This window comes from Streptomyces sp. Da 82-17, from assembly GCF_046098215.1.
Classification (GTDB): domain Bacteria; phylum Actinomycetota; class Actinomycetes; order Streptomycetales; family Streptomycetaceae; genus Streptomyces.
The window spans coordinates 94,231-150,987 of sequence record NZ_JBJURH010000020.1 but is presented as its reverse complement, the minus strand read 5'-3'; the positions used below and the strand labels follow the sequence as shown (position 1 = coordinate 150,987).

The 56,757-nt window shown below is 71.4% G+C and carries 50 protein-coding genes and 2 pseudogenes (2 of these 52 cut by a window edge); 32 read left to right on the top strand and 20 right to left on the bottom strand.

The window, feature by feature from the left end; genetic code table 11:
* From ACIDOF_RS28890 to hutH, 3 genes are all read left to right on the top strand, one after another.
* Positions 1–107, top strand: the 3' portion of a protein-coding gene (locus ACIDOF_RS28890) for an enoyl-CoA hydratase/isomerase family protein (protein WP_409009074.1). The gene continues 688 nt to the left of window position 1, outside the view; only the last 107 of its 795 coding nucleotides appear in the window; the start codon falls outside the window, past its left edge; its stop codon occupies positions 105–107.
* A 96-nt stretch (positions 108–203) separates the two neighbouring features.
* Positions 204–1,355, top strand: a complete 1,152-nt coding sequence (locus ACIDOF_RS28885) for a diguanylate cyclase domain-containing protein (RefSeq protein ID WP_409009073.1) — start codon at positions 204–206, stop codon at positions 1,353–1,355.
* A 186-nt stretch (positions 1,356–1,541) separates the two neighbouring features.
* Entirely contained in the window at positions 1,542–3,083 is a 1,542-nt protein-coding gene (gene hutH, locus ACIDOF_RS28880) for a histidine ammonia-lyase (protein ID WP_409009072.1), read from the top strand.
* Positions 3,084–3,174: 91 nt separating this feature from the next.
* Here the strand turns inward: hutH and ACIDOF_RS28875 are convergent, their stop codons facing one another.
* The gene (locus ACIDOF_RS28875; protein ID WP_409009071.1) at positions 3,175–3,438 is read right to left on the bottom strand and encodes an LPXTG cell wall anchor domain-containing protein; all 264 of its coding nucleotides are present in this window, start codon (positions 3,436–3,438) and stop codon (positions 3,175–3,177) included.
* Positions 3,439–3,546: 108 nt separating this feature from the next.
* Here ACIDOF_RS28875 and ACIDOF_RS28870 point away from each other — a divergent pair, with 108 nt between their 5' ends.
* The 5 genes from ACIDOF_RS28870 to ACIDOF_RS28850 all read left to right on the top strand — a co-directional run bounded on the left by ACIDOF_RS28870 (position 3,547) and on the right by ACIDOF_RS28850 (position 9,493).
* Positions 3,547–3,984, top strand: a complete 438-nt coding sequence (locus ACIDOF_RS28870) for a hypothetical protein (RefSeq protein ID WP_409009070.1) — start codon at positions 3,547–3,549, stop codon at positions 3,982–3,984.
* Positions 3,985–4,166: 182 nt separating this feature from the next.
* Positions 4,167–5,429: an Ig-like domain-containing protein gene (locus ACIDOF_RS28865; protein WP_409009069.1), complete on the top strand. Its 1,263-nt coding sequence runs from the start codon at positions 4,167–4,169 to the stop codon at positions 5,427–5,429.
* A gap of 172 nt (positions 5,430–5,601) precedes the next feature.
* On the top strand, positions 5,602–5,988 hold the full coding sequence (locus ACIDOF_RS28860; protein ID WP_409009068.1) for a VOC family protein: 387 nt from the start codon (positions 5,602–5,604) through the stop codon (positions 5,986–5,988).
* A 194-nt stretch (positions 5,989–6,182) separates the two neighbouring features.
* Positions 6,183–8,375, top strand: a complete 2,193-nt coding sequence (locus ACIDOF_RS28855; protein ID WP_409009067.1) for a bifunctional polysaccharide deacetylase/glycosyltransferase family 2 protein — start codon at positions 6,183–6,185, stop codon at positions 8,373–8,375.
* 5 nt (positions 8,376–8,380) lie between these two features.
* A complete protein-coding gene (locus ACIDOF_RS28850) occupies positions 8,381–9,493 on the top strand; it encodes an LCP family protein (protein WP_409009066.1) in 1,113 nt (370 codons plus the stop codon).
* 368 nt (positions 9,494–9,861) lie between these two features.
* Here the strand turns inward: ACIDOF_RS28850 and ACIDOF_RS28845 are convergent.
* The 3 genes and pseudogenes from ACIDOF_RS28845 to ACIDOF_RS28835 form a co-directional block, all read right to left on the bottom strand.
* Positions 9,862–10,266, bottom strand: a pseudogene (locus ACIDOF_RS28845) (VOC family protein); the annotation flags it as partial.
* 90 nt (positions 10,267–10,356) lie between these two features.
* The gene (msrA, locus tag ACIDOF_RS28840; RefSeq protein WP_409009095.1) at positions 10,357–11,022 is read right to left on the bottom strand and encodes a peptide-methionine (S)-S-oxide reductase MsrA; all 666 of its coding nucleotides are present in this window, start codon (positions 11,020–11,022) and stop codon (positions 10,357–10,359) included.
* A 106-nt stretch (positions 11,023–11,128) separates the two neighbouring features.
* On the bottom strand, positions 11,129–12,259 hold the full coding sequence (locus tag ACIDOF_RS28835; RefSeq protein ID WP_409009065.1) for a hypothetical protein: 1,131 nt from the start codon (positions 12,257–12,259) through the stop codon (positions 11,129–11,131).
* Between the two features lie 65 nt (positions 12,260–12,324).
* On the opposite strand from ACIDOF_RS28835, the gene ACIDOF_RS28830 reads away from it, so the two are divergent.
* The gene (locus tag ACIDOF_RS28830; protein ID WP_409009064.1) at positions 12,325–13,506 is read left to right on the top strand and encodes a cystathionine gamma-synthase; all 1,182 of its coding nucleotides are present in this window, start codon (positions 12,325–12,327) and stop codon (positions 13,504–13,506) included.
* A gap of 347 nt (positions 13,507–13,853) precedes the next feature.
* On the opposite strand, the gene ACIDOF_RS28825 is transcribed toward ACIDOF_RS28830, so the two are convergent.
* The 3 genes from ACIDOF_RS28825 to ACIDOF_RS28815 all read right to left on the bottom strand — a co-directional run bounded on the left by ACIDOF_RS28825 (position 13,854) and on the right by ACIDOF_RS28815 (position 15,122).
* Positions 13,854–14,087 (bottom strand): hypothetical protein, encoded by a 234-nt coding sequence (locus tag ACIDOF_RS28825; RefSeq protein ID WP_409009063.1) that lies wholly within the window; start codon positions 14,085–14,087, stop codon positions 13,854–13,856.
* A complete protein-coding gene (locus tag ACIDOF_RS28820; RefSeq protein WP_409009062.1) occupies positions 14,084–14,518 on the bottom strand; it encodes a sigma factor-like helix-turn-helix DNA-binding protein in 435 nt (144 codons plus the stop codon). The genes ACIDOF_RS28825 and ACIDOF_RS28820 overlap by 4 nt, the downstream gene beginning before the upstream one ends.
* 100 nt (positions 14,519–14,618) lie before the next feature.
* Entirely contained in the window at positions 14,619–15,122 is a 504-nt protein-coding gene (locus ACIDOF_RS28815) for a MarR family winged helix-turn-helix transcriptional regulator (RefSeq protein ID WP_409009061.1), read from the bottom strand.
* A gap of 145 nt (positions 15,123–15,267) precedes the next feature.
* Here ACIDOF_RS28815 and ilvA point away from each other — a divergent pair, with 145 nt between their 5' ends.
* The 3 genes from ilvA (at position 15,268) to ACIDOF_RS28800 (ending at position 18,531) form a co-directional block, all read left to right on the top strand.
* Positions 15,268–16,497 carry a threonine ammonia-lyase gene (gene ilvA, locus ACIDOF_RS28810; protein WP_409009060.1) on the top strand — a complete coding sequence of 410 codons (1,230 nt, stop codon included), beginning with the start codon at positions 15,268–15,270 and terminating at the stop codon, positions 16,495–16,497.
* Between the two features lie 202 nt (positions 16,498–16,699).
* The gene (locus ACIDOF_RS28805) at positions 16,700–17,686 is read left to right on the top strand and encodes an ATP-binding cassette domain-containing protein (RefSeq protein ID WP_409009059.1); all 987 of its coding nucleotides are present in this window, start codon (positions 16,700–16,702) and stop codon (positions 17,684–17,686) included.
* On the top strand, positions 17,683–18,531 hold the full coding sequence (locus tag ACIDOF_RS28800; RefSeq protein ID WP_409009058.1) for an ABC transporter permease: 849 nt from the start codon (positions 17,683–17,685) through the stop codon (positions 18,529–18,531). The genes ACIDOF_RS28805 and ACIDOF_RS28800 overlap by 4 nt, the downstream gene beginning before the upstream one ends.
* 53 nt (positions 18,532–18,584) lie before the next feature.
* On the opposite strand, the gene ACIDOF_RS28795 is transcribed toward ACIDOF_RS28800, so the two are convergent.
* Positions 18,585–18,863: a hypothetical protein gene (locus ACIDOF_RS28795; RefSeq protein WP_409009057.1), complete on the bottom strand. Its 279-nt coding sequence runs from the start codon at positions 18,861–18,863 to the stop codon at positions 18,585–18,587.
* The gene (mca, locus tag ACIDOF_RS28790; protein WP_409009056.1) at positions 18,856–19,737 is read right to left on the bottom strand and encodes a mycothiol conjugate amidase Mca; all 882 of its coding nucleotides are present in this window, start codon (positions 19,735–19,737) and stop codon (positions 18,856–18,858) included. Before mca ends, ACIDOF_RS28795 begins: the two co-directional genes overlap by 8 nt.
* A 142-nt stretch (positions 19,738–19,879) precedes the next feature.
* Here mca and ACIDOF_RS28785 point away from each other — a divergent pair, with 142 nt between their 5' ends.
* Positions 19,880–20,284: a DUF4307 domain-containing protein gene (locus ACIDOF_RS28785; protein ID WP_409009055.1), complete on the top strand. Its 405-nt coding sequence runs from the start codon at positions 19,880–19,882 to the stop codon at positions 20,282–20,284.
* A 165-nt stretch (positions 20,285–20,449) separates the two neighbouring features.
* On the top strand, positions 20,450–20,947 hold the full coding sequence (gene greA / locus ACIDOF_RS28780; protein ID WP_282515831.1) for a transcription elongation factor GreA: 498 nt from the start codon (positions 20,450–20,452) through the stop codon (positions 20,945–20,947).
* Between the two features lie 61 nt (positions 20,948–21,008).
* Here greA and ACIDOF_RS28775 read toward each other — a convergent pair whose 3' ends face one another.
* From ACIDOF_RS28775 to ACIDOF_RS28765, 3 genes and pseudogenes are all read right to left on the bottom strand, one after another.
* A complete protein-coding gene (locus ACIDOF_RS28775) occupies positions 21,009–24,221 on the bottom strand; it encodes a tetratricopeptide repeat protein (RefSeq protein WP_409009054.1) in 3,213 nt (1,070 codons plus the stop codon).
* A 304-nt stretch (positions 24,222–24,525) separates the two neighbouring features.
* Positions 24,526–26,553, bottom strand: coding sequence for a thioredoxin domain-containing protein (locus ACIDOF_RS28770; RefSeq protein ID WP_409009053.1), 2,028 nt, complete (start codon positions 26,551–26,553; stop codon positions 24,526–24,528).
* A 181-nt stretch (positions 26,554–26,734) separates the two neighbouring features.
* Positions 26,735–26,809 (bottom strand): annotated as a pseudogene (locus ACIDOF_RS28765) (Uma2 family endonuclease); the annotation flags it as partial.
* 476 nt (positions 26,810–27,285) lie between these two features.
* Here ACIDOF_RS28765 and ACIDOF_RS28760 point away from each other — a divergent pair.
* The 5 genes from ACIDOF_RS28760 (at position 27,286) to ACIDOF_RS28740 (ending at position 32,691) form a co-directional block, all read left to right on the top strand.
* A complete protein-coding gene (locus ACIDOF_RS28760) occupies positions 27,286–28,029 on the top strand; it encodes an NUDIX hydrolase (protein WP_409009052.1) in 744 nt (247 codons plus the stop codon).
* Entirely contained in the window at positions 28,030–29,193 is a 1,164-nt protein-coding gene (locus tag ACIDOF_RS28755) for a purine phosphorylase (RefSeq protein WP_409009051.1), read from the top strand.
* Complete coding sequence (locus tag ACIDOF_RS28750; protein WP_409009050.1) at positions 29,190–31,178, top strand: hypothetical protein; 1,989 nt, start codon at positions 29,190–29,192, stop codon at positions 31,176–31,178. The genes ACIDOF_RS28755 and ACIDOF_RS28750 overlap by 4 nt, the downstream gene beginning before the upstream one ends.
* A 20-nt stretch (positions 31,179–31,198) precedes the next feature.
* Positions 31,199–31,738: a hypothetical protein gene (locus tag ACIDOF_RS28745; RefSeq protein WP_409009049.1), complete on the top strand. Its 540-nt coding sequence runs from the start codon at positions 31,199–31,201 to the stop codon at positions 31,736–31,738.
* Positions 31,739–32,037: 299 nt separating this feature from the next.
* Complete coding sequence (locus tag ACIDOF_RS28740; RefSeq protein WP_409009048.1) at positions 32,038–32,691, top strand: hypothetical protein; 654 nt, start codon at positions 32,038–32,040, stop codon at positions 32,689–32,691.
* A gap of 80 nt (positions 32,692–32,771) precedes the next feature.
* Here ACIDOF_RS28740 and ACIDOF_RS28735 read toward each other — a convergent pair whose 3' ends face one another.
* On the bottom strand, positions 32,772–33,389 hold the full coding sequence (locus ACIDOF_RS28735; RefSeq protein ID WP_409009047.1) for a TetR/AcrR family transcriptional regulator: 618 nt from the start codon (positions 33,387–33,389) through the stop codon (positions 32,772–32,774).
* Between the two features lie 73 nt (positions 33,390–33,462).
* Complete coding sequence (gene trhA, locus ACIDOF_RS28730) at positions 33,463–34,167, bottom strand: PAQR family membrane homeostasis protein TrhA (protein WP_409009046.1); 705 nt, start codon at positions 34,165–34,167, stop codon at positions 33,463–33,465.
* Positions 34,168–34,442: 275 nt separating this feature from the next.
* On the opposite strand from trhA, the gene ACIDOF_RS28725 reads away from it, so the two are divergent.
* On the top strand, positions 34,443–36,275 hold the full coding sequence (locus ACIDOF_RS28725; protein WP_409009045.1) for a phosphoenolpyruvate carboxykinase (GTP): 1,833 nt from the start codon (positions 34,443–34,445) through the stop codon (positions 36,273–36,275).
* A gap of 181 nt (positions 36,276–36,456) precedes the next feature.
* On the opposite strand, the gene ACIDOF_RS28720 is transcribed toward ACIDOF_RS28725, so the two are convergent.
* From ACIDOF_RS28720 to ACIDOF_RS28705, 4 genes are all read right to left on the bottom strand, one after another.
* Complete coding sequence (locus tag ACIDOF_RS28720; RefSeq protein WP_409009044.1) at positions 36,457–36,906, bottom strand: hypothetical protein; 450 nt, start codon at positions 36,904–36,906, stop codon at positions 36,457–36,459.
* A 79-nt stretch (positions 36,907–36,985) separates the two neighbouring features.
* Positions 36,986–38,197, bottom strand: a complete 1,212-nt coding sequence (locus tag ACIDOF_RS28715; protein WP_409009043.1) for a pyridoxal phosphate-dependent aminotransferase — start codon at positions 38,195–38,197, stop codon at positions 36,986–36,988.
* Positions 38,198–38,505: 308 nt separating this feature from the next.
* Complete coding sequence (locus tag ACIDOF_RS28710) at positions 38,506–40,116, bottom strand: N-acyl-D-amino-acid deacylase family protein (RefSeq protein ID WP_409009042.1); 1,611 nt, start codon at positions 40,114–40,116, stop codon at positions 38,506–38,508.
* A gap of 203 nt (positions 40,117–40,319) precedes the next feature.
* Positions 40,320–41,630: an amino acid deaminase gene (locus ACIDOF_RS28705; RefSeq protein ID WP_409009041.1), complete on the bottom strand. Its 1,311-nt coding sequence runs from the start codon at positions 41,628–41,630 to the stop codon at positions 40,320–40,322.
* Between the two features lie 160 nt (positions 41,631–41,790).
* Between ACIDOF_RS28705 and ACIDOF_RS28700 the strand changes: the two genes are divergently transcribed.
* From ACIDOF_RS28700 to ACIDOF_RS28680, 5 genes are all read left to right on the top strand, one after another.
* Complete coding sequence (locus ACIDOF_RS28700) at positions 41,791–42,867, top strand: sugar kinase (protein WP_409009040.1); 1,077 nt, start codon at positions 41,791–41,793, stop codon at positions 42,865–42,867.
* Positions 42,864–43,619 carry an IclR family transcriptional regulator gene (locus tag ACIDOF_RS28695; RefSeq protein WP_409009039.1) on the top strand — a complete coding sequence of 252 codons (756 nt, stop codon included), beginning with the start codon at positions 42,864–42,866 and terminating at the stop codon, positions 43,617–43,619. The genes ACIDOF_RS28700 and ACIDOF_RS28695 overlap by 4 nt, the downstream gene beginning before the upstream one ends.
* 71 nt (positions 43,620–43,690) lie before the next feature.
* Entirely contained in the window at positions 43,691–44,101 is a 411-nt protein-coding gene (locus ACIDOF_RS28690) for a RidA family protein (protein WP_409009038.1), read from the top strand.
* Positions 44,102–44,236: 135 nt separating this feature from the next.
* On the top strand, positions 44,237–45,721 hold the full coding sequence (locus tag ACIDOF_RS28685; protein WP_409009037.1) for a GntP family permease: 1,485 nt from the start codon (positions 44,237–44,239) through the stop codon (positions 45,719–45,721).
* A gap of 89 nt (positions 45,722–45,810) precedes the next feature.
* On the top strand, positions 45,811–46,158 hold the full coding sequence (locus tag ACIDOF_RS28680; protein WP_409009036.1) for a hypothetical protein: 348 nt from the start codon (positions 45,811–45,813) through the stop codon (positions 46,156–46,158).
* A gap of 12 nt (positions 46,159–46,170) precedes the next feature.
* On the opposite strand, the gene ACIDOF_RS28675 is transcribed toward ACIDOF_RS28680, so the two are convergent.
* Complete coding sequence (locus ACIDOF_RS28675) at positions 46,171–47,517, bottom strand: M14 family metallopeptidase (RefSeq protein ID WP_409009035.1); 1,347 nt, start codon at positions 47,515–47,517, stop codon at positions 46,171–46,173.
* A gap of 220 nt (positions 47,518–47,737) precedes the next feature.
* On the opposite strand from ACIDOF_RS28675, the gene ACIDOF_RS28670 reads away from it, so the two are divergent.
* Entirely contained in the window at positions 47,738–49,036 is a 1,299-nt protein-coding gene (locus tag ACIDOF_RS28670) for an Nramp family divalent metal transporter (protein ID WP_409009034.1), read from the top strand.
* Between the two features lie 228 nt (positions 49,037–49,264).
* On the opposite strand, the gene ACIDOF_RS28665 is transcribed toward ACIDOF_RS28670, so the two are convergent.
* The gene (locus ACIDOF_RS28665) at positions 49,265–50,314 is read right to left on the bottom strand and encodes a chitinase (protein ID WP_409009033.1); all 1,050 of its coding nucleotides are present in this window, start codon (positions 50,312–50,314) and stop codon (positions 49,265–49,267) included.
* Between the two features lie 227 nt (positions 50,315–50,541).
* Between ACIDOF_RS28665 and ACIDOF_RS28660 the strand changes: the two genes are divergently transcribed.
* The 6 genes from ACIDOF_RS28660 to ACIDOF_RS28635 all read left to right on the top strand — a co-directional run.
* Entirely contained in the window at positions 50,542–51,483 is a 942-nt protein-coding gene (locus ACIDOF_RS28660; RefSeq protein WP_409009032.1) for a hypothetical protein, read from the top strand.
* 136 nt (positions 51,484–51,619) lie between these two features.
* Entirely contained in the window at positions 51,620–52,330 is a 711-nt protein-coding gene (cpaB, locus tag ACIDOF_RS28655) for a Flp pilus assembly protein CpaB (RefSeq protein WP_409009031.1), read from the top strand.
* Positions 52,331–52,338: 8 nt separating this feature from the next.
* Entirely contained in the window at positions 52,339–54,018 is a 1,680-nt protein-coding gene (locus ACIDOF_RS28650) for an AAA family ATPase (protein ID WP_409009030.1), read from the top strand.
* Positions 54,015–54,497, top strand: a complete 483-nt coding sequence (locus ACIDOF_RS28645; protein ID WP_409009029.1) for a TadE/TadG family type IV pilus assembly protein — start codon at positions 54,015–54,017, stop codon at positions 54,495–54,497. Before ACIDOF_RS28650 ends, ACIDOF_RS28645 begins: the two co-directional genes overlap by 4 nt.
* A gap of 48 nt (positions 54,498–54,545) precedes the next feature.
* Positions 54,546–55,883 (top strand): CpaF family protein, encoded by a 1,338-nt coding sequence (locus ACIDOF_RS28640; protein ID WP_409009028.1) that lies wholly within the window; start codon positions 54,546–54,548, stop codon positions 55,881–55,883.
* A gap of 66 nt (positions 55,884–55,949) precedes the next feature.
* A protein-coding gene (locus ACIDOF_RS28635; protein WP_409009027.1) for a type II secretion system F family protein crosses the window boundary here: on the top strand, positions 55,950–56,757 show its 5' portion. It continues 128 nt past the right edge of the window; only the first 808 of its 936 coding nucleotides appear in the window; it begins with the start codon at positions 55,950–55,952; its stop codon lies beyond the right edge, outside the window.

The window sequence follows — 56,757 nt, the reverse complement described above, 5'->3', positions numbered from 1 at the left end:
TCGACGTCGAGGACGCGGCGTGGCGGGCGGTGGCGTTCTCGGGGGACCGGGCGGAGGGGGTCGCGGCGTTCAACGAGAAGCGGAAGCCGGTGTGGCCGGGGGTTTAGGAACCCCCGCCGCCCCCTCGCTCCGCGCCCCTTTCCGGGCGTCCCCTAGGTGGACCGAATCGGGCGAAGCGGACGGAATGTCCATAGCCTGGGGGAATGGCTGAGGAAGAGGCCCGGCTGCGGGCCGTCGTCTCGTTGGCGCAGGCCATGGCCGCCGCGCACACGCCGCGAGAGTCGTGGCGGGCCGCGGCCCAGGGCGCCCAGCGGGCCCTGGGCGGCAGCTTCGCCGCGCTGTCGGTGTGGGAGCGGCACCGCGGCCGCCTACGGGTACTGGTCAACGTGGGCGAACGCGCCGCGGGCGAGGAGGAGTTCCCCGAGGACGAGACGTACCCGGTGAATCAGTTCCCCGAGATCGCCGAGTTCCTGCACGAGAAGTGGGCCGGGGGCGGGGAGCCCGACGCGTGGGTGGAGACCGTGCGCGGGCCGAGCGACGGGACGACGGCGGGCTACTGCCACCAGAGGGTCGCCGCGTTGCGCAGGCGCGGGCGGGGCAGCTGCGTGGTCGCGCCGATCGTGCAGCACGGCCGGGCCTGGGGCGAGCTGTACGTGGCGCGGGCGCTCGACACCCCGGAGTTCGGGCGGCCCGACGCGGACTTCGCGACCGTCCTGGCCTCCGTGATCGCCGCCGGGATCGCCCAGTTCGAGCGCCTGGAGGAGGCCCGCAGGCTCGCGTACACGGACGCGCTGACCGGGCTCGCCAACCGCCGGGCGGTCGACGCCCGCCTGGACGAGGCGATCGAGCGGCACCGCGCCGAGCCGGACGTCGTGGTGTCCCTCGTCGTCTGCGACCTGAACGGGCTGAAGAAGGTCAACGACACCCGGGGGCACGCGGTCGGGGACCGGCTCCTCGAACGGTTCGGCTCGGTGCTGTCGCTGTGCGGCGCGATGCTGCCCGGCGCGCTCGTCGCCCGGCTCGGCGGCGACGAGTTCTGCCTCCTGTCGACCGGCCCGAGCGCCGACGAGGTGGTCCGGGTCGCCGACGAACTGTGCGTACGCGGGGCCGAGTTGGAGCTCGGGGAGGGGGTGGCGTGCGGGGTCGCGTCGACCGGCGACCCGATCGGCCCGGTGCGGTCGGCCCGCCGGCTGTTCCGGCTCGCGGACGCCGCACAGTACCGGGCCAAGGCCGCCCGCTCCGCCAAGCCGGTCGTGGCCGGGCGGGAGGGCCCCGACGATCCGGTCGTACGCCTCGCGGACGAGCCGGGCCCCGCGCCCCGCGAAGGGGAGCGACGCCGGTTCCGCGGACGGTGACCGGCACATGGGGCGTCGGAGGTGCGGGGCGGATGGATGTGACCGGCACGTGGCGTCGGAGGCGAGGGCGGAAGTGACGGGCGATGTGACGGGCGTATGGCGTGGCGTCGGAGGTGGGGGACGGGCATGAGGGGTGTGTGGTGACGGATGTGAGGGGCCTGCGGTGGCGGTCGTGAGGGGCGCGCGGTGACGGGCGTCGTCGTGCTCGGGACGTCGGGCGCGAGCGCCGCCGACGTGCTCGCCGTGGCACGGGCGGACGCGCGGGTCGAGCTGTCGGACGAGGCCCTGGCGGCGCTCGCCGCGTCCCGCCGGGTCGTCGACGCGCTGGCCGCCGGGCCCGACCCGGTGTACGGGGTGTCGACGGGCTTCGGCGCGCTCGCCACCCGGCACATCGGCCCGGAGCTGCGCGGCCGGCTGCAGCGCAACATCGTCCGGTCGCACGCCGCCGGCATGGGCCCGCGGGTGGAGCGCGAGGTGGTCCGCGCCCTGATGTTCCTGCGCCTGAAGACCCTCTGCTCGGGCTGCACCGGCGTCCGGCCGGAGGTCGCCGAGGCCCTGGCGGGGCTGCTGAACGCGGGCCTGACCCCGGTCGTGCCGGAGTACGGGTCGCTCGGCTGCTCCGGCGACCTCGCGCCGCTCGCGCACTGCGCCCTCGTCCTGATCGGCGAGGGCGAGGCGGAGGGCCCGGACGGGGACGTCCGCCCGGCCGCCGAACTGCTCGCCGCGCACGGCCTCGTACCCGTCGAACTGCGCGAGAAGGAAGGGCTCGCGCTGCTCAACGGCACCGACGGGATGCTCGGCATGCTGCTCCTGGCGCTCGCCGACCTCGAACTGCTCTACCGCAGCGCCGACATCACCGCCGCCCTCACCCTGGAGGCGCTGCTCGGCACCGCCAAGGTGCTCGCGCCCGAGCTGCACACGGTCCGCCCGCACCCCGGGCAGGCCGCTGCCGCAGCCAACATGCGGAAGGTGCTTGCCGGTTCGGGTCTCACCGGCCACCACCAGGACGAGGCGCCGCGCGTCCAGGACGCCTACTCGGTGCGCTGCGCCCCGCAGGTCGCGGGCGCGGGCCGGGACACGCTCGCGCACGCGCGTACGGTCGCGGAGCGGGAGTTGGCGGCGACGATCGACAACCCGGTGGTGCTGGACGGAGGCGGGGTCGAGTCGAACGGGAACTTCCACGGGGCGCCGCTCGCGTACGTCCTCGACTTCCTGGCCGTCGCCGTGGCCGACCTCGGGTCGATCGCCGAGCGGCGGACGGACCGGCTGCTCGACAGGGCCCGGTCGCACGGGCTGCCGCCGTTCCTCGCGGACGACCCGGGCGTCGACTCGGGCCTGATGCTCGCCCAGTACACGCAGGCCGCCCTGGTCGGGGAGTTGAAGCGGCTCGCGGTGCCCGCGTCGGCGGACTCGCTGCCGTCGTCCGCGATGCAGGAGGACCACGTGTCGATGGGCTGGTCGGCGGCGCGCAAACTCCGTACGGCGGTGCGGAGTCTGACGCGGGTCCTGGCCGTCGAGCTGTACGCGGCGACGCGGGCGGTCGAGCTGCGCGAGGGGCTGCGGCCCGCGCCCGCGACCCGCGCGGTGATCGCCGCCGTGCGCGCGGCCGGCACCCAAGGGCCGGGCCCGGACCGGGAGTTGGCGCCGGAGCTGGCCGCGGCGGAGGAGTTCGTGCGGACCGGTGCGCTGGTCGCGGCGGCGGAGACGGTGACGGGCCGGCTGGCCTAGGGCCCGGCGAGGCGCCCGCCGACAGGGACGGCTAGGGACGGCTGGACGCCCACGTGGACGCCCAGCCGGGCGCCTGCGCGGCGCGGCGGCCCTACGAGTGCTGCGCCTGGCGCGCCGAGTACGCGACGAAGCCGAGGCCCGCGCCGAGGAACAGCAGCCCGCCGACGACGTACGGCGTGGTGTTGACGGAGCCGGTCTCCGCGAGGCGGGTCTCGGAGTGGGCGGCGGGCCGTTCCGACTGGAGGCGGGTCTCGTGCCGGTCGGCCGTCGCGTTCGCGGAGGGGACGAACCACAGGGCCCCGAGAACGGAGGCCGCGGCAGTGGTGGTGAGCAGCGAGCGACGTGCGGGCGACACGGGATCGATCCCCCTTGTGTGCTGGCGATTTGGCCGTGTGAGCTGATGCTAATGAAAGCCGCGGGTCGCGGGAAAGTCGGGAGGGGCCCACGCCTTACGCTCCGTCATATGAGCACTCCTGAGACCTCCCGTTATGTCCGTCTGAAGGTCGAACTCGTCCTGGACATCACCGATTCCGGCGCGCTCACCGGCGCTGCCCTGGACCGCATCGGACACGACGCATTCATGCCCGACGAGGAGCGGGCGCATGCCGAGTCGGCCGTCCGCGAGGAGGCCGCGGAGGCCCTCGCGTATCTGGTCGACCCCTTCGATCTGGTCGGCGACGTGCCGGGCGTCGAGCTGGCCCAGGCGTCGTGGAGCAGCGAGCCCGTCGAGTTCGACCCGGACGCCCCGGACTGGGACGACGACATCGACGACGACGTGGACGAGGAAGAGGAGGAAGGCGAGGAGGACGAGGACTACGAAGAGCAGGACGAGGAAGGCGAAGGGGGCGAGGACGAGGGCGAGGACTACGACGAGGAGGACCTGCCCGGCCGTCGCGCGTGACCGGGGCCGGGTTCCCCCGCCCGTGGGCGTACTGCTAGAAACGTCAGAGTTACGGGCATTCGCACGTGGTCTTCCCCACATCTTCGCCACACCTGGAACCGGACGAACCGGCACAGGTGTTTTAAGGCATGGCGGGACTGCATCCGCGGGCGCCCGCCGGGGGACATGGGGATTCGGCAACGATGGAGAAGCGTGTGATGACGGCTCGGAAGCGGCGCAGGGGATTCATAGCCGCGTCTGCCCTGCTCAGTGGCGTACTGGTGCTCTCTGCCTGCAGCAGTGACGGGGGCGGCGAGACCGGCGACGGCAGCAAGAAGTCGCAGAGCCAGGCCGACGAGGCGGCCGCGAAGGACGCCTCGACCGCGCAGATCAAGATCACGCCGAAGAACGGTGAGAACAAGGCCAGCATCAACAACGCGGCCAAGGTGACCGTCAGCGACGGCACCCTCACCGAGGTCGAGATGAAGACCGCCGACGGCACCGAGGTCGCCGGCTCGCTCGCCGCGGACAAGAAGAGCTGGAAGCCGGACGCCCAGCTGGAGCGCGGTACGACGTACAAGGTCACGGCCGTCGCCGAGGACGCCAAGGGGCGTGAGGCGCACGAGAACGCCAAGTTCACGACCGTGTCGTCCGCCAACAGCTTCATAGGCAACTTCACCCCGGACGACGGCACGACCGTCGGCGTCGGTATGCCGGTGTCGATCAACTTCGACAAGGCGATCACCGACAAGGCGGCCGTGCAGGAGGGCATCAAGGTCTCCTCCAGCAGCGGCCAGGAGGTCGTGGGCCACTGGTTCAACGGCAACCGCCTGGACTTCCGCCCCGAGGACTACTGGCAGGAGGGCTCCACCGTGACCCTCAAGCTGGACCTCGACGGCGTCGAGGGCGCGGACGGCGTGTACGGCGTGCAGCAGAAGACCGTGACCTTCAAGATCGGCCGCAACCAGGTGTCCACGGTCGACGCCAAGAGCAAGACGATGACGGTCACGCAGGACGGCAAGACCGTCAAGACCATCCCGATCTCCGCGGGCTCCCCGGAGAACCCCACGTACAACGGCCAGATGGTGATCTCCGAGAAGTTCAAGGAGACCCGGATGAACGGTGCGACGGTCGGCTTCACGGACGACGACGGCAAGGGCGAGTACGACATCAAGGACGTCCCGCACGCGATGCGGCTGTCGACGTCCGGCACGTTCATCCACGGCAACTACTGGGGCGCCAAGTCGATCTTCGGCTCGGCCAACACCAGCCACGGCTGCGTCGGCCTCTCCGACACCAAGGGTGCGAACGACTCGAAGACCGCGGGCGCCTGGTTCTACAACAACTCGCTGATCGGCGACGTCGTGATCGTCAAGAACTCCCCGGACAAGACGATCACCCCGGACAACGGCCTCAACGGCTGGAACATGGACTGGTCCGAGTGGAAGGCCGGCTCGGCGGTCTGAGCCCCTCCCCGTACCGCTTCCGCGGGCCCGCATCGACTTCCGGTGCGGGCCCGCGGGCTTTTCTCTCCCCCCTCCCTCCCGGGGAGGGGGCGCGCTCCGTCCCGGGGTCTAGGGCTCGGGCCCGATGCGTGGGCGCCGGGCCGCCCGTAGCGTTCGGCGTGGAGGTATCGAGATGACCGTCGAGCTCAACCACACCATCGTCGCCGCACACGACAAGCACGAGTCCGCCGCTTTCCTCGCCGACCTGCTGGGCCTCACCGTCAGCCCGCCGTACGGGCCGTTCGTGCCCGTGGAGATCCCGAACGGGGTGACGCTCGACTACATGGACGTCGGCGACGGCCCGATTCCCTCGCAGCACTACGCCTTCCTCGTCTCCGAGGACGAGTTCACCGAGATCTTCGGCCGCATCCAGGCCGCCGGCCTCACGTACTGGGCCGACCCCGGCCACCACCGTGAGGGGGAGATCAACCGCAACGACGGCGGCCGCGGGGCGTACTTCGACGACCCCAACGGTCACAACATGGAAATCCTCACGCGCCCCTACGGGAGCGGTGGCTGAGCCTCAACGCAACCGTGTGCCTCTTGTCACACCGCGAGGGCGTCCCGGTTCCATCCGGAATGACCCAAATTTGAGGTCACGAAATACCTACACTCGCCTCCCATGTGTGAGTGGCATGTGGAGAACAGGTGGCCGATATGGCCACCGCATGAACGCCCCGACCCGCTGAACAACCTCAGCGAGCGCGCTGCCTGATGGCGGCGGCACGGCACAAGCAAACGCGAGACCCCAAGGCGCACTGGCTGCTCCTCAGCCTCGTCCTGCCCGTGCTCTTCGGCGCCCTGCTCTTCCAGGGCTGGACCCAGAACGAGGTCGACGGCGCCAAGGAGAAGCAGGACTGCACCGCGCCTGTGCCCCGGGCCGCCGCCGACGCCGGGCCCGTGCTCTCCGTACGGGGCGACCAGGTGCGGTCGGCCCGTATGCCCGCGGGCACCGTCGCCCTCACCTACAGCGGCGGCCCCGACCCGAAGTGGACCCCGCGCCTGCTCGCCCTGCTCGCCCGGCACGACGCCCACGCCACGTTCTTCGTCAACGGCGCCAAGGCCGCCGAACACCCCGACCTGGTACGGAAGATCCGTGCCCAGGGCCACGAGATCGGCTCCAACACCTACACCGGCGCCGACCTCGGCACCGCGTCCGACGTCCGCCGCACCCTCGAACTCCGGCTCACCGAAAGCGCGTTGGCGGGCGCCGACGGGTTCACGCCGAGCCTGCTGCGGATGCCGCTCACCACCACCGTCCCGACCTTGTGCGGCGCCGAGTGGCCGGCCGCGCAGCGCGCCTCGGCGGACGGCTACCTGATCGTCGCCGCGGACCGGGCCGGCCGGAAGCCCGCGCAGGGCGCCGTCCGCCAGTTCAGCCAGACCTCGCTCGCGTACCGCGAGACCGAGAAGCTGCTCGCCGACCCGTACGCGCGCCGGTTCGCCACCGTCTCCGAGGGCGTGGGCGCCGCCGCACCCGAGGCCGGACAGGCACCGGAGGTCGGGCAGGCGCCCGAGGCCGGACAGGCAGCCGGGGGTTCCGGGGACGGTCTGCGGGCTGCCGTCATGGAACCGGCGAGCACCGTCGAGCGCTGGCTCGGGGCCGGGCTCATCCGCTTCCAGGACCTCGGCCGCGGCTTCGTCTCCGCCCTCACCCTGGTCCTCACCGTCGCCGCCGCACTCGGCCTGCTCCGGCTCGCCTTCCTGATCCTCTTCGCCCGCCTGCACGTCAAGCGCCTGGAGCGGTACCGCCCCGGCTCGCCCTGGCTGCGGGAGATCCGCGACCCGGTGACCGTGCTCGTCCCCGCGTACAACGAGGAGGCCGGGATCGGCGGCACCCTGCGCTCGCTGCTCGCCTCCACGCACCGGCAGCTGCAGATCATCGTGATCGACGACGGCTCGTCCGACCGGACCGTGGAGATCGCGCGCGAGTACGCGGCCCGCGACCCGCGCGTGCAGGTCGTCCGCCAGCCCAACGCGGGCAAGGCGGCGGCCCTCAACCACGGCCTCACGTACGCCCGTTGCCCGTACGTCGTCATGGTCGACTCGGACACCGTCTTCGAGGCCGACGCCGTCGAACGGCTCGTCCAGCCGCTCGCCCACCCGGCCGTCGGCGCCGTCTCCGGCAACACGAAGGTCGGCAACCGCAGGCGTCTGCTCGGCCGTTGGCAGCATCTGGAGTACGTCTTCGGGTTCAACCTGGACCGCCGGATGTTCGAGGTCCTGGAGTGCATGACGACCGTGCCCGGCGCGATCGGCGCGTTCCGGCTCGACGCGCTCATGGGCGTCGGCGGTCTCAGCGAGGACACCCTCGCCGAGGACACCGACCTCACCATGGCGCTGTGGCGGGCCGGCTGGCGGGTCGTGTACGAGGAGACCGCGATCGCCTGGACCGAAGTGCCCACGTCCCTGCGGCAGTTGTGGCGGCAGCGCTACCGCTGGTGTTACGGCACCCTGCAGGCGATGTGGAAGCACCGCAGGGCCGTCTTCGAGGTCGGGCCCGCCGGGCGCTTCGGCCGGCGCGGCCTCTCGTACCTCTTCCTGTTCCAGGTGGTGCTGCCGCTGCTCGCCCCCGTCATCGACGTCTTCATGCTCTACAGCGCCCTGTTCGCCGCCTCGCCGCTGAAGTCGATGGCGATGTGGCTGGGCTTCCTCGCCGTGCAGACCGGCGTCGCCGCGTACGCGCTGCGGCTCGACGGCGAGCGCCGCCGCACCCTCTGGGCGCTGCCCTTCCAGCTGCTGGTCTACCGGCAGTTGATGTATCTCGTGGTCATCCAGTCGGTCGTCGCCTTCGTCGGCGGCAGCCGCCTGAAGTGGCAGCGGATGCACCGTTCCGGCACCGCGGCCGCGGCCGCCCAGCACATCGACACGGCGACCGACCGACCCGGCCTGACCGCCACGAGGTGAACGCCATGAACACCCACGGTCCGTACGACACACACGCCCTGCCCGACCCGTACGCCCCGTCCGAGCCCGCGTCGCCCGGCGCGAGCCGTCGGCGTGGCGGGCCCGCGCGGCGCCGGCGGGTGCGGAGGTCCCGCTTCCGGCGGACGTTGCGGGCCCTCTGCCTGGCCGTGCTGATCGCCGTGCTCGGCGGGGCCTGCACCTACGTGTGGGCGGACGCACGGCTCGCCGGTGACGTCGACCTGGCGGCGCTGCCGGACCGGCCCGCGCCCGGCGAGGGCGCGAACTACCTGATCGTCGGCTCCGACAGCCGCGCCGGCCTCACCGAGCAGCAGTCGAAGGACCTGCACACCGGCACCGCGTCCAGTGCGGAGGGCCGGCGCACCGACTCGATGATGGTGCTGCACACCGGCGCCCACGGATCCACTCTGGTCAGCCTGCCGCGCGACTCGTGGGTGACGATCCCCGCGTATGTCGACCCGAGGACCGGCATCCACCACAGGGCGGCGAAGAACAAGCTCAACGCCGCGTTCTCCCTCGGCGGGCCCGAACTCCTCGTCCGTACCGTCGAGTTCAACACGCGGCTGCGCATCGACCACTACACGGAGATCGGCTTCGCCGGGTTCGTCGGCATCGTGGACGCGGTCGGCGGGGTCCGGATGTGCGTGGACCGGGACATCGTCGACGAGAAGGCCGGGCTCGACCTCGCCGAGGGCTGCCACACCCTGGACGGCCGCGACGCCCTCGCCTTCGTACGGCAGCGGCACCAGGAGAAGGAGGGCGACCTCGGCCGCTCCCGGAACCAGCAGAAGTTCCTCGCCGCCCTGGCCGAGAAGGCCGCGTCCCGGGACGTGCTGCTCAGCCCGTCAGCGCTGTTCGGCACCGCCGACGCGGGCCTGGACACCCTGGTCGTGGACAAGGAGGCGGGCCTTCCGCAGCTGACCCGGCTGTTCAAGGCGATGCGTACGGTGTCCGCGGGCGGGGGCGCTCAACTCAACGTCCCGGTCAGGACGGTGGGCCTGGCCACGCCCAAGGGCAGCGCGGTCCTCTGGGACGAGGAGAAGGCCGAGCGGCTCTTCGCGGAGCTGCGCGAGGACCGCCCGGTCACGGTCACGGACTGAGCCCCCGTGCGGGCCGGCACCGTCCGCCGCCGCAGGTGCGCGGCCCGCTCCTCCCGGCGCGCTTGTACGTACGCGTACGGCGACAGTCCGTACGCGGACCGGAACTCCCGGCTCAGCAGCGCGGGCGGCAGACCGGCGGCGTGCGCGAGCGCGAGGACGTCGAGGGGCCGCGCGCACTCCCGGTCGATCCGGTCCCGTACGCGGCGCAGGCGGGCGAGGTCGTCCAGGCGCTGTGCGGCGACCCGGGCGGCGGCCCATGCGGGGTGACACATCGGCGCCTCCCTCCCTCAGCGGGCTTCCCGGGCGGGGAACTCCTGGGAGCGGAGTTCCTGGGCGGGAAGCTCCTGGGCAGGGACTTCCTGGGCGGGGACTTCCTGGATGCGGACGAGGTTGCCGGCGGGGTCCCGGAACGCGCAGTCCCGGATGCCGTACGGCTGCTCGGTGGGCTCCTGCACGACCTCCCCGTCCGCGTCCCGCACCTTCGCGAAGACGCCGTCGAGGTCCGGGGTGGCGAGCAGGATCCAGCCGTACGTCCCCTTCGCCATCATCTCGGCGATGGTCCGCCGCTCGTCCTCGGTGATGCCCGGGTCGGCGGCGGGCGGCGCGAGCAGGATGCCGGTCCCCGGCTGCCCGGCCGGGCCCACCGTGATCCACCGCATCCGCCCCTGCCCGACGTCGCTGCGCACCTCGAACCCGAGCACGTCCCGGTAGAAGCCGAGCGACGCGTCGGGGTCGGTGTGCGGCAGCGCCGTGGTGTGAATGGAGAGGTCCATGCGTCAAGGCTAGGCGCGGGACCGGAAGTCGGGCTTCTCCGTTCCTGACCGGTGGGCCCGGCCTCGGGCCGGTCCCACGCGCGGCTCAGCTCAGCCGTCGGCCTTCGCCACACCGATCGGGCAGGAGACGCCCGTCCCGCCGATGCCGCAGTAGCCGCCGGGGTTCTTGTCCAGGTACTGCTGGTGGTAGGCCTCCGCCGGGTAGAACGGGCGGTCGTCCGCGGGGAGGATCTCCGTCGTGATCGTGCCGTGGCCGCTGCCGGTGAGGACCTGCTGGTAGGCCGCGCGGGAGGCCTCGGCGGCGGCCGCCTGGGCGGGGGAGTGGGTGTGGATCGCCGAGCGGTACTGCGTGCCCACGTCGTTGCCCTGGCGGAAGCCCTGCGTCGGGTCGTGGCTCTCCCAGAAGAGCTTCAGGAGCTGCTCGTACGAGACGACCTCGGGGTCGAAGACGACACGGACGCCCTCCGTGTGCCCCGTCAGGCCCGAACAGGCCTCCTCGTACGTGGGGTTGGGGGTGAAGCCGCCCTGGTACCCGACGAGGGTGGTCCAGACGCCCGGGGTCTGCCAGAACTTGCGCTCGGCGCCCCAGAAGCAGCCGAGCGCGAAGTCCGCCACCTCCAGGTGCTCCGGGTACGGGCCGAGCAGCGGATTGCCGAGGACCGTGTGCCGCTCGGGGACCGCGAAGGCCCGCTCCGGGCGGCCGACCAGGGCCTCTTCGCGGGTCGGCAGGACGGGCGTACGTCCGAAGAGCATCAGGTCCTCCAAGCGCAGGGGTGTGCGTCAGGTCAACGTCCGGCGGCCGGGTGGAATTCCGCGCGGCCGGGGCAGCCGGGTACGGCAGCCCAGGGCCGGAGCGGGCGGATCAGTGCGGGAGCGTGGCCGGGCTGCCGCCGTTCGCCTCGTACCCGGCGACGGCCAGCGCGCGGAACACCGCGTACTCCGCGGCCGGGTCCGGGGACAGCGTCCACGGCAGGGCGCCCACGTGGCCGTCGACCGCGATCAGTTGGTGCATCGCCTCGCCCCAGCGCTCGGAGCGGACCAGGAAGTACACGAGCAGGTGGCGGACCGGGGCCAGCATCGGGTCGTCCGGCCGGACCGACTGCGTCGAGTGCTCCGCGTACTGCGCGCCCTCGACGGCCTTGCGGACCACCTCGCTCTCCCAGAAGCTGCGCACCAGGTTGACCTCCGGCAGGTGCTCGAACACCGCGAACAGCGGCAGCGCGGACAGCAGCGAGCCCTGCGGGGCGCGGGCGGCGGCGGCCTCCGCGAATTCGTACGCCCGCTCGCGGGAGCCGTGCCACTTCTCGCTGAACCAGGGGAGCGCCGCCAGATGCGCGCCCATGTGCTGCGGGGCGCGGTCCAGGATCTTCAGCCAGAGCTGGTCGAACTCCTCCTGGGAATAGCCGAGTCCACGCGCCACGGCCAGCTCCGTGAGGTACGGCACCGGGTCGCCCGGGGCGAGCATCGCGGCCTCCGCGCAGGCGGCCTTGGCCTCTTCGAGGATGATTCTGTACTCGTCGGTGCCGGGCATGGCCGTGCGGAACGCCTGCTGGACCAGGAACTCCGCGTGCACGGCCGCGCCGCCCGCGTCCTTCGGGGCCTCGGCCCGCCACACCCGCAGCCACTGCCCGCCGGGCGCCTGCCCGGCCACGCCCGCCGGCTTCTCGGCCAGCTCCAGGGAGGCCGCGCCCGCGAAGGCCTGCACGCGCTGCCAGCGGACCTCGCCCTCCTTCTCCGTGCCGGCGAGGAGCTGCGAGGCGTACTTCCAGTCCTGGGAGCGCTGCACCACGTCCAGGACGTCGAGGAGGTCCTGGTCCGGGCCGGGCATACGGATGTCCAGCTCCTCCTGGCGTGCGAAGCCGTAGTCCGCCGGGTCCGCGGCGTCGGGCGAGCCGGGGGCGGCGAGCCGGATGCCGCCGCGGCGGCGCAGCAGGAACGGCCCGAGCGCCGCACCGAGCATGAGGAGGGCCAGCAGAACCCAGAGAATCTCCATACGTACAAGCGAACCAGACGCCACCGACAAACAGCGAACCAGTCCGAGGACTACGCTCGGGCCGCATGAACGACACGCACAGCAGTGACAGCAACGGCCCCGCCCACAGCGGCCGGAGCTTCGAGACGCTCGCCATCCACGCGGGCAACACCGCGGACCCGCTGACGGGCGCCGTCGTCCCGCCGATCTACCAGGTCTCGACGTACAAGCAGGACGGCGTCGGCGGCCTCCGCGGCGGCTACGAGTACAGCCGCAGCGCCAACCCGACGCGCACCGCCCTGGAGGAGAACCTCGCGGCCCTCGAGGGCGGCCGGCGCGGCCTCGCGTTCGCCTCCGGCCTCGCCGCCGAGGACTGCCTGCTGCGCACGCTGCTCGTGCCCGGCGACCACGTGGTCATCCCGAACGACGCGTACGGCGGCACGTTCCGCCTGTTCGCGAAGGTCGTCTCGCGGTGGGGCGTGGAGTTCTCCGTCGCCGACACCAGCGACCCGGCGGCGGTCCGCGCGGCCGTCACGGACCGTACGAAGGTGATCTGGGTCGAGACGCCGTCGAACCCGCTGCTCGGCATCAGCGACATCGCGGCGCTCGCGGCGGTGGCCCGGTCGGCCGGCGCGCGGCTCGTCGTCGACAACACCTTCGCCAGCCCGTACCTGCAGCAGCCGCTCGCGCTCGGCGCGGACGTCGTGGTGCACTCCACGACGAAGTACATGGGCGGCCACTCCGACGTCGTCGGCGGTGCGCTGATCGTCGACGACGCCGATCTGGGCGAGGAGTTGGCGTACCACCAGAACGCGATGGGCGCGGTCGCCGGGCCGTTCGACGCGTGGCTGGTCCTTCGCGGCATCAAGACGCTGGCCGTACGCATGGACCGGCACAGCGAGAACGCGGAGCGGATCGCCGAGATGCTCGGCCGGCACCCGCGCGTGACGAGCGTGCTGTACCCGGGCCTGCCCGGGCACCCCGGGCACGAGGTCGCCGCGAAGCAGATGCGGGCGTTCGGCGGGATGGTGTCGTTCCGCGTCGACGGCGGGGAGGAGGCGGCGGTCGAGGTGTGCAACCGGGCGTCGGTGTTCACGCTCGGGGAGTCGCTCGGCGGGGTCGAGTCGCTGATCGAGCATCCGGGGCGGATGACGCACGCGTCCGCGGCGGGGTCGCCGCTGGAGGTGCCGGCGGATCTTGTTCGCCTGTCGGTGGGGATCGAGAACGTGGAGGATCTGTTGGCCGATCTGCGCTCGGCGCTGGGCTGAGGGTTTCCGGGGGTTCGGGGGTTTCCCCCCGGGCCCCCTTCTCGGGCCTGCGCCCGGCTCTGCTTCGCCCTTCGGGCTCGATCGGTTCCCCTCCCCGCCCCTTCCCGAAAGCCTCCGGCGGTGTTCGTTCGGCTGCGGCGCCGTCGTGGCTGGTCGCGCAGTTCCCCGCGCCCCTTTCGGGGCACGGATTTCCGCCCACCCCGCTGTGGGCAGGCGTTCCGCAGGGCGATGGGGGTCCCCCTGCTCGAGCGCAGCCGAGAGCTTGGGGGAGGGTGGGCACAGCGCACCCGCGGCGGGAAAGCCGACGACGCACCCCGGGAGCCCCTCCGGCGATTGAGGAGGCCCCTTCACCAGCCCAGGGGAGGGGTGGTGTCCGGCGGAGGCTGGGTCAGCGTGGCCCAGATCAGGAAGGCCACCAGCGCCGCGCCCAGCAGGAGCCACAGCAGCCTCCGCCCCAGCGCCCGCCGCCGCGCCCTGCGGGATCCGCGGTGGAGGGCCTCCGCGCAGAGATCCGGCGGGACGGCCGGGTGCGGGCCGTCCAGGAGGCGGCGCACCTGGTCCTCCTTGCCCTGCCGCCTCACGACCGCACCAGCTCAGCGACCGAGCGCGCGCAGACCGCCCGTACCCGTTCCACCGGCAGCCCCAGGAGCGCGGCCACCTGTTCCTCGGCCACGCCCTCGCCGAGCCGGAGCACCACGACGAGGCGTTCCTGCGGGGTGAGCGCGGCGAGCACTCCGCCGCGGCCGCGGTGCGCGCGCCAGGCGGTGCGGGCGAAGCGGGCGGCGAGCTCCTGCCGCGTACGGTCGTACGGATCGTCGCCGCGGAGCCGGTCCCAGGACGCGTACGTGTGGGCGAGGGCGGCGGTGAGGAGGGCGCGGGCGCGTGGGTTGGCGTCGGGGGGCTCGGCGGTCAGCAGTGTGGCGACATGCAGCAGGCGGCCGCCCGCGCCCGCGACGAAGGACTCGAACTCCCGGGCGTGACGGGCCTGTTGATGTGCGTGCCGTCGAAGCACCGCGCCGCCTCCCGCGCTCCGCTCACCTCATACAGGTCATCTAGGCGCGGGCACGGGTTCGGGGTCAAGGGGCCGGAGGGCCCCGGCCTGCGGTACGTACCTACTCCGTGCCCGAGCCGTGCCTCGCCGAGAGGGCCGCGTTGAAGCGGGTGAGGAGCGTGCAGAACTGCTCGCGCTCCTTCGGCGCCCAGTCCTCCGTCAGCTGGGCCATGAGCTCGCGCCGCGACGCCCGCACCTCGTCCAGCCTGGACTGGCCGCGGGGCGACAGCTGCAGCACGACCGCACGGCCGTCCTCCGGGTGCGAGGTCCGCTTGACCAGGCCGGACTCGACGAGCGGCGCGACCTGCCGGGTGACCGTCGACGAGTCGATGCCCATGCTCGCGGCGAGCGCCTTGACGCCCATCGGGCCTTCCTTGTCGAGGCGGTTGAGCAGCAGGTACGCCGCGCGGTCCATGGAGTTGCGGACCTGGCCGACCCCGCCGAGCCGGGTCTGCTCCGCACGGCGTGCGAAGACCGCCACCTCGTGCTGCAGGTGATCGAGGAGGCCGGGAAGCTCCGAGGTGCCGCTCTGCGGGTCGGTCGTCATGTCCGAAGGTGTGGGCATGGCCGGGGGCTCACTTCGTGCGTGGTCGGTGGGTTGGGGGACAGGGTACGCGGCGATCGGCCCCGTCGTACCTGCGCTGCGCAAACCGGAGGCCCGGCAGGGGCGTGGAAGGCCCCGGTCCGTTCCTGCTGCGAGACTTGGAGGCATGAAGTACAGCACGGCCTCCTCCTGGCCGACGGTGACCCTGGACGACGTACGCGGCGCGCAGAAGATGCTGAACGGGATCGCCCGGGTGACCGCCATGGAGGGCAGCAGGCACCTGTCCCAGCTCGTCGGCTCCCCCGTCCACTTCAAGTGCGAGAACCTGCAGCGCACCGGCTCGTTCAAGCTGCGCGGCGCGTACGTCCGGATCGCCGGTCTGATCGCCGAGGAGCGGGCGGCCGGGGTGGTCGCGGCGAGCGCCGGGAACCACGCGCAGGGCGTCGCGCTCGCCTCGTCGCTGCTCGGCGTCCGCTCCACGGTGTTCATGCCGAAGGGCGCCCCGCTGCCGAAGGTCGCCGCGACCCGGGAGTACGGGGCGGAGGTGCGGCTCGAGGGCACGGTCGTCGACGAGACGCTCGCGGCGGCGGAGGACTACGCGCGCGAGACGGGCGCCGTGTTCATCCACCCCTTCGACCACCGGGACGTGATCGCGGGGCAGGGGACGGTCGGCCTGGAGATCCTGGAGCAGTGCCCGGAGGTCCGCACGATCGTGGTGGGCATCGGCGGCGGCGGTCTCGCGGCGGGCATAGCGGTTGCGGTGAAGGCGCTGCGCCCCGACGTGAAGGTGATCGGCGTGCAGGCGGCGGGCGCCGCGGCCTACCCGCCCTCGCTCGCGGCCGGGCACCCGGTGGCGATCGACAGCCCGGCGACGATGGCCGACGGCATCAAGGTGGGCCGCCCCGGCGACGTCCCGTTCGGCATCGTCGCCGACCTCGTGGACGAGGTGCGCACGGTCTCCGAGGACGCGCTGTCCAGCGCCCTGCTGCTCTGCCTGGAGCGGGCCAAGCTGGTCGTGGAGCCGGCCGGGGCGAGCCCGGTGGCGGCGCTGCTGCAGGACCCGGAGTCGGTGCAGGGGCCGGTGGTCGCGGTGCTGTCCGGCGGCAACGTCGACCCGCTCCTGATGCAGCGCATCCTGCGGCACGGCATGGCGGCGGCGGGCCGGTACCTGTCGCTGCGGCTGCGCCTGACGGACCGGCCGGGGGCGCTCGCGACGCTGCTCGGTGTGCTGACGGTGGTGGACGCCAACGTGCTCGACGTCGGCCATGTGCGCACCGACCCGCGCCTCGGCCTCACGGAGGTGGAGGTCGAGCTGCATCTGGAGACGAAGGGCCCCGAGCACTGCGCCGAGGTGGCCGAGGCCCTGCAGGAGGCGGGCTACATGGTCATGCCGTGAGGCCCGTACCCGTTGGCGTACCACGCGATCGGCGGCACTCGCGATATACATCGCGTCTCAAGACCGGCGCTGCGCAAGTCACTTGAGGAGACGCGATGTATCGCGTTAATGTGGAGCTCCGGGCGGCTCGCCCCCGAGCGGGATCAAACCGGCCTACCTAAAATTCGCTTAGGAATTCACCCAAAACACTGGGAGAGCCCACATGCCAGGCGCCATCTACGCCGAGGGGCTGGTCAAGCACTTCGGCGACGTCAAGGCTCTGGACGGCGTCGACCTCGACGTCCCCGAAGGCACCGTCCTCGGCCTCCTCGGGCCGAACGGCGCGGGCAAGACCACCACGGTCCGCTGCCTCACCACGCTCCTCACGCCGGACGCGGGCAAGGCGGTGGTCGCCGGGATCGACGTCCTGCAGCACCCCAACGAGGTCCGCCGCTCCATCGGTCTCTCCGGCCAGTTCGCCGCCGTCGACGAGTATCTGACGGGCCGCGAGAACCTGCAGATGGTCGGCCGCCTCTACCAGATGAAGGCCAAGGCGGCCAAGCAGCGGGCCGACGAACTCCTGGAGCAGTTCAACCTCGCCGACGCCGCCGACCGCCCCTCCAAGACGTACTCCGGAGGCATGCGCCGCCGCCTCGACCTCGCCGCCGCCCTGGTCGTCAGGCCGCCGGTGATGTTCATGGACGAGCCCACCACCGGCCTCGACCCGCGCAACCGCCAGGCCCTCTGGGAAGTCATCAAGGACCTGGTCGGCGGCGGTACGACACTGCTGCTCACCACGCAGTACCTGGAGGAGGCCGACCACCTGGCGCACGACATCTGCGTCGTCGACCACGGCCGGGTCATCGCCCGCGGCACCTCCGACCAGCTCAAGGCCAGGACCGGCGGCGAGCGCGTCGAACTCGTCGTGCACGAACGCGACCACATCGCGACCGCCGAGGAGGTGCTGCGCGGCTTCGCCAAGGGCGGCGGCGCCACCGCGGTCGAGGAGCACACCCGCAAGCTGACCGTGCCCGTCACCGGCGGCGCCAAGCTGCTCGCCGAGGTCATCCGCGAACTGGACGCCCGCGGCATCGAGATCGACGACCTCGGCCTGCGCCGCCCCACCCTGGACGACGTGTTCATCTCCCTCACCGGCCACGCGGCCGAGACGGAGGACGCGGCGGGCGACGCGAAGGAGGACGCCAAGTGAGCGCAGTGACCGAGCCCCTGAAGCCCGGCGCCCCGGCGGCCGGCGGCGGCATCACCGGTTCCGTACGGGACTCGCTGGTCGTCGCCCAGCGCAATCTGATCCGGATGATGCGGATCCCGGAGATGGTCATCTTCGGCCTGATCCAGCCGGTGATGTTCGTCGTCCTCTTCACGTACGTCTTCGGCGGCTCCATGAAGATCGGCGCCAGCACCGACGCCGGTGTCTACAAGGAATTCCTGATGGCCGGCATCTTCGCCCAGACCGTCACGTTCGCCACCGCGGGCGCCGGCGCGGGCATCGCCGACGACATGCACAAGGGACTCATCGACCGCTTCCGCTCCCTGCCGATGGCGCGCGGCGCGGTGCTCACCGGCCGCACCCTGGCCGACCTGGTGCAGACCGCACTGACTGTGGCCGTGCTCGCGGTCGTCGCCCTGCTCGTCGGCTGGCGCACCCACACCAGCATCGGCGAGGTGCTCGCCGCCTTCGGGCTGCTCCTGCTGCTCGGCTACGCCTTCACCTGGGTCGGCGCCCTGATCGGCCTCTCCGTCCGCACCCCGGAGGCGGCGACGTCCGGCGGGCTGATCTGGCTGTTCCCCGTCACGTTCATCTCGAACGCGTTCGTGGACTCCGCCAACATGACGCCCTGGCTGCGCCATGTCGCCGACTGGAACCCGTTCAGCGCCACCGTGCAGGCCTGCCGGGAACTCTTCGGCAACCCCGGCGTCTCGCAGTCCGACGCCTGGCCGATGCAGCACCCGGTGTGGGCGTCGCTGATCTACTCGGTCCTGATCATCGCGGTCTTCCGGACCCTCGCCGTCCGCAAGTACCGTTCCGCCGCCTGACGGCACGACAACGGGCCCCGGTGCGGACAACGCGCCGGGGCCCGGTCGTACGGCTACTTCTTCTCGCCGCTCTCCGACGCCGCCGCGGCCGCGCCCTCCGGAGCCGCGCCCTCCGGAGCCGCGCCCTCCGGGGCCGGGGCCTCCTCGAAGTTCACGCGGCCCATGTGCCGGTTCATCGACTTCATCAGCATCCACACGCCCACGGCGAGAGCCGCGAACACGATGAAGCCGAGAACACCGGGGGTGACCTTGTCCTCGTCGATCTCCTTGGCCAGCGGGACGAGGTGCGTCATGGCCAGATTGGCTGCTGCGCTTGCGCTCATGTCAGGCATTGTCCCGGATGCCCGCGAAGAGGTCGTCCTCGGGGAGGGAAGTATCGACGAGCGACTTCGCCAGCTCGTACTCCTCCGTCGGCCAGACCTCCTTCTGGATCTCCATCGGGACGCGGAACCAGCCGCCGTCGGGGTCGATCTGCGTGGCGTGCGCGATCAGCGCCTTGTCCCGGATCTCGAAGAAGTCCGCGCACGGAACGTGCGTGGTCAGCGTGCGCTCCTTGCGCTCGAACTCGTCCCAGCGCTTCAGCCAGTCCCCGTACGGCGACTCCAGGCCGCGGTCCAGGAGGGCGTTGTGCAGCGCCTCCGTGCGCGGCCGGTTGAAGCCCTGGTTGTAGTACAGCTTCTGCGGCTGGAAGACCGGCCCGAACTCCGACTCCGGGAACTTCTCCGCGTCCGCCGCCCCCTCGAAGGCCACCATCGTGATCTTGTGGGTCATGATGTGGTCCGGGTGCGGATAGCCGCCGTTCTCGTCGTACGTGGTGATCACCTGCGGGCGGAACGAGCGGATCTGCTTGACCAGCTCCCCGGCCGCCTTGTCCACGTCCTCCAGCGCGAAGCAGCCGTCCGGCAGCGGCGGCAGCGGGTCGCCCTCCGGCAGACCGGAGTCGACGAAGCCCAGCCACTCCTGCTTGACGCCGAGGATCTCGCGCGCCTCGTCCATCTCCTTGCGGCGGACCTCGTGGATGTTCTCCTCGATGAACTTGTCGCCCTGGAGCTTCGGGTTGAGGATGGAGCCCCGCTCACCGCCCGTGCAGGTCACCACGAGCACGTCCACCCCCTCGGACACGTACTTGGCCATGGTGGCCGCGCCCTTGCTCGACTCGTCGTCGGGGTGCGCGTGAACCGCCATCAGTCGCAGCTGCTCAGTCAAGACTCGATCCTCATGTGTTCGGCGCCCTCGGTCAGGGGGCGGCCCTCGGTCCTCGGGTCAATCGGGGGGCTTCTATAGTGACCGAAGAGGGGCCCCGATAATTCCCGGACCCCCGACCCCGAGCCACCCTGAGAGGCCGATCATGAGCGCGGTGCGCGAACAGCTCCCCGAGGGCCGGTACGGCCGCTCCGCGGACGCCCGCGCCGACCGCAAGCTCAAGATCGTCGGCTCCCTGCTCGGCGTCCTGCTGCTCGGCGTCCTCGGCTGGATCGGGTCCGACTACATCGCCGGCAAGAGCGCCTTCAGCGGCGAGCTCATCAAGTTCAAGGTCGCCTCCGCCACCGCCGTCGACGTCCACCTGGAGATCCGCAAGGACCCCGCCGTCTCCGGCACGTGCACGCTGCGCGCCCTCGCCGAGTCCGGCGCCGAGGTCGGCCGCAAGGACGTCGCCTTCGAGCAGCGCGAGGACGTCGTCAACGAGGTGGTCACCCTGCGTACGACCGAGCGCGCCACGGCCGCCGAGCTGGTTTCCTGCGACGCCCGCTGAACACGCCGCTGACCTGCTCAGACAGGTTCTCGACGGTTTGCGAGCGGAAAACGTCCTCCCCCTTTTGCCCCTGAATTGTTAGGCTCGTGGTTTCGCCCACCCGTTAGGGAACATCCTTCTGGGTAGGGCGATGATTTGTATTCCCAGTACCGACGAGGAGCACCTGTGACCCAGACCAGCGACAACGTCACCTGGCTGACCCAGGAGGCGTACAACCAGCTCAAGGCCGAGCTGGAGTATCTGTCTGGTCCCGCGCGCACCGAGATCGCCGCCAAGATCGCGGAGGCCCGCGAGGAGGGCGACCTGCGGGAGAACGGCGGGTATCACGCAGCCAAGGAAGAGCAGGGCAAGCAGGAGCTCCGCGTGCGCCAGCTCACGCAGATGCTCGAGAACGCCAAGGTCGGCGAGGCGCCGGCCGACGACGGCGTGGTGGAGCCCGGCATGGTCGTGACGATCGCCTTCGACGGCGACGAGGACGACACCCTGACCTTCTTGCTCGCCTCGCGCGAGTACGCGTCGGAGGGCACCACGACGTACTCGCCGCAGTCCCCCCTCGGGCAGGGCGTGAGCGGCAAGAAGGTCGGCGAGGAGGCGGAGTACGAGCTTCCCAACGGGAAGATGGCGATGGTGAAGATTCTCGAGGCGAAGCCTTACCAGGGCTGAGCTTGACGTTCTTGTGCCCCGGCACGTGGGGTCTGCACCGCGTGCCGGGGCACAGGCGTGTTCAGCCCGTGACCGGGACGCCCATGACCTCCCGCGCCTGCCTGTTCGGCACCATGCCCAGGCGCCAGGCCTGCCAGCCCGTGTCCAGCTCTATGCCGCGGTCGAGCATCAGGGCGTACGCCGGGAGGTAGCCCGCCAGTTCCGGGTCGCGGGCGGGGTGCGTCGCGGCGGTGAGCTGGGCGAGTTCCTCCGCGGCGACCGCCGTGCCGATCTCCGAGCCGCCCGGTGACGCGTACGGCAGGAGCGTGCAGCGCAGGAAGCGGGCCCAGTCCTCGCCGCGCCGGTCCCCGTACGAGACGAACAGGGCCGCCGCCTCGTCGCAGAGCGCCAGGGCCTGCTGGGAGCGGGCGTTGCCGGCGTCGACGACGGCCAGCTCCAGGCACGTCCACGCCTCCCCGTGGGCGACGCCGATGCGCTGGAAGTCGGCGCGGGCGTCGACCAGGAGCTGGCGGGCGAAGCCGGAGTTCCGCAGCGAACCGGTCTGCGCGGCGCGCTGGTCGCGGGTGACGCGGGCCGAGTGGTGGCGGGCGCAGGCCAGGCCGTACACGTCGCGCATGCGGGAGAACATCGTGCGGGCGCGCTCCAGTTCGCGGACCGCCTCGGTGAGGTCGCCGGTCTCCTCCAGAGCCTGGCCCAGGTGGTACAGCGACCAGGCCTCGCCGCGCGCGTCCTCGTTGTCCCGGTGCCGGGCGACCGCTCCGCGCAGCGCCTCCACCGCCGCCGACGGGTCGCCGTCGACGAGCCGGGCGCGGGCCAGCTGGGTCAGCGCCCAGGCCTCGCCGCGCGGGTCCCGGGTGCTGCCGTACAGGTCGAGGGCCGCACGCAGCTCCTCCTCCGCGCGCGGCACGTCGCCGAGGCGCAGCCGGACCTGGCCGAGCTGGAAGTGCGCCCAGGCCTGGCCGTGCACCGACTCGCTGGCCCGGTGCAGGTCGAGGGCCGTGGTGAGCAGCTCCAGGGCCTCCGCGATGTGCGCGCGGTCCCGCTCGACGGCGGCGAGGGCGTGCAGGTTCCAGGCCCGGTCGCCCGCGAGGTGCTCGGCGGACTGCAGGTCGAGGGCCTCCCGCAGCTTGGCCGCCGCCTCCGTGAGCTGGCCCTGGTGGTGCAGGGTGATGCCGAGAGAGCCGAGGGCGCGGGCGGCGCCGGCCTCGTGGTGCGCCTCGAAGTACAGGTCGACCACCGAGGACAGCGTCGTACGGGCCTTGTCGAGCTCGCCGAGCTGGCGGGCCGCGATGCCGGTGCGCCACTGCACGGAACGGCCGAGCAGGCCCTGCCCGACGGCCTGGCTGAGCTCGCTGATCTCGCCCAGGCGATAGAGGTCGCCGCGCAGCAGGCAGTAGTCGCAGAGCGCGCCGAGGAGGCCGAGGACCGCCTGCTCGTCGACGCCCTCCGCGTGCCGCAGTGCCGCCGTGATGAAGCTCGACTCGTCGTCCAGCCAGCGCAGCGCCGCGTCCAGGGACGTGAAGCCGTGCGGGCCGACCTTGCCGGCGTGGAAGGACGTGTCGGCGCGCGTCGACGTCTTGCCGTCGACCAGCCGGATGACCGAGTCGGCGAGCTCGGCGTAGTTGGCGATCAGCCGCTCCTGCGCGGAGGTGCGCTCGGCCGGGTCCTCCTCGTCGGCGAGGCGGGCGTGGGCGAAGGCGCGGACCAGGTCGTGCAGGCGGTAGCGGCGCCCGCGCACATGGTCGACGAGGCCCGCCTCCGCGAGCGCCGTCAGCTCCCGTTCCGCCTCCCGCTCGTCGGTGTCGAGGAGCGCGCCCGCGGCGGCTGCGCCGAGGGAGGCGCGGCCGGCCAGTGCGAGGCGGCGGAGCAGGCGCCGCGCCGGTTCGGACAGGTCGGTGTAGCGGAGCCACAGGGCCCGCTCGACCGGCTCGACCGGCCCGTACTCAAAGAGCGCCGCGGCCAGTTCGCGGGCCGTGCGCGGGCCGAGCGCCGACCCGGCGACGCGCAGTGCGAGCGGCAGGCCCCCGCACAACTCCCGTACGTCATCGGCCGCTTGGGCGTCGTACGGGCCCGAGTCGTCCGCCGCGACCGCGCGCAGCAGGTCCTCGGCGCCCGCCGCGTCCAGGGCCTCGACGGGCAGCTGGTGCACCCAGGCCGGCAGGTCGTCCGGCAGGTCGAGCGGGGCGCGCGAGGTGACCAGGACGAGGCTGTCGGAGCGGTCCGGGACGAGGGTGCGGACCTGCTCGGCGTCGCTCGCGTCGTCCAGGATCACCGTGACCGGCAGGCCCGTCAGATGCTGGTGGTACAGCTCGGTCAGCCGCTTCACCTGCTGGTCCTGCGAGGAGCGCTCCCGGAAGAGCAGCTGCTCGCGCGGGGCGCCGAGCCGGTTCAGGAGGTGCAGCAAAGCGTCCCGGGTCGTGCGCGGCTGCTCGGTGGGGCTGTCGCCGCGCAGGTCCACCAGGCAGGCGCCGCGGAACTGGTCGCGCAGCGCGTGCGCCGCGTGCACGGCGAGGGTGGAGCGGCCGGCGCCGGGCGCGCCGTGCAGCACGACCACGGTCGGCCTGGTCTCCGTCGAGGCGCGGGCGGCGTGCACCCACTGCCCGATCCGCGCGAGGTCCTGCCGCCGCCCCGCGAACGGCCCGTCCGGCTCGGGGAGTTGGGCGAACGACCGCTCCAGTACGCTGCGCCGCCGCGCGGCCGCGCTCTTGTCCGTACGGCGCAGGGGCGTCGGCTTCTTCGTGGGCGTGACGGTGCTCGCGGCGACCACGCGCTGCTGGTCCAGGTACGGGCGGATGCCCCGCACTTCGAGCGCCGTGAGCCACTGCAGCCGCAGCTGCTCGGGGCCGCCCGGCTGGGCGAGGGCGCCGGCCCGGCGGTGGGCGGCGGGGGCGTGGGCGGCGGTCACCTTGGCGACGGTGGCGGCGGCGCCCGCGACGGCCACGACCGCGCCGGCGCCGAGTGCGGTACCGGTGTCCGTGCCGAAGGCCAGGTCGGCGAGGGCCGCCGCGGCGGCGGCAACTGCCGTCACCAGGGCGGGAGTTGCGCCCTCCCGGCCGAGGCGCTGCCCGAAGGACTGCTGTCCGGCCTCGGCCTCGTCGAGGGCGCGGGTGTACGCCGCGTACTCCTCCGCGGCCGACTCGGCCAGGGTGTCCAGGGCGCCTCGGGCGCGGCTCAGGAGGACGTTGCCGTCCGTGCGGCCGCCGGTGCGGCGCACCTCCTCCTCCACGGCCCGAGCCAGCAGGCGTTCCGCCTCGCCCCGATGGGTCTCCCGCATCTCGCGTCCCCCTCCGCGTCTGGGTGATGCGTCAAGTGTGCTGCGTACGGGGGGTGTTGGGGGAGGGGGTTGGGGGGATCTTGAGGTTTCGGGGTGGTACGGGATTTGGTTTTCCCCTACCCGCCCCTTCCCGGAAGCCTGCGGCGCAGTTCGTCCGGATCTCCCGCCGTCGTGGCCGGTCGCGCAGTTCCCCGCGCCCCTGTCGGGGCACGACGGCGGGCCGACAACGCCCCTCGGGAGCCCCTCCGGCGATTGAGGAGCGGGGGTTCGGGGGCGGAGCCCCCTGAGGGTGCGGGTCGGCCGCCTAGCTGGGGCCCAGTCGGGCCCGCAGCGCCTCGACCTCCGTCACCGGCGCGTCGCAGGTGAAGTTGCGGCACACGTACGCCGCGGACTGCTCGCGCACCAGGGGGCGGTCGGCCAGGAGGGGAAGCTCGGAGGAGTCCGGCTCGCCGGCCGCCACCACCGCGCCCGGCGCCGTGGACAGCAGCGCCGCGCGGTGCAGGGCGCGGCGGGCCGGGTCGGCGGGCGGGCCCACGACCGCCACTTCGCGCGGCCCGTCGAGCAGTGCCTCCGCCACCGCGAGCCCGTTCCCGATGAACCGCGGCGCGCGCGGGCCGAGGGCGGTGACCACGCCCAACGCCCGCTCGGCGGCGGTGCGGTGCGGCTCGGATCCGGTCTGCGCCGCGTACGAGAGCAGTGCTCCGGCCGCGGCGGTCCAGCCGGACGGGGTCGCGTTGTCGGTGGGGTCCTGCGGCCGCCGGATCAGCGTCTCCGCGTCGTGGGCGGTGTCGTACAGGGCGCCGTTCTCGCCGACGAACGACGCGAGCACGTGGTCGAGCAGGAATCCGGCGAACTCCAGCCACACGCCCTCCCCGGTGACGGAGGCGAGCGTGAGGAAGCCCTCGGCGACGTCCGCGTAGTCCTCCAGGACGCCGTCGTGCGTGCCGGCGCGGCCGTCCATGGAGGTGCGGACGAGGCGTGCGTCCGGGCCCATGTGCAGCCGTACGAGCAGGTCGGCGGCGCACAGGGCCGTGTCGACCAGGTCCGGGCGGTCGAAGTAGGCGCCGACCTCGGCGAGCGCCGCGATCGTGAGGCCGTTCCAGGCGGCCACCACCTTGTCGTCCCGGCCGGGCCGCGGCCGTTCCTCGCGGGCGGCGAGCAGCCGGGCGCGGATCGAGGCGAGCCGCTCGGAGTCCACCAGGGCGTCGCCCTGCGGGAGTTGGAGCACGGAGGCGCCCTCCTCGAAGGTGCCCTCCGCGGTCACGTCGTAGTGCGCGGCGGCGAGTTCGGCGTCCGCCTCGCCGAGCACCTCGCGCAGCTGCGCGGGCGTCCACACGTAGTACGCGCCCTCCACGTGCTTGCCGCTGCCGTCGTCGCTGTCCGCGTCGAGCGCGGAGGCGAACCCGCCCTCGTTCGTACGGAGTTCACGCACCATGAAGTCCGCGGTCTCCAGGGCGACCCGCTTGGCGAGCTCGCTGCCGGTGGCCCGCCACAGGTGCGCGTACGCCCGGCAGAGCAGCGCGTTGTCGTACAGCATCTTCTCGAAGTGCGGCACGACCCACTTGCGGTCCACGGAGTAGCGGGCGAAGCCGCCGCCCAGCTGGTCGTAGATCCCGCCGCGGGCCATCCGCTCGCAGGTGTCGGCGGCCATCTGCAGGGCGCCGTCGGACCCGGTGCGGGCGTGGTGGCGGAGCAGGAACTCGACGACCATCGCGGCCGGGAACTTCGGCGCCCCGCCGAATCCGCCGTACGTCGCGTCGTACTCCCGGGTGAGCCCGAGCAGGGCCTGGCCGAGCTGCTCCTCGCCGGGCAACTCCGTGCTCCCGTACGGGAGTTCGCGGCCCGCGAGGTCGTGCACGATCTTGCCCGCGACCTCGGCGACCTCGTCCCTGCGCCCCGTCCACGCCTCGTGCACGCCCTGCAGCACCTGCCGGAAGGCGGGCATGCCGTGGCGGGGCTCGGGCGGGAAGTACGTGCCGAAGTAGAAGGGCTCGGCGTCCGGGGTGAGGAAGACGGTCATGGGCCAGCCGCCCTGCCCGGTCGCGGCCTGCACGGCCTCCATGTAGACGGCGTCGACGTCGGGCCGCTCCTCGCGGTCGACCTTGACGCTGACGAAGTGCTCGTTGAGGTACGCGGCTGTCGCCTCGTCCTCGAACGACTCGTGCGCCATGACGTGGCACCAGTGGCACGCCGAGTAGCCGACTGACAGCAGCACGGGCACATCGCGCCGTCGCGCTTCCTCGAAAGCCTCGGGCGACCAGGGCCACCAGTCGACCGGATTGTCAGCGTGCTGAAGCAGATAAGGCGAGGTCACGCCAGCTAGGCGGTTCATGCGATCCAGCCTCTCACGTCACCCAACGCTGACGGGTCAGCCCGCAGCCCTTTGCTTCGCATGGCCGATTTGCCCTCATGCGCCGTCGCGTGGTGAATGCAGATTCTTCTCGAGCCGGTGCCCGGCTGGGAGTAAGAAGTGGACCGGATGGTCGTCGTGAGCCCGAGGGTCTCCAGGCGCCCACGATTCGGTCGGTTGTCTCCGAGCCGGGCGAGACGACCTCGGCCACAAGGATTACATGCTCCGGACGAGTGGCAGCAGCCGCCAGAGTCCTGGCTGGTACGAACTGCAACGACCGCAAATCCTGGGCGGACAGTAAGGGAGGCACGCTGAAGTCATACCAGGCCGAGAGACGGAAGCTACGCCTCCCACCCCTCCACGAACCAGCAGACGCTCTTCGGTGAAACCTCATGAGCTGACGGCGTCCGACGAATCTTGTGCTTACGCATCCCGCGAGCCGCTTTCGTCGGAGCCGCACGCAGGCCGGCTCTTGGAGAGCCAGGGGGCGTCCGGCTCCAAGATCGCCACGAAGGTGTCCCACTTCTCGACACCCCAGTCGACTGGCCGTGGGAGCCGGCCGCCTTCTGCTTTGGGGTTCCCGAAACCGGAACGGATCGGTGGGTCTCGTCGGCCCGATCCGCATGCTCCCGCACCGGCCCCTGGGGCGAACGCGACAGCGAGTTCCCAACCGCTTCTTGTGTAAGTGACAGTAACTGAAGTACCTTGCAATGTATGCGACATGACGAGTGGTCACCTCCGTCTGTCTTGCTGACGGTCGATCTCGTGATCCTGACGCTGCGGGAGGGTAACCTGCACGTTCTCCTGGTGGAGCGGGGCGAAGGCCCCTTCCGCGGTATGCGCGCCCTGCCCGGAGGATTCCTGAGCCACGATGGCGAGGAGATCCTGGATGCCGCTCGCCGTGAACTGAGCGAGGAAACGGCCCTGGCGTCCAGCTGGGTGCACCTTGAACAGTTGGGCGTGTACGGGGAATCCGGCCGCGACCCCCGAGGCCGAGTCGTCTCCGTGGCACACCTAGCGATCGCGCCGGGACTGCCCGACCCGGTCGCGGGGACGGATGCCATCGATGCCGCGTGGGTTCCCGCGCATGCCGTGCTGTCGGGGAGGGTGGAACTCGCCTTCGACCACCGCCGAATCGCAACTGACGGGATCGAGCACGCCCGCACCAAGCTCGAGTTCTCGTCGTTGGCCACAGCCTTCTGCGGGGCGGAATTCACCATCGCAGAACTGCAACAGGTGTACGAGGCTGTCTGGGGCACCGCGCTCGACACCCGCAATTTCTACCGCAAGGTCCGGGCCGCGGAGGGATTCATCATCCCCGTCGGCACGGACCGCAGGAGCACGGGCGGACGGCCCGCACAGCTGTACCGGGCCGGTCCGAAGACCGTGCTGTTTCCACCACTCATCCGCCCCGCACCGCCCGCAACGAAAGAGAACAAGAGAGGGGGAGAGGAATAGATGTCGAAAGGCCCGGTGGTAATTCTCACCGCCCTCAATCTCGAGTATCAGGCCGTACGTCAGAAGCTGGCGAGTCCACAGATGCACCGTCATGAGCGTGGAACTCGGTTCGAAGTGGGAACCGTGCCGGATACGTCGTGCCGTGTCGCACTCGGCCTGACGAGCAAGGGAAACCATTCCGCCGCGGTGATCGCCGAACGCGCGATGCAGGAGTTCTCGCCGGTGGCCGTGCTGTTCGTCGGGGTTGCCGGCGCTTTATGGGACGCCACCAGGCTGGGTGACGTCGTCATGGCGTCACACGTGTACGCGTACCACGGTGGGACGAGCGAGGACGACGGGCTCAAAGCGCGCCCGCGGGTGTGGGAAGCACCGCACGGCATCAGCCAGCTTGCCTCGCATCTGGCCCGCTTGAACGACTGGGCGGATTCCGCCTCCGGTCACGAGGACGCGCCACAGGTTCGCTTCGGGGCGGTCGCCGCCGGCGAGGTCGTCCAGAACTCAAGGATCTCGGCCGAGGCGAAGTGGATCCGGCAGCACTACAACGACGCACTCGCCATTGAGATGGAAGCGGCCGGTGTGGCGCAGGCCGGTCATCTCAACGGGGCTCCGGTGGCCATCATTCGGGGAATCAGCGACCGGGCGGACGGCACGAAGAACAGCGCGGACGACCGCAACTGGCAGCCGCAGGCCGCAGCGAACGCGGCGGCGTTCGCCATCCGGCTGGCGGTGGAACTGGCAGCGGAACAGGAGGAGGCCGCCGTGTCCCGGGAGGGCAGGGCCCGTTCGGAGGACCGGCCGAGCCAACGCGTCAGCAACACCGCTCACAACAGCACCATCGGCATCATGGCCGGCTCGGTCACGGGCAGTAGCGTTCACATGAACACGGCTCCGCAGGAGTTCGGCCCGATGAGCCTGGTCGCGAATCTCAACGATTTCCGCGGAAGTTTGAGGCGGCACCATGCTGAAGGCATCCTCGACGAGGACACGTACCGGGAGGCCCTGGCCGACCTGGACTCCGCCCTCCGGTCGGCCGGGGGAAACACCACGGATTCGTCGAAGCGGGTGACCATGATGCTCAGGAGACTGCGCGGACTGGTCGTGGAGTGCCCTGCGCTGGTGGCCGAGCTGACCCCCTTGATCACCACAGCTGGTGACCGGGCATGAGCGACAGCGGCAGTGTCACGTACGGCTCGGTGGCGTACGACTCCACCGTCGGGATCCAGGCGGATACCGTACATAACTCCAACGTCTACTTCGTCCACCCAGACGCTTCGCCGCAGGAGAAGTACAGGGTGGGCGTGCGGCTTCTGGAAGACGGAATTCCCAGCCGTGCCCGCGAAATGATCACGGACGCGATCGCCCACGGATACCACAACGCGGAGGTTCGCTTCCACTGGGTGCTTGCCATGCTCAGTGCACGCACCTACCACGACCTCAGCGTCGAAGAGGTCCAGCGGCTGCGCCACGCCTCCGGGCTCGTGCGGGCCTACGCCGAGGACGAGTGGAAGGACGCCCTGCGCGTCACCTTTGACCTGCTGGCGGCGCTCGGCACCGCGAGCGGAGCGACCGGACCTGTACTGAAGCAGTTGCAGGACCTGCCGTCCCGCCAGCATGATGCAATCCTCCGCCACCTCGACCTCATACTCACTGGCGGGCTGAAGGATGACCTGTGGGCGGAGACCCTCGAACGGGCTGGGGCAGAGCGCTTCGGCAACGACCGAGTCGGACGGGTTTGGGCCTATTTCGAGCCCTCCCCAATCGGGGCGCGTGCCGTACGCCCCCGCCTGAGCACTGATGCCGCTGCCGCTGCCCGGGCGGCCCTCCCGCTCCGGCTCGTCCTGTTCATGGTCAGCAGTGCGGTCCTCGTGGCCCTGGCATGGATCGTGAATCCGGCCGAGGCGGTCTTCGAGTCACTGATGGCACTCGGCGCGGGCCACACCGCGGCCCGCTACGGCGTCCAGTGGTGGGGCCGGGAAACCCTGCCGGACCACGCGGTCGGGGCCGGCACCCCACAGCCGCACGGTCCTGCACCTGCCCAGGACGGGTTCACCAAACGCGTCCACAGCAAGTTCGATCACTACTTCAGCGTCCGCACACCCCACGGATTCACCCCGGAAGCCTGGCTCGCACACACCGCTGAGGTCCGCAGCGGCCTCGCCGCCGAGATCGCGGACCTCTACCGGGAGAGCCGGATCAGTGTGGACCGGGTCACCTGGCTGATCCGGTATCTCGCCGAGGAGAGCAGGAACCGCCACAACAACGGCACCCTATTCGATCGGCACCGCCAGGACCGGACGCCGGTCAGGACGAAGGCCCTGACCGTGGCAGCCCTCGTTGTTCTCGGCACCGTGGCTCTGTCAGCGTTCGGCACGGCGGCGTCGGGCGCTTCCCAGCCGCGGCCACTGTGGGCTTTCCTAGCCTTGCTCGGTGCGATCTGGTCGGGGCACACGGCCGCTCAGCTGTGGCTGGAGTTCCGGCGTGAAAGACACCGCATGGCCCGGGAGGCTCGAGAGTACCAGGAGGAACTGGCCGCACGGCAGAAGGCTCATGAGCGGTGGAAGGCATTCTTGGACAAGACCCGCCCCAGCGAGCGGGAGATGGAGACCTGGCTCACCTGCGACAAGACCTTGTTCGTGGACGAGGCGCTGCGGCACCATCGGCTCACATGGCGGGACCTGATCACGCACACCATCCTGGTGGCCCCGGCGCGCCCCTACAGACGAGCCCGGGTCCGGGGCGGCCCGTGGCGGTACTCGCACTACGTCATTCGCCTGTTCCTGTTCACCCGTGACGGCATCCGTGAGATCAGCGCCGAGGTCAACTTCGTCGACTCGACGCGCAGGAACGAGCAGCGGAGCAACTACCGGTTCGACGCACTGTCCTCAGTGCAGGTGACGGAGAACGCGGATGTCGGCTATGACCTGGAGCTCGTCCTCACCAACGGACCAACCCGGAGGATCCGTGTCAAGGACGCCGATGCCCATCAACTGGCACCAGACGAGAGCGCCCGGGAGATTTCCGAGATCAGTCTCAGCGCGGCGGGCTTCACTCATACTTTCCGCCTCCTGGAGGGGATCGCGGCGGACGGAAAGGACTGGATCGAACGGCACAACCCCGACGATATGACGCCATTTCAGGTAGCCGACTGATCCTGGAATCGAGCACAGGGATGGCTGTGACCTCTATGGACGATGTCACCGAGAGTAAAGTTCTGCTGGCCGAGTACGACCGCCTCAAGGAGGAACAGAAGACTCGCATAGGGTTCCGCGACAACCTGCTCTATTTCACGCTCGCCGCGGTCACCGCGGTCGTGGCGGTCACCGTCCACAGCGGGCAGCCCCGACTCTTGCTCTCAGCCCCCGCGATCTGCCTGATCCTGGGCTGGACCTACTTGGTCAATGACGAAAAGATCTCGGCGATCGGCTGTTATCTCCGCGACCAACTGGGGCCGCGCCTGGGGGAACTCTCCTCCGCCCGGGGCGCGGTGTTCGGCTGGGAGGTCTACCACCGGAACGTTGCGGGCCGCACCATGCGCAAGCGGCTTCAGACCGCGGTGGACCTATTCACGTACCTGACCCTGCCCATGGTCTGCACGATCGCGTTCTGGAGTTCTCTCACCGCTCAGCCCTTGCTCGTGCTCATTTCTCTCGTGCAGACGCTCGCCTTGACTGTATTGGGCTGGCAGTTCCTGCGCCGTACGGAGCGATAGCGCCAGGCCCCCGCCGGGCACGCGTACGACACCTTCGGCCTCTGGGTGCGAGTCGAACTCCGCTGCACCGACTGCGAGTTGGCCAGGCGGTTCATGTCTCCACCTTCGCACGCCCGCGGGTCTTCACGCACCGTGGCCGGGACGTGTCACCGCGTACCGGTGCGGAAGGGGCGCAGGAGTGCCCTGCCGCAAGGGAGTTGGGGCGGGCGTTCCTATCCTTGCCCGGCAAGCCGATCACGCGCCGGCTGCGCTCGATCGGGGCCGGCGTGACGGGTGGAGATCGAAAACTGGAGACGCACGTGTCCCGCCGCATGTTCAGCCGCACCACCGTCCGCACCGCTCGCCGCAGCCGGGCGCTGCGGGCCGCCGCGCCCGTCGCCGTCCTGGCCCTGGCCCTGACCGCCTGCGGCGGTTCCGGGGAGGAGCCCGCCGACAAGGCGAAGGAGAGCGCGTCCTCGGACAGCAAGCCGAAGGGCGACAGCCCCGCGGGCGGCGAGGCCGAGGCCGGTCCGCTGAAGGCCGGTGAGTCGGTCACCGCGCCGTTCAAGGAGGACGACGCGAAGATCACGTACGACATCGCCGCGCAGAAGGTCGACCTCAGCACCGAGGCCGAGGCGCAGAAGATGGTCAAGGACCCGAAGGACGCCAAGGGCCTCGTCGCGGCCACCGCGCACGTGAAGTTCACCAACAAGTCCGGCGGTGTCGTGGCGAGTTCGCCCGACGTCGGCATGGAGACCGAGATCTACGCGGACGGCGTCCGCGGCGGGCTGCTGATGTTCGCCTCCGAGGACGCGCCGGGCTGCGACGACACCGTCGACATCGAGAACTGGAAGGCCGGGCAGAGCTACACCATCTGCCAGACCTACATGGTCCCGGCGGGCGCCAAGAGCATCGAGGTCCGCTGGCCCGAGGAGGGCGGCGCGACGCACACCTGGGCCTTCCCCGCGGAGTAGCACCCGAAGCAGCACCTGGGCGTTCCCCGCGAGGTGGGGAGCCGGGCGGCGGGGGCCGCGAACCCCGGCCCCGCCGCCCGCTACAGCCCGTCCTCGAAGGCGTCGAACGCCTCGTCCACGAGGCCCAACAGGTCGTCCGCGCAGTCGTGTTCGGCCCAGTACAGCGTCGTCTCGACGAGGGAGCCGACGACGGCCGTGGCGAGGACGCGGCACTTCAGGTCGTCCTCCGGGCGGCCCGTGCGGGCGGCGATGATCGCGCCGAGGGCGCGCCCGCAGGCGGACCGCGAGTCCATCAGCCGGGAGCGCACGGCGGGCACGTCGCGCAGCAGCCGGGCCCGCAGCAGCAGGTCGGCGCGGACGTCCGGGGCGCCGTCGAGGGCGGCCCGCAGCTGCTCCCGCACCACGTGCCGCAGGGACCGCAGGACCGGCTCCCCGGCGGGCCGGGCGCGCAGCGCGGCCTCGGTCGCCTCGTCCTGCTCGTCGGAGAGGACGATGTCCTCCTTGGCCGGGAAGTACCGGATGACGGTGGAGGGCGAGACCTCGGCGGCCGCGGCGATCTGCTCGACGGTCGTCGCCTCGTACCCGCGCGCCGCGATCAGCTCGTACGTGGCCCGGCGGATCGCCGCGCGCGTCTTGATCTTCTTGCGCTCGCGCAGGCCGGGCCTGGCGGGGGAGGAGGCGTGGTGCGTGGCCGTCATGGGGCCCATTCTCCCGCCCGCGCGGCCGGGCCCAGGCGTACGGGTTCAGCCGTACCGGTCCAGCCGTGCCGGCTCAGCCGTGCTGGTACGCGACGAGCGAGATGCCGACGTAGTGCACGACGAACGCGGCGAGCGTGAACGAGTGGAAGACCTCGTGGAAGCCGAACCAGCGCGGTGACGGGTCGGGCCGCTTCATGCCGTAGATGACGCCGCCCGCGCTGTAGAGCAGCCCGCCGACGATCACCAGGACCAGGACGGCGATGCCGCCGGCGCGCATGAAGTCCGGCAGGAAGAAGACGGCGGCCCAGCCCATCGCGATGTAGCAGGGCGTGTAGAGCCAGCGCGGGGCGCCGACCCAGAAGACCCGGAACGCGATGCCCGCGAGCGCGGCGGCCCAGATGCCCCAGAGCAGCCACTGGCCCTTGGACTCGGGCAGGAGCAGCAGCGTCAGCGGGGTGTAGGTGCCCGCGATGATCAGGAAGATGTTGGCGTGGTCGAGCCTGCGCAGCACGGCGGTGGCGCGCGGGCCCCAGTTGCCCCGATGGTAGACCGCGCTCACGCCGAACAGCAGGCAGGCGGTCAGGACGTAGATCCCGCAGGCGATGCGGCCGCGGGTGGAGTCGGCGAGCGCGGTGAGGACCAGACCGGCGATCAGGACGGCCGGGAACATCCCGGCGTGCAGCCAGCCGCGGAGCTTCGGCTTGACGGGGTGGGGGAGCGCTATGGGCGTCGGCCCGCCGGTGCTGGGGCCGGGGGACGGGAGGGCAGGCGCAGTCATAGGCGGCATGGTAGCTACGGGCCCGTAGGTTGCGTGTCAGAGGCCGGAGGCCAAGATCATCAAGAGGGGTTCGCGCAGGTCCGCGTCCGGTGGCCGCAGAGTGGGGATGCTCACTTCTGCTCAGTTGTGCGACCCTCTGGACATATGCGCACTCGGGTCGGATGATCAAATGAGTGCGGTCGGCACCGGATGAGCAGCCATGACGCATCCGGGTCGCAGCCCCCACGGGGCATACATGAACAACCCCTCATACGCCCCCTCATCAAGGAGCAATCGTGGCGCGCGACAACGCGGCTCCCAGCACCGCCCCGACCAACCACCGGGAGCTGATCTCCTGGGTCGACGAGATCGCCGAACTCACGCAGCCGGACCGGATCGTCTGGTGCGACGGCTCGGAGGCCGAGTACGAGCGCCTGGCCGAGGAGCTCGTCGCCAAGGGCACCTTCAAGAAGCTCGACCCGATCAAGCGCCCCAACTCGTACTACGCGGCCTCCGACCCGACGGACGTCGCCCGCGTCGAGGACCGCACGTTCATCTGCTCCGAGAAGGAGGAGGACGCGGGCCCGACGAACCACTGGAAGGCGCCCGAGGAGATGCGCGAGGTCTTCCGGGGCAAGGAGGGCAACGGAGGCATCTTCCGCGGCTCGATGCGCGGCCGCACCATGTACGTGGTCCCGTTCTGCATGGGCCCGCTCGGCTCCCCGCTCTCCGCGATCGGCGTCGAGATCACCGATTCGGCGTACGTGGCCGTCTCGATGCGCACGATGACCCGGATGGGCCAGGCCGTCCTGGACGAGCTCGGCGAGGACGGCTTCTTCGTGAAGGCCGTGCACTCCCTGGGCGCCCCGCTCCAGGAGGGCGAGGCGGACGTCCCGTGGCCGTGCAACTCCACCAAGTACATCTCGCACTTCCCGGAGTCCCGCGAGATCTGGTCGTACGGCTCGGGCTACGGCGGCAACGCCCTGCTCGGCAAGAAGTGCTACGCGCTGCGCATCGCGTCCGTCATGGCCCGCGACGAGGGCTGGCTCGCCGAGCACATGCTGATCCTCAAGCTGACCCCGCCGCAGGGCGAGTCGAAGTACGTCGCGGCCGCGTTCCCGTCGGCCTGCGGCAAGACCAACCTCGCGATGCTGGAGCCCACGATCTCCGGCTGGACCGTCGAGACCATCGGCGACGACATCGCCTGGATGCGCTTCGGCGAGGACGGCCGCCTGTACGCGATCAACCCCGAGGCCGGCTTCTTCGGCGTCGCGCCCGGCACCGGCGAGCACACCAACGCCAACGCCATGAAGACCCTGTGGGGCAACTCGGTCTTCACCAACGTCGCGCTCACCGACGACGGCGACGTGTGGTGGGAGGGCATGACGGAGGAGACTCCGGCCCACCTCACCGACTGGAAGGGCAACGACTGGACCCCCGAGTCCGGCACCCCGGCCGCGCACCCCAACGCCCGCTTCACCACGCCCGCTTCGCAGTGCCCGATCATCGCGCCGGAGTGGGAGGACCCGAAGGGCGTGCCGATCTCGGCGATCCTCTTCGGCGGCCGTCGCGCCTCGGCCGTGCCGCTCGTCACCGAGTCCTTCGACTGGAACCACGGCGTCTTCCTCGGTGCGAACGTCGCCTCCGAGAAGACCGCCGCCGCCGAGGGCAAGGTCGGCGAGCTGCGCCGCGACCCGTTCGCGATGCTGCCGTTCTGCGGCTACAACATGGGCGACTACATGGGCCACTGGGTCGACGTCGCCAAGGACAAGGACCAGTCGAAGCTCCCGAAGATCTACTACGTCAACTGGTTCCGCAAGAACGACGAGGGCAAGTTCGTCTGGCCCGGCTTCGGCGAGAACGCCCGCGTCCTGAAGTGGATCGTGGAGCGGCTCGACGGCCGCGCGGAGGGCGTGGAGACCCCCATCGGCGTGCTGCCGACGCCTGCGGCGCTCGACACGGAAGGCCTCGAACTGGCCGACGCCGACCTGGAGTTCCTGCTCACGGTCGACAAGGAGGTCTGGCGCGAGGAGGCGGCGCTGGTGCCGGAGCACCTGAACACGTTCGGCGATCACACGCCGAAGGAGCTGTGGGACGAGTACCGCGCACTCGTGCAGCGCCTGGGGTGATTTTTTAGGGGCGCGGGGAACTGCGCGCTCAGCCACCGAAAAGCCGCAGTCGCATCTGCTCATGCACCAGGCAGATGCGACTGCGGCTTTCGTCGTGGCTGGTCGCGCAGTTCCCCGCGCCCCTTACGGGGCACGTAGGTGGCGCCCGGCCCGAAGCCTCCCCGGCTGCGGGCCGGGGCCGTCAGTGGGCGGCGGCCGCGGGCTCCCGGTCCCGCAGGGCTGCCGTGTGCGCGTCCATCCGCTCGGCGGCGAGGATCGCCGCGGCGGTGTCGGCGCGGGAGGCGGCTACGACCAGGGCGCGGCCCGCGAGCGCGTGCGCACGCCGGTGCAGACCTGCGACGTACGGCTCGTGGATCGCCGCCGCCACCGCCGACCGGGCGGGCGCCGCGCCGCCGCGCAGCCGGGCGATCTGCCCGGCCAACTGCTCGGCCGCGTCGGCCAGTTCCGTGGACGGGTCCATCGCGCGCAGCTCGTCCGTGACGGCGAGCAGGGCCGCGAGATGTCCGGCGAGCTGGATGTCCAGCTCCTCCTCGCGGGAGCGGTGCGGGAAGTCCTGACCTCGGCTCTGCCCGCGGCTCTGTCCCCGGCCGGCCATCGCGTGGACCGACTTGTGGCGGATCGGTTCGTACATGGGACGGCCTCCTGACGTTTTCAGGAAGCCATCCTAGCTTAGATTCAATCTAAAGTTGAGCCGAGTGCGAAGAAGCAGGTCAGGGCTGCCCGTACCCGTCCAGGAAGCGGCCGATACGGGTCACCGCGTCCGCGAGGTCGGAGGCCTGGGGCAGGGTGACGATGCGGAAGTGGTCGGGCTCGGGCCAGTTGAAGCCGGTGCCGTGGACGACCATGATCTTCTCGGCGCGCAGCAGGTCGAGGACCATCTGCCGGTCGTCCTTGACCTTGAAGACCTTCGGGTCGAGGCGCGGGAACAGATACAGCGCGCCCTTGGGCTTCACACAGGTCACGCCGGGGATCTGGGTGAGCAGCTCGTACGCGGTGTCGCGCTGTTCGAGCAGCCGGCCGCCCGGCAGGACGAGATCGTCGATCGACTGCCGGCCCGTGAGCGCCGCCACCACGCCGTGCTGCGCCGGCATGTTCGCGCACAGCCGCATGTTGGCCAGGATCGTCAGGCCCTCGATGTACGACTCGGCGTGCGCGCGGGGGCCCGAGATCACCATCCACCCCGTCCGGTAACCGGCCACGCGGTACGCCTTCGACATGCCGTTGAAGGTCAGCGTGAGCAGGTCGGGCGCGAGGGCGGCGGTCGGGGTGTGGGTGGCGCCGTCGTAGAGGATCTTGTCGTAGATCTCGTCCGAGCAGACCAGGAGGTTGTGGCGGCGGGCGATGTCGGTGAGGCCGCGCAGGACCTCGTCGCTGTAGACCGCGCCTGTTGGGTTGTTCGGGTTGATGATCACGATCGCCTTGGTGCGGTCGGTGACCTTCCGCTCCACGTCGGCGAGATCGGGCATCCAGTCGGACTGCTCGTCGCAGCGGTAGTGCACGGCGGTGCCGCCGGAGAGGGAGACGGCGGCGGTCCACAGCGGGTAGTCCGGGGCCGGTACGAGGACCTCGTCGCCGTCGTCGAGCAGGGCCTGCATGGCCATCACGATCAGCTCGGAGACGCCGTTGCCGATGTAGACGTGCTCGACGTCCGACTCCACGCCGAGGGTCTGGTAGTGCATGACGACCGCGCGGCGGGCCGCGAGCAGGCCCTTCGCGTCGCCGTAGCCGTGGGCCGAGCCGACGTTGCGCAGGACGTCCTCAAGGATCTCCGGCGGGCAGTCGAAGCCGAATGCCGCGGGGTTGCCGGTGTTGAGCTTGAGGATGCGGTGGCCTGCTGCTTCGAGCCGCATGGCCTCCTCGAGAACCGGGCCCCGGATCTCGTAGCAGACGTTCGAGAGCTTCGTCGACTGGATCAGCTGCATGCGGCAACTTTACGAGGGTGTTTCGGGGCGGTGCCTGGTGTTTACGGCCACGTGGGGGCGGGGCGGGCGGGCTCGGGGGCGGTGGGCGGAAGGGGGCCTTCCATCGCATGGTCAGGGTGGGGGGAGGCAGGGGGATTGCTGGTGGGTGAGGGTGTGGGCCTGCGAACCGGGGAGCGCGCCGAACCAAGTGATTTACCCCACCCCGCCCCTTCCCGTAAGCCTCCGGCGGTGTTCGTTCGGCTTTCCCGTCGTCGTGGTCGGTCGCGCAGTTCCCCGCGCCCCTGGTGGGGCGCGGGCGACGGGGAACGTCAGGGCGTGCGGCGGATTGAGCGGCCGGCCAGGATGTCCGTGCGCTTGCCGTCCTGGATGACGAAGTGGCCGTCGATCAGGACGTGCGGGATGCCGACCGGGAGGGTGCGGGGGGCTTCGAAGGTGGAGCCCGCGGCGACCGTGGTCGGGTCGAAGAGAACCAGGTCGGCGCGGTAGCCCTCGCGGACCAGGCCGCGGTCGGTCAGGCGGAGCCGGGCGGCGGGGCGGGAGGTGAGGTGGGCGACGGTCTCCTCCAGGCCGAGGACGCCGAGCTCGCGCGCGTACCGGCCGAGGTACTGCGGGAACGTCCCGTACGCCCGCGGGTGCGGCTTGAAGCCCTGCAGGATGCCGTCCGAACCGCCGGTGTGCACCCGGTGCTTCATGATCGCCTGCACGTTCTCCTCGTGCCCGACGTGCTGGAGGATCGTCGAGCCGAGCCGGTCGTTGATCAGCAGGCGGCGGGCCGTGATCCAGGGGGCCTCGCCGCGCTGGGCGGCGGACTGGGCGATCGTCTTGCCGACGCAGGACGCGAGGCCCGGGTCGGAGACGCCGGAGATCTCGATCGTGTCCCACTCGATGGGCACGCCGTGGCAGCCGTCGGCGCCGATCTCCTCCATGTGGTGGCGGATCTTCTCCGCCGTCTCGTCGTCCTGCAGCCGCGCCAGGATCGCGTCCGGCCCGCCCTCGCTCGCCCAGCTCGGCAGCATCGCGACGAGCGTGGTGCAGCCGGGGGTGTACGGGTACGTGTCGAGGCTGATGTCGGCGCCGCCGTCGAGGGCGTCGTCGATGAGGGCGAGCAGCTCGGGGGCCTTGCCCTTGTTCACGCCGAAGTTCATCGTCGCGTGCGCCAGGTGCAGCGCGCAGTCCGCGTCCCGGGTCAGGTCCACCATCTCGCGGTACGCGTCCAGGGCGCCCGCGCCGTACGAGCGGTGGTGCGGGCAGTAGTAGCCGTCGTACCGCGCGACGACCCGGCACAGTTCGGCCAGCTCGGAGTCCTTGGCGTACATGCCGGGGGTGTAGGTCAGGCCCGAGGACATGCCGACGGCGCCCTGCTCCATGCCCTCGGCGACCAACTGCCGCATCCTCGCCAGCTCTTCGGCCGTGGCGGGGCGGTCGTCCCAGCCGACGGCGTACATCCGGACGGTGCCCTGCGGGATCAGGTACGCGGCGTTCACGGCGATGCCGCGGCCGCCGTGGGCGTGGTCGAGGGCGTCGAGGTAGCCGCCGACGGTGCGCCAGGAGAAGTCGATGTCGGAGCCGTCGCCGTTCCAGCCGGTGATGGCCTGGCGGACCTGGGCGAGGGTGCGGTCGTCGACGGGCGCATAGCTGAGGCCGTCCTGGCCGATGACTTCGAGGGTCACGCCCTGGGCGGCCTTCGCGCTGTGGTCCGGGTCGCGGAGGAGGGCGAGGTCGCTGTGGGCGTGCATGTCGATGAAGCCGGGGGAGAGGGCGAGGCCGTCGGCATCGACGGTGCGCTTCCCGGAGGGGCGCGGGCCCTCGCCCTCCCGCTGGATCTCGGCGATCCGGCCGTTGGCGATGGCTACGTCCGCGCGGTACGAGGCGTCGCCCGTGCCGTCGATGACGCGGGCGTCGCGGATGACCAGGTCCATGGGGGTGCCTCTCTGTTGCGTTCGGCTTTCCCGTCGTGGCTGGGCGCGCAGTTCCCCGCGCCCCTTTTTCGGGGCTTCGCCCCGCCCCGACAGGGGCGCGGGGAACTGCGCGGGCGACCACGGCGGCGCCGCAGCCGAGCAACCAGCCGGGGTAGGAGGGGGCGTGAGGGTGCGCCCCTGTGTTCAAGGGCGGGTGGGTGGGCTCAGAAGTACGTGCGGATGTAGTCCGTGACCGTGCCGTCCGCCGTGACCAGCGGGATCAGCTGCCACTTGTCGAAGGACGTGCAGGGGTGCGAGAGGCCCATGCCGAGCCAGTCGCCCACCTCCAGGTCCGCCTCCGGCGTCGTACGCAGCCAGCCGTGCTGGTCGGAGAGCCCGGTCACCGTGACCCCGGCGGCCTCCCTCAGCTCCCCGGAGCGCGCGTCCCGCACCACCTGCGCCTCGGGCAGGTCCAGGTCGTACGCCGCGTCCCGCTTGCCGGCGTTGACGAAGGCCTGCTCGGGGTTGGGCCGGGACACGACCTGGGCCCAGAGGCGGAAGGCGGGCTGGAGGGAGCCCTCGTCGGGGACGCGGTTGAACGGTGTGAGGTGGCGGTAGTGGCCGTCGTCGTGGGAGACGTACGCGCCCGAGCGGAGCAGCTTCAGGACCGGCGCGGACAGCGGCGGGATCTCGGCGAAGACGTCGGCGACCGCGTCGAACCAGGCGCTGCCGCCCGCGCTGACCACGATCTCGTCGAGCCCGGCGAAGCGGCCCGCCTTGTCGAAGTCCGCGGCGAGCGCGACGAGCCGGCGCAGCCAGGCGCGGACCCGGTCGGAGTCGGCCTGCGGCACCTCGCCCTCGTACCCGGCGACGCCGACGAGCCGCAGCGTGCCGACGCCCGCCACCGCGTCCGCGACGGCCGCGCACTCGGCCTCGGTGCGCACGCCGGTACGGGCCGTGTCGCCCGCGCCCAGCTCCACCACGACGTCGACGGGCCGGGCGGCGCCGGCAGCGCGGAGGGCCGCGTCCATCAGCTCGACGCCGCGTACGGAGTCCACGTAGCAGACGAAGCGGAACTCGGGGTCCGCGTCCAGCTCGGCGGCCAGCCAGCGCAGGGCGGCGGCGTCGACGAGCTCGTTGGCGAGGAAGACCCGGCGGGTGCCGTGCGCGCGGGCGACGCGGACCTGGTGCGGGACGGCGAGCGTGATGCCCCAGGCGCCGTGCTCCTCCTGGCGGGCGAAGAGCTCGGGGGCCATGGACGTCTTGCCGTGCGGGGCGAAGGCCAGGCCGTGGCGGGTCGCGTACGTCTCCATGAGGGCGAGGTTGTGCTCGACGCGCTCGGCGGAGAGGGCGAGGACGGGGGTGGTGAAGCCGTCCGTGAAGAGGTTGCGGCGCTGCGCGGCGAGCTCGCCGACGGTCAGCCCCTCGGCGTCCGGGGGCAGGCCCTTGAAGCGGAAGTCGACTCGCTCGTCGGCGAGTTGGGTCCGGGACGGGTGTCCCGCCGCGCGCTGTCCGACCGCGTTGTCGGCTGCCATAGGGGCCTCCTCAGGGCTGTCCGCAAGGGCTGGCTGCGACCGTTCGCCGCAGCTCGTTGCATTCTCTGCAATGGCCATTGCGCATTTCGCTTACTGCTGTCTAACATCCGAGCCAATACCGGGTCAATGGCGCCCGGACCGGCGTCGAAGGAGAACGAGCGTGCCCACCGCGAACGCGTCAGGACCCCTCCAGGGGGCGGATCACGTCGGCACCGACGTGGTCTGCCTCGGTGAGTCCATGGTCACGTTCCGGCCCTCCCGCCCCGGGCGGCTCGCCGACGTCCCCTCCTTCGAGCGCGGCATCGGCGGCGCCGAGTCCAACGTCGCCTGCGCGCTGGCCCTGGCCGGGCACACGACGCGCTGGGTCAGCCGGGTCGGCGCCGACGGGTTCGGCGAGCATCTGATCTCGGCGATCGGCTCGTGCGGAGTGGACGTCTCGGCGGTCGAGCGGGACCCGTCCCGGCCTACGGGGATCTACTTCCGTACGGCCGGAGAGCGGGCCACCCAGGTGGACGGGGAAGCCTCGGACGCCTCCGAAGTCGCCTACTACCGCGCCGGGTCCGCCGCCTCCGCCATGTCGCCCGCGACCGTCGACCCGGACTCCCTCGCCGACGGCGAGATCCTGCACCTGTCCGGCATCACCGCCGCCCTCTCCGCCGACTGCCTCGCCCTGATGCGGGAGTTGACCGCCCCGAGGCCCGGCCGGCCGCTCGTCTCCTTCGACGTGAACTACCGCGTCCACCTGTGGGCCGACCCCGCACAGGCCGGGCCCGTGCTGCTCGACCTGGCGCGCGGCAGCGACCTCGTGTTCGTCGGCGAGGACGAGGCCGAGGCCGCCTGGGGCGTCACCGGCGGGCCCGCCGCGATCCGCGCCGCGCTGCCCGAGCCCCGCACCCTCGTCGTCAAGCAGGGCGCCCAGGGCGCGACCGTGTTCACCGGCGCGGAGGCCACGTACGTGCCGTCCCTGAAGGTCGACGTCGTCGCCGCCGTCGGCGCCGGGGACGCGTTCGCCGCCGGGTTCCTCTCCGCCACCCTGCGCGGACTCGGCGACGCCGAACGGCTGCGGCACGGGCACCTGATGGCCGCCGCCGCCCTGCTCGTCCCCGGCGACCTCGCCGCGCCGCCCGCCCGCGCCGAGGCCGACCGGCTTGCCGCCCTCCCGGACGAGGCGTGGGGGACACTGCGCCTTGGCCCGGACACGATCCCGACCTGGGCCGGGGAGGTAGTCATCACATGAGCCAGACCGTCGACCGGGCGCTGAGCATCCTGCCGCTGCTCGCGGAGGGGCCCGCGGACCTGGGGCAGGTCGCCGAGCGGCTCGACGTGCACAAGTCGACCGCGCTGCGGCTCCTTCGCACCCTGCACGAGCACGGCCTCGTGTACCGCCAGTCCGACCAGCGCTACCGCCTGGGCGCCCGGCTGTTCGCCCTCGCCCAGGAGGCGGTGGAGAACCTCGACGTGCGCGAGATCGCCCACCCGCACCTGGTCGAGCTGAACGAACAGATCGGCCACACCGTCCACCTGGCCGTGTACGAGGAGAACGAGGTCCTCTACATCGACAAGGTGGAGAGCCGCTACCCGGTGCGGATGTACTCCCGCATCGGCAAGCCCGTCGCGATCACCGTCGCCGCCGTGGCCAAGCTGCTGCTCGCCGACCTGTCCGAGCCCGAGCGGCGCGCCGTCGCCGAGAAGCTCGACTACCCCATGTACACGCCCCGTTCGATCCCCAACGCCACGGCCTTCCTCAAGGAGCTCGCGGTCGTACGGGAACAGGGCTGGGCCACCGACCTCGGTGGCCACGAGGAGTCCATCAACTGCATCGGGGCCCCCATCCGCGGTGCGGACGGAAGGGTCGTCGCCGCCATGTCGGTCTCCGCGCCGAACGTCGTCGTCACCGCCGAGGAACTCCTCACGCTGCTGCCGCAGGTGCGCCGCACCGCGGACGCCATCAGCCGCGAGTACTCGGGCCACGCCCCCGCCCAGGCCTAGCCGCCTGGACCCGCGGACCCCGAGGCCCGCCTGCGACACCCGCACAACACCCCGTAGAAAGAAGAAGGTTCATGACCGAGAAGACCGCCCTCACGCCGGCCACCCACACCACCCCGCCCGCGAAGTTCTCGCACGGCGTCAAGAAGGGCAACATCCTGCAGGTCGCCGGCCAGGTCGGCTTCCTGCCCGCCGAGGAGGGCAAGGCCCCCACCCCGGCCGGCCCGACCCTGCGCGAGCAGACCCTGCAGACCTTCGCCAACGTCAAGGCGATCCTCGAAGAGGGCGGCGCGACCTGGGACGACGTGATGATGATGCGCGTCTACCTCACGGACGTGGACCACTTCGCCGAGATGAACCAGATCTACAACGAGTACTTCGAGTCGCAGGGCCTGGGGGCCCCCGCCTCGGCCCGCACCACCGTGTACGTCGGCCTGCCCAAGGGCCTCCTCATCGAGATCGACGCCCTCGCCGTCCTCGGCTGACCTCCCCGCAAGGCCCTCCGTGCCCTTAGAACCACCGCTCCACCAGGCCCACGGCACGGCGCTGCTTCCCCCGGGCGCGCCGTGCCGTGACCCCCCACACCCTCAATCCCCCGTTTGGACAATGGAGTTACTCCCATGCTGCCCACGCTGCTCGCCGCCGCCCCGCCCCCCGCCGAGGCGCCACCCCACACCGGTGGACTCCTCACGCTGATCGACGGCACCGCCGGACTGCTCACCGTCGCCGTCCTCGGCATCGCCCTGCTGCTCTTCCTGATCATCAAGGTCCGGCTGCAGCCCTTCGTCGCCCTGCTCGCCGTCTCCATCGCCGTGGGACTCTCGGCCGGCCTCTCCGTCACCGAACTCTTCGGCACCGTCCAGAAGTCCGACGCCGTCTCGATGATCGAGTCCGGCATGGGCGGCATCCTCGGCCACGTCGCGATCATCATCGGCCTGGGCACGATGCTCGGCGCGATACTCGAAGTCTCCGGCGGCGCCGAGGTGTTGAGCTCCCGCCTGCTCGGCCTGTTCGGCGAGAAGCGCGCCCCGCTCGCCATGGGAATGACCGGCCTGATCTTCGGCATCCCGGTCTTCTTCGACGTCGGCATCTTCGTCCTCGCGCCGATCGTCTACGCCGCCGCCAAGCGCTCCGGCAAGTCCATCCTGCTGTACGCGATGCCGCTGCTCGCCGGCCTCTCCATGACCCACGCGTTCCTGCCGCCGCACCCCGGGCCGGTCGCCGCCGCCGGACTGTTCAAGGTCTCGCTCGGCTGGATCATCATCATGGGCATCGTCTGCGGCATCCCCGCCGTCCTCGCCGCCTGGGCCTACTCGACCTGGATCGGCAAGCGCATCTTCGTGCCCGTGCCGCACGACATGCTGGAGGCCACCGAGGAGGCCAAGGCCGCCGTCGCCGCCGACCGCGCCGAGCACGGGGACACCAGCAAGGAGAAGCCGGTCGCGCTCTCCACCGTCTTCACCATCATCGGTACGCCGCTGATCCTGATCCTCGCCGCCACGTTCTCCTCGATCGCCCTGGAGGAGTCCACGCTCCGCTCGGTCATCGAGTTCTTCGGCCACCCCTTCGTGGCCCTGACCATCGCGCTGCTGCTCGCCTACTGGCTGCTCGGCCTGCGCCGCGGCTGGCACCGCAAGTCCCTGGAGCAGGTCTCCACCGCGTCCCTCAAGCCCGTCGGCAACATCCTGCTCGTCGTCGGCGCGGGCGGGGTCTTCGGCGCCGTCCTCAAGGGCTCCGGCATCGCGGACGCACTCGCCGACGCCTTCAACGGCATGGGCCTCCCGGTGATCGTGCTCGCCTACCTGATCTCCGTGGTGCTGCGCGTCGCGCAGGGTTCGGCGACCGTCGCGATCGTCGCCACCGCCGGCATCGTCGTCCCGCTGGTCGAGGGCGAGGGGTACTCGCAGGCCTTCCTCGCCCTGGTCATCATGGCGATCTCCGCCGGTTCGATCTTCGCCTCGCACGTCAACGACGGCGGCTTCTGGATCGTCGCCAAGTACTTCGGCATCTCCGAGCGGGACACGCTGAAGTCCTGGACCGTCCTGGAGTCGGTGCTGTCGGTCGCCGGCTTCGCGGTGGCGGCGCTCCTCAGCCTGCTCGTCTAGCGCACGCCGCAGCGCCCCCGACCCCCGAGGCGCCGGTGAGCTGTCCGCCCAGCTCACCGGCGCCTCGGTGCGGTGCGTACGATCGGCGCATGTCCTTCGGCCCGCCTCCGCCCGCCTACCCGCCCGGCCCTCCGCAGCAGCCCGTCCCGCCGCCGCAGGGCCCGGACTTCCTGGCCGCCGACAAGGGGCGGGCCGTCGTCGTGGACCCGGCCGGCGTCTGCTTCGAGAACTACGGGCACACCGCCGAGTTCGGCTGGCACGAGATCGGCAACGTCCACTTCACCGGCCACGGCACCTGTCTGCGGGTGGGCGTGACGCACGCGTCCGGGGCGTTCGTGGAGTGCATGGTCGACGCGAAGGGACCGGAGCGGCTCCACCAGTGGTTCGCGGAGCTCGCCCCGGTCCTCGGGTACTACCTCAACGGCCGTACGGGATAGGGGAATTCACCCTCAGGCCTTGCAGTACTGCTCCTCCTTGCCGATGGAGCGGTACATGCAGTCGGCGTTCTCCAGGAGCTGCAGCACCGCGTCCTTGTTGCGGCTGGTCTCCTTCTCGATCACCTCGTCGGGCGGGTAGAAGCCGCCGTCGCCCTGCGAGGACGGGTACATCTCGAACGTGTACGAGAAGATCTTCTGGTCGCCCCACAGCCAGTCGTCGATCGAGCCGTCCGTGACGTACAGATCGCTGGACTGCTGCGGCGTGTAGCCGTTGGACTCGGCCATCTTCTCGCCGATCGCCGCGTGCGCGTCCCGGTCGTCCTGGGTCAGGCCCTCGGCGGTGTCGTCCGTGGTGTAGCCGTACGGCCAGAGCACCAGCTCGCTGTAGGTGTGGAAGTCGATGGCCGCCTTGATCTGCTGCTTGCCGTCGACGACCCGGCCGCGCACGAAGTCCGCGACGACCTTCGTCTCCGGCGCCGACTCGGCCTTCGCCCCGCGGTACGTCTCCGAGCCCGGCTCGTCCGAGGAGCCGCCGCAGCAGCCCCACTTGTAGGCCCAGTTGCGGTTGAGGTCGGTGCCGGTGGCGGCGCCCTCGTTGGGCTGCCGGTTGAGGCGCCAGCTCTGGTACTCGCCGGTCTTGATGTCGTACTCGCCGCCGTCCGGGTTGACGTCCGGGACGATCCAGACCTCGCGCTCGTTCAGCATCTTCGTCACGCGGTCGTCGGACCCGTACCCGTCGCCGAAGGTCTTGACGAGATACAGCGCCATCTCGACGGTCAGGTGCTCGCGGGCGTGCTGGTGGTGCGTGAACAGCACCTCCGGCTCGGCCTCGTCCTCGGCGACCTTGTCGCTCACCTTGACCGCGATGATGTCCCGGCCCTCGTGGGACTTGCCGATGACCTTCTTGCTGATCAGGTCCGGGTGGGCCTTGATCTGCTCGTCGATCACCGCGTTCATCTCGTCGTAGGTGTGGTACTTGGCGTCCTCGGCCGGGAAGTCCTTCGGCTCGGCCGCCTTGCCGCCGAGGCGCTTCGGCGGTCCGGGCAGGGCCTTCAGCTCGTGGCCCTGGCCGCGCAGGAGTTCGGCCTGTGCGGCGGTCGCGGAGACCACCACGGAGTGGTCCCGGGCCTCGTCGACGGAGACGCCCGACGAGGCGATCCTCGTGCGGTCGGCGGCGGTCGACGGGCCGTGGATCTCGTACTGCCGGATCCGCTGGTCGTCGGAGGAGGCCGACGCGGCGGCCTTCGGGTTCGGGTCGTCGCCGGTGGGGGCGGCGTTGGCGGTGAGCGGGGCGGCGATCGCCACGGCTATCAGCGCAGCCACGGCGGCGCCGCGTTTGCTGCGTACGCGTAGACGCATGAGCTCTCCTGAAATGTGGGGGGTAGAGCTGAACTCGGTGTTCCTTGGGGGGTGGTGCTCAGCGGCTCATCCTTGGCCCCTGGCATGAGCGGGTCAAGAGGGTGGGTGGCGCGTCAAGGGCGTCCTCGGTCAAACCCCTTGTGCGAACAGCGGGTTCGCGCTTTGGTGACCACGATCACTGACGTACTCGGGGACGACCCCCGGACTTCGGGGAGGCGGCATGGCGGACACGACCGGCAACACCAGAGGCGGAGTGGAGGACATCGCGCAGCCGCGCAAGTCGAGTTGGGCGTACATCGGGCCCGGCATCGTCGTCGCCGCGACCGGCGTCGGCGCGGGCGACCTGGTGGCCACGCTGATCGCGGGCAGCAAGTTCGGATACACGCTGATGTGGGCCGCCGTCATCGGCTGCCTCGTGAAGATCTCCCTCGCGGAGGCCGCCGGACGCTGGCATCTCGCCACCGGCCGCACCCTGTTCGACGGCTGGCAGAGCCTCGGCCGCTGGACCACGGTCTACTTCGCGATCTACGTGGTCGTCTGGGGCTTCGTGTACGGCGCCACCGCCATGTCGTCGTCCGCGCTGCCGCTCGTCGCGCTCTTCCCGGACGGGCCCGACCTGAAGGTGTGGGCCGTCGCGATGGGCCTGGTCGGCCTGGTCTTCGTCTGGTTCAACAAGTACGCCGTGTTCGAGAAGGCCATGACGGTCCTGATCGGCGTGATGTTCGTGGTCGTCGTGTACGTGGCGATCCGGGTCACGCCGAACGTCGGCGAGGCCTTCGCGGGCCTGGTCCCCGTGCTCCCCGACGGCTCGCTGCTCTACACGCTCGGCCTGATCGGCGGCGTCGGCGGCACCATCACGATGGCCGCGTACGGGTACTGGGTGAACGCCAAGGGCTGGACCGACACCGGCTGGATGAAGGTGATGCGGCTCGACAACCGGGTCGCGTACGTCACGACCGGTGTCTTCGTCGTCGCGATGCTGATCGTCGGCGCGGAGCTCCTGCACACCACCGGGCTCGCCCTCACCCAGGGCGACAAGGGCCTGGTCGACCTGGGCATGATCCTGGAGGAGCGGTACGGGCCCGCCACGGCCAAGCTGTTCCTCGTCGGCTTCTTCGCCACGTCGTTCTCGTCCCTGATCGGCGTCTGGCACGGCGTCAGCCTGATGTTCGCCGACTTCGTGGGGCGGCTGCGGGGCGGATCGGGCGACGGTGCGGTGGCCGAGGTCGCGGCGGGGGAGCGGGAGCGGTCGGGGGCGTTCCGCGGTTATCTGCTGTGGCTGACGTTCCCGCCGATGGCGCTGCTGTGGCTGGACCAGCCGTTCGGGCTCGTGATCGTGTACGGCGTGCTCGGGGCGTTCTTCATGCCGTTCCTCGCGCTGACCCTGATCTGGCTCCTCAACTCGTCGCGGACGCCGAGGGAGTGGCGGAACGGGTGGGTCAGCAACGGGATGCTGGCGGCGGCGGGGTTGCTGTTCGTCGTCCTGTGCATCCAGCAGGTACGCGAACTCCCCTGGTGACCCCAGGGGGCTCCGCCCCCGGCCCCCCCGCTCCTCAATCGCCGGAGGGGCTCCATCCCGGTCGTCGTTCGTCTGCGGCGCCGTCGTGGCTGGTCGCGCAGTTCCCCGCGCCCCCAGAACCCCGCCCCTCCGGCGCCGCTGGACAATTCAGCCCCTCCGGCGTTTGAGGAGCGGGTCTGGGGCGGAGCCCCAGTTACGGGAAGGGGCGGGACTGGGGAAATGAACCGCCTACGGCAACGCGTGCACGTGTGGGCCGACCGTCTTCGACCAGGAGCTGCCCGCCGTCGCGTCCCAGTTGGTGGACCAGGTCATCGCACCCCGGATGTCCGGGTACGTCTTCGACGGTTTGAACGAGCCGCAACTCGTGCCCTTGGCGAGGCAGTCGAGCGCCGCGTTGACGACCGACGGCTCCACGTACCCCCCGCCCGCCGCCCGAGGCGACGCCGGCGTGCCGATGCCGACCTGGGACGGCGCGAGCCCGTTCTCCAGCTGGATGCAGGCGAGCCCGGTGAGGAAGTCCACCGTGCCCTGCGAGTACACCTTGCCGTCGCAGCCCAGCATCGAACCGCTGTTGTAGTACTGCATGTTGACGACGGTCAGGATGTCCTTGATGGCAAGGGCCGTCTTGAAGTACTCGTTCTGCGGCGACTGCATGTCGATCGTCTGCGGCGCCATCGTGATGACGAGCCCCGGCGCCTTCGCGGCGAGCGACTTCAACGCCTGCGACATGTATGTGGAGTTGAGCCCGTTCTCCAGGTCGATGTCGACCCCGTCGAAGCCGTACTCCTGCATCTGCGCGTACACCGAGTCCGCGAACGCCGCCGCCGACGCCGCGTCGTTGACCGCGACCGTGCCCTTCTCGCCGCCGACGGACAGGATCACGGACTTGCCCGCGGCCTGCTTGGCCTTGATGTCGGCCTTGAAGGCGTCGACGGTGTAACCGCCGAGCCCGGCCGAGTCGAGGGTGAACTTCACCTGGCCCGGTGTGCCGGTGGCGTCCGCGAAGGCGACGGCGATGATGTCGTACTCGTCCTGCACGTCGGCCAACTTCTGGACGGTCGCGCCGTTGTCGAAGTTCTGCCAGTAGCCGGTCACCGCGTGCTTCGGTACGGCGTCGGCGCCCACGGCGACCTGGAACCCGGCCTCTTCGGTGCCCGAGGCGCCCGGGACGCCCGCGGCGCCGGCTTGTCCGGACGTACCGGCGAACGCGAGTACGCAGGCCGCTGCGGCGGCGACAACTGCGCCTGCCGGGCGGAACTTTCGGGGTATGCGGTGCACTGCTGCCTCCTGTGGTGGGGGAGTCGGGGGGAAAGCAGGAGTGGTGCTGGGGCGGTGGCCACCGCTGGTGCTGCCCGTACAAGCTGGTCCAGACCAATGCGCTTGTCAAGGTGCGGGCCGACGGAAGTCCCCGTGCGGAGTGTTGAGCGACGCCCGCGCTGGATATGGTGCAGAGGCGGGCGATGGCCGCATCTGCCGAAATGAACGGGGTGTGGGGGTGTGGGGAAGTGCCGACCGCGATAGCCGTCACCAGTGCGGACCTCGTGCTGCCGCCGCCCGACCGCCAGACGCCGAACGCCGCCGTGCTCCAACAGGCCAGCAGAGAGCACACCCTTGAGCGCACGCTAGCCGAGCTGCAGGTCCTGCTCGACCAGCACGGCTACGTCGTCGTCCTCTGCCCCGCCTCGCTCCCGGACCGCACCCTGCACCGGCTGCACACCGCCCGCTCCCTCCTGGAGTCGGACCGGATCGCGCTGCTCCGCGTCGACCTGCCGCCGCTCGGCCTCGCCGTGCTCGCCCTGCAGTTGCGCCAGCTCGCGCTCTGCGACTTCAGCCCCGGCGTGCTCGCCTCCGCCGCCCGCCTCCTGTCGCACTACATCTACGCGGGCGCCGTCCTCGGCTCCGTCGCCAAGCTCGACCGGGTCCCCGTCAGCCTCACCTCGCACGCCAAGTCCTGGGTGCCCGGCTCCCAGTTCGCCGTACTGGCCACGCCCACCCCGCAGTTGGTCAAGCTCGGCTCGAACGCCGCTCAGGAACAGCCGCTGCTCGAAGGCCCCGGGTTCGGCACCCAGCTGCTCATCGCCCGCGGCCGCCTGAACGACGACTGGGTCACCGCACGCCTCGCCCCCGCCTGGCGCGTGCAGGGCGTGGCCGAGGCGCCGCTGCCCGCTGAGTCGGAGCGCTGGTGGGCCACCGGCAAGCTCGTCGAGTTCGCCGCCGCCATCCCCGACATCACGATGCTCTACCAGCTGGTGTCGTCCGTGAAGCGCGAGGACTGCCACTGGTGCGGCCTCGACCTCATCGGCGACCGCTGCGGCTTCTGCGCCGCCCCGCTCCTGCCCCGCGAGCAGCGCGCCCGTACGCAACCGGCCGGGCGGGAACTCGCCGACGGCGGCGCGAAGGTGCTGGCCCCGGGGCCCGCGCAGTCCAGAAGGGCCATAGGGCCGTGACCCCAGCCGCCGCCGACCCCGCCGTCGATCCTGCCGCCGACCCCGGCGTCGATCCTGCCGCCGATCCCGGCGCGTCCCTTGAGCCGTCCCGCCCCGCCCGTGTCCGCCCCCGTCCTCGACCGAGGTTGTCCGCCCCATGAACTCTCGCCAGCGCCGCGGCGTCATACTCCTGCTCCTGTCGGTCCTGTGCGCCCTCGGAGCCTTCGCCGGGGTGTTCACGGTGATCCGCGACGTGAACTCCAAGGTGGGCCCCGAGGTCTCCGCGTACCGGCTGAAGAGCGACATAGCGCCCTACAAGCCGCTCAGCGCCGGGCAGTTCGAGAAGATCGAGATGCCCGAGCGGTGGCTGTCCGAGAACGCCGTCACCGACCTCGACGACATCCGCGGGAAGATCGCCGTCACCCAGCTCCGCAAGGGCTCCCTGCTGCAGAGCGACATGGTCGTGGACCGGCCCGCCGTCGGCGCGGGCGAGCAGGAGATCGCCATCATGATCGACGCGGCCACCGGGGTCGCCGGGAAGATCACCCCGGGCGCCACCGTCAACATCTTCGCCACCTTCGACGGCGAACAGCAGGGCCAGAAGAACCAGTCGAAGGTCATCGTCGAGAACGCCAAGGTCGTCGACGTCGGCAAGCTCACCCCTCTGGAGCCGCGCGAGGACGACCGCACGCGCCGCTCCGAGACCGAGGCCGTGCCGATCACCTTCGCCCTGAAGACCGCCGACGCCCAACGCGTCGCCTACGCCGAGTCGTTCGCCACCCATGTCCGGCTCGCCCTGGTCGGCGGCGGCGCACAGCCCCCCGTGTCGGCCGACGACCGGAGCTACACCCTCGACGAGGACAAGTGAGGGGACCCGTGACCACCAGAATCCTCCCGGCCATCGGCGACGCGGACGCCGCCCGCTCCCTGACGTCCCTGATCGGCCAACTCCCCGACGCGGAGCCCGCGCTGCCCGTCACCGACTCGACCGCGCTGCTCGACACCCTCGCGCGGCTCGCCGCCGAGTCGCTCGACGAGCTGCCGGAGGTCGTCCTGGTCCACGAGCGCATCGGCCCCGTGCCCGCCCTCGACCTGATCCGGGAAATCGCCCTCCGCTTCCCGGCCGTGGGCGTCGTCCTCATCACGTCCGACGCCAGCGCCGGACTGTTCTCCGCCGCCATGGACTCCGGCGCCCGCGGCCTGGTCGGTCTGCCCCTCGGGTACGAGGAGCTGGCGGCCCGCGTGCAGAGCGCCGCCTCCTGGTCCCAGGGCGTACGCCGCCACCTCACCGCCGGGCACGAGGCGAGCGGCGGCCCCGGCGGCACCGTCGTCACGGTCACCGGCGCCAAGGGCGGCGTCGGCGCCACCCTCACCGCCGTCCAACTCGCCCTCGCCGCCCGCGCGTCCGGCCGCACCGTCGCCCTGCTCGACCTGGACCTGCAGTCCGGGGACGTCGCCTCGTACCTGGACGTGCAGTTCCGGCGGTCGGTCGTCGACCTCGCCGGGATCGGGGACATCGGGCCGCGGGTCCTCCAGGACGCCGTGTTCAGCCACCCCACCGGCCTCGGCCTGCTCCTCGCCCCCGCCGAGGGCGAACGCGGCGAGGAGGTCACCGACCGGGTCGCCCGCCAGGTCATCAGCGCCCTGCGGAACCGGTACGAGGTGGTCGTCGTCGACTGCGGCACCCAGATGAACGGCGCCAACGCCGCCGCCGTCGAGATGGCCGACCGCGCCCTGCTCCTGGTCACCCCGGACGTCGTCGCCGTACGCGCGGCCAAGCGGATGGTGCGGATGTGGGACCGGCTGCAGATCCGCAAGGCCGAGGAGACCCTCACCGTCGTCAACCGGAACTCCCGGCTCACCGAGATACAGGCGCCGCTCGTCGAGCGCATCACCGGCACCCGGGTCGCGAAGACCGTCGTCCCGTCCCAGTACAAGGAGTTGCAGGCCGCCGTCGACGCCGGCCGGATGCAGGACCTCGACAGCCGCGGCACCGTCAAGCAGGCGCTGTGGAGCCTCGCCGCCGAACTCGGCCTGCTCGCGGGCCCGTCGGAGCCCGCCGGGCCCGTCGGCCGCAAGGCCCTCACCCGCTTCCAGGGCGACCGGGGCGCGGTGGGGCCGATCGGCGCAGACCGGGGCGCGAGAGGCCCGCTCAACGCCCTGCGCCGCCGTGCGGCCGACGACAAGGGCGCCGCCACCCTGGAGTTCGCCGGGCTCGCCCCGCTGATCCTCGCCGTCGTCGCGATCCTCTGGCAGTGCGTCCTCTTCGGCTACACCTGGTCCCTCGCCGGGAACGCCGCCGACGAGGGCGCCCGCGCGGGAGCGGTCGCCGCCGTACGCGGGGACGACCCGGCGACCGCCTGCGCCCAGGCCGCCCGCGCCCACCTGCCGAGCGCGTGGGAGGGGAGCTTCAGCCCCTCGTGCGGCTCGGCGGGCGGGGTCTACCAGGCCCATGTCGAGGTCGACGTACCGCTGTTCCTGCCCGGCTTCGACGCCGGCTGGCACGTCAGCGGGGACGCGGGCGCGGCGCAGGAGGGCGGGGAGGCCGCGGAATGAGCCCGTCCCCCTCCGCCGTACGGCACCGCGGAACGAGCGCACCCGCCTCCGCCGTACGAGACCGCCTCCGCGACGACCGCGGCGCGGGCCGTTTCCGTGTGCGCTGCGACGACCGTGGCGCGGACTGTTTCCGTGCGCGCTGCGACGACCGCGGCTCGGTCCTCCTGGAGTTCACCGGGTTCCTGCCGACGCTGCTGCTCGTCGGCCTCGCCGTGGTCCAACTCGGCCTGGTCGGCTACTCGTTCCAGCAGGCCGGCTCCGGCGCCCGCGCCGCCGCGCGCGCCGAGGCCCTGGAGCCGGGCGCCGGACAGAGCGCCGCGGACGCCGCGATGAGCGCCTGGTACGAGCCGCAGGTCGCCGTCGGCGGGGCCGAGTTGGTGCGCGCCGAGGTGACCGTGGACATCCCGACCCTGATCCCCTTCGTCGACCTGGGCTGGACGGCGACCCGTACCGTCACCATGCCCGCCGACGAGGACTGAGCGCGCCGTGGGGACGCCGACCGCACACCGAGAGGGAGTGAGCACGCGATGAGCCTGAGGTCGCGGATGGCCCCGCCCGAGGAGGTCGGGCCGGGCCACGAGGACGACCACATCGTCGCCGCGTACCGGTCGAAGCTCCTGGAGGAGATCGACCTCGCCGAGATGTCGAGCCTCGCCGCCGCCGAGCGCCGCGCCCGCCTGGAGCGGGTGCTCGGCCACATCATCAGCCGCGAGGGCCCGGTCCTGTCGACCGCGCAGCGCGCCCGGCTCATCCGCCGTGTCGTCGACGAGGCGCTCGGGCTCGGCGTGCTCGAACCCCTCCTGGAGGACGCCTCCATCACCGAGATCATGGTCAACGGGCCGGACGCGATCTTCGTCGAGCGCTCGGGCCGGGTCGAGCAACTGCCGCTCCGCTTTGCCTCGCAGGAGCAGCTGATGCAGACCATCGAGCGGATCGTGTCCACCGTGAACCGCCGCGTCGACGAGTCCACGCCGATGGTCGACGCCCGGCTGCCCTCCGGCGAACGCGTCAACGTGATCATCCCGCCGCTCAGCCTGACCGGCCCGACCCTGACGATCCGCCGCTTCCCGCGCGCGTACAAGCTCAGCGAGCTGATCGACCTCGGCACCCTCGACCAGCAGATGCTGATGCTGCTCAGCAGCTTCGTACGGGCCCGCTTCAACGTGATCGTCGCGGGCGGCACCGGCACCGGCAAGACCACGCTGCTCAACGCCCTCTCGGCGCTCATCCCCGAGCACGAGCGGATCATCACCATCGAGGACTCGGCGGAGCTCAGGCTCCAGCAGGCGCACGTCATCAGCCTGGAGTCGCGCCCGCCGAACGTCGAGGGCAAGGGCCAGATCACCATCCGCGACCTGGTCCGCAACAGCCTGCGCATGCGGCCCGACCGGATCATCGTCGGCGAGGTCCGCGGCGGCGAGACCCTCGACATGCTGCAGGCCATGTCCACAGGACACGACGGCTCCCTCGCCACCGTGCACTCCAACTCCGCCGAGGACGCCCTGATGCGGCTGCAGACCCTCGGCTCGATGTCCAACGTGGACGTGCCGTTCGAGGCGCTGCGGGACCAGATCAACTCGGCCGTGGACGTGGTCGCCCAGCTGACCCGGTTCGCCGACGGCTCCCGCAAGATCACCGAGATCTCGCTGCTCGTCTCGCACGGCCGCGAGCCCTTCCGCACGGTCCCGGTCGCCCGGTTCGTCCCCGCCCCGATCGGCGCCGACCGGGTCGTCCGCGGCACGTTCGAGCACCTCCCGCTGCCCCGCCGCGTCGCCGACCGCCTCTACCTGGCGGCCGAGCCGATCCCGCCGTCGTACGGGGTGATCGACGGGGTCGACGTACTGAACGCGAGGGAGACCTCATGAACGTCCCGATACGGAACGCGGGGGAGACCTCATGAACGTCCCGATACGGAACGCGGGGGAGACCTCATGAACCCGACGGTGTCGCTCGCCCTCGGCGCGACGCTCCTGTGCGGGGTGCTCGCCGTCGCGGGCCTGCACGCGTACGCCTCCGGGCGGGCCCAACGGCAGGCGCTCGTCGACCGGTTGACGGACGACGGCCCGGTGCCGCTCGGCCGGCAGCGGCGGTTCACCTCCGTCGACCGGCGGCTTCGCGGCACCCGCGTCGGCCACCGCATCCAGCGCAAGCTGTCCGCGACCGGACTGGACGTCACACCCGGCGAGTTCTTCGTCTACCTGCTCGCCGGGGCGGCCGCCCTGTGGCTGCTCGCGGGCACGCTCCTCGCCCCGTTCTTCGGCCCGATCGCGGCGGTGACCGCGGTGGCCGGGGCGAACGCCTTCCTCAACTGGCAGCACCAGAAGCGCATCGAGGCCTTCATCAACCAACTCCCCGACCTGGCCCGGCTGCTCGCCAACGGCACCTCGGCGGGCCTCGCCCTGCGGACCTCGCTCGCGATGGCCGCGGAGGAACTGGAAGCCCCGGCGGGCGAGGAGCTGACCGTCGTCTCCAACCAGCTCTCCGTCGGCCGCTCGATCGACGACGCGCTGGGCGAGCTGGCGGAACGCCTCCCGTCCCGCGAACTCAGCGTCCTTGTCACCACCTTGATCCTCTCCAACAAGGCGGGCGGCACCATCGTCGACAGCCTGCGCAACCTCACGCAGACCCTGGAGGAACGCAAGGAGACCCGGCGCGAGGTCCGCACCATGCTGTCCGAGGTCAACGCCACCGCGTTCACCATCCCGTGCCTCGGCATCGGCGCCATGCTGATGCTGAACG

Coding starts and splice junctions, on each gene's coding strand:
- ACIDOF_RS28885 (WP_409009073.1), top strand. CDS start 204: ATGGCTGAGGAAGAGGCCCGGCTGCGGGCCGTCGTCTCGTTGGCGCAG.
- ACIDOF_RS28870 (WP_409009070.1), top strand. CDS start 3,547: ATGAGCACTCCTGAGACCTCCCGTTATGTCCGTCTGAAGGTCGAACTC.
- ACIDOF_RS28865 (WP_409009069.1), top strand. CDS start 4,167: ATGGAGAAGCGTGTGATGACGGCTCGGAAGCGGCGCAGGGGATTCATA.
- ACIDOF_RS28860 (WP_409009068.1), top strand. CDS start 5,602: ATGACCGTCGAGCTCAACCACACCATCGTCGCCGCACACGACAAGCAC.
- ACIDOF_RS28855 (WP_409009067.1), top strand. CDS start 6,183: ATGGCGGCGGCACGGCACAAGCAAACGCGAGACCCCAAGGCGCACTGG.
- ACIDOF_RS28850 (WP_409009066.1), top strand. CDS start 8,381: ATGAACACCCACGGTCCGTACGACACACACGCCCTGCCCGACCCGTAC.
- ACIDOF_RS28835 (WP_409009065.1), bottom strand. CDS start 12,259: ATGGAGATTCTCTGGGTTCTGCTGGCCCTCCTCATGCTCGGTGCGGCG.
- ACIDOF_RS28830 (WP_409009064.1), top strand. CDS start 12,325: ATGAACGACACGCACAGCAGTGACAGCAACGGCCCCGCCCACAGCGGC.
- ACIDOF_RS28815 (WP_409009061.1), bottom strand. CDS start 15,122: ATGCCCACACCTTCGGACATGACGACCGACCCGCAGAGCGGCACCTCG.
- ilvA (WP_409009060.1), top strand. CDS start 15,268: ATGAAGTACAGCACGGCCTCCTCCTGGCCGACGGTGACCCTGGACGAC.
- ACIDOF_RS28805 (WP_409009059.1), top strand. CDS start 16,700: ATGCCAGGCGCCATCTACGCCGAGGGGCTGGTCAAGCACTTCGGCGAC.
- ACIDOF_RS28795 (WP_409009057.1), bottom strand. CDS start 18,863: ATGCCTGACATGAGCGCAAGCGCAGCAGCCAATCTGGCCATGACGCAC.
- ACIDOF_RS28785 (WP_409009055.1), top strand. CDS start 19,880: ATGAGCGCGGTGCGCGAACAGCTCCCCGAGGGCCGGTACGGCCGCTCC.
- ACIDOF_RS28775 (WP_409009054.1), bottom strand. CDS start 24,221: ATGCGGGAGACCCATCGGGGCGAGGCGGAACGCCTGCTGGCTCGGGCC.
- ACIDOF_RS28770 (WP_409009053.1), bottom strand. CDS start 26,553: ATGAACCGCCTAGCTGGCGTGACCTCGCCTTATCTGCTTCAGCACGCT.
- ACIDOF_RS28760 (WP_409009052.1), top strand. CDS start 27,286: ATGCGACATGACGAGTGGTCACCTCCGTCTGTCTTGCTGACGGTCGAT.
- ACIDOF_RS28755 (WP_409009051.1), top strand. CDS start 28,030: ATGTCGAAAGGCCCGGTGGTAATTCTCACCGCCCTCAATCTCGAGTAT.
- ACIDOF_RS28750 (WP_409009050.1), top strand. CDS start 29,190: ATGAGCGACAGCGGCAGTGTCACGTACGGCTCGGTGGCGTACGACTCC.
- ACIDOF_RS28745 (WP_409009049.1), top strand. CDS start 31,199: ATGGCTGTGACCTCTATGGACGATGTCACCGAGAGTAAAGTTCTGCTG.
- ACIDOF_RS28735 (WP_409009047.1), bottom strand. CDS start 33,389: ATGACGGCCACGCACCACGCCTCCTCCCCCGCCAGGCCCGGCCTGCGC.
- trhA (WP_409009046.1), bottom strand. CDS start 34,167: ATGACTGCGCCTGCCCTCCCGTCCCCCGGCCCCAGCACCGGCGGGCCG.
- ACIDOF_RS28720 (WP_409009044.1), bottom strand. CDS start 36,906: ATGTACGAACCGATCCGCCACAAGTCGGTCCACGCGATGGCCGGCCGG.
- ACIDOF_RS28715 (WP_409009043.1), bottom strand. CDS start 38,197: ATGCAGCTGATCCAGTCGACGAAGCTCTCGAACGTCTGCTACGAGATC.
- ACIDOF_RS28710 (WP_409009042.1), bottom strand. CDS start 40,116: ATGGACCTGGTCATCCGCGACGCCCGCGTCATCGACGGCACGGGCGAC.
- ACIDOF_RS28705 (WP_409009041.1), bottom strand. CDS start 41,630: ATGGCAGCCGACAACGCGGTCGGACAGCGCGCGGCGGGACACCCGTCC.
- ACIDOF_RS28695 (WP_409009039.1), top strand. CDS start 42,864: ATGAGCCAGACCGTCGACCGGGCGCTGAGCATCCTGCCGCTGCTCGCG.
- ACIDOF_RS28690 (WP_409009038.1), top strand. CDS start 43,691: ATGACCGAGAAGACCGCCCTCACGCCGGCCACCCACACCACCCCGCCC.
- ACIDOF_RS28685 (WP_409009037.1), top strand. CDS start 44,237: ATGCTGCCCACGCTGCTCGCCGCCGCCCCGCCCCCCGCCGAGGCGCCA.
- ACIDOF_RS28680 (WP_409009036.1), top strand. CDS start 45,811: ATGTCCTTCGGCCCGCCTCCGCCCGCCTACCCGCCCGGCCCTCCGCAG.
- ACIDOF_RS28675 (WP_409009035.1), bottom strand. CDS start 47,517: ATGCGTCTACGCGTACGCAGCAAACGCGGCGCCGCCGTGGCTGCGCTG.
- ACIDOF_RS28670 (WP_409009034.1), top strand. CDS start 47,738: ATGGCGGACACGACCGGCAACACCAGAGGCGGAGTGGAGGACATCGCG.
- cpaB (WP_409009031.1), top strand. CDS start 51,620: ATGAACTCTCGCCAGCGCCGCGGCGTCATACTCCTGCTCCTGTCGGTC.
- ACIDOF_RS28645 (WP_409009029.1), top strand. CDS start 54,015: ATGAGCCCGTCCCCCTCCGCCGTACGGCACCGCGGAACGAGCGCACCC.
- ACIDOF_RS28640 (WP_409009028.1), top strand. CDS start 54,546: ATGAGCCTGAGGTCGCGGATGGCCCCGCCCGAGGAGGTCGGGCCGGGC.